Origin of the sequence: Pseudomonas sp. NPDC087342 (assembly GCF_044744265.1) — a bacterium.
Taxonomy (GTDB): Bacteria; Pseudomonadota; Gammaproteobacteria; order Pseudomonadales; family Pseudomonadaceae; genus Aquipseudomonas; species Aquipseudomonas nunensis.
This window is the reverse complement of the sequence record NZ_JBIUXZ010000029.1, coordinates 4727-61982: the sequence shown is the minus strand read 5'-3', so window position 1 is coordinate 61982 and position 57256 is coordinate 4727. Positions and strand designations below refer to the sequence as shown.

48 protein-coding genes and 1 riboswitch (1 of these 49 only partly in view) are annotated in these 57256 nt (G+C 60.5%); of the genes, 30 read left to right on the top strand and 18 right to left on the bottom strand.

The window, feature by feature from the left end; translation table 11 throughout:
- Together ACIOYV_RS30130 and ACIOYV_RS30125 are read left to right on the top strand one after the other, a co-directional pair.
- Positions 1–665: the 3' portion of a glycosyltransferase family 4 protein gene (locus ACIOYV_RS30130; RefSeq protein WP_401329704.1), read on the top strand. 490 nt of this gene lie to the left of the window's left edge; the window shows 665 of its 1155 coding nt (coding positions 491–1155); the start codon falls outside the window, past its left edge; its stop codon occupies positions 663–665.
- Complete coding sequence (locus ACIOYV_RS30125; RefSeq protein ID WP_401329702.1) at positions 662–1546, top strand: glycosyltransferase; 885 nt, start codon at positions 662–664, stop codon at positions 1544–1546. Before ACIOYV_RS30130 ends, ACIOYV_RS30125 begins: the two co-directional genes overlap by 4 nt.
- 25 nt (positions 1547–1571) lie before the next feature.
- Here ACIOYV_RS30125 and ACIOYV_RS30120 read toward each other — a convergent pair whose 3' ends face one another.
- Together ACIOYV_RS30120 and ACIOYV_RS30115 are read right to left on the bottom strand one after the other, a co-directional pair.
- Positions 1572–2789: an acyltransferase family protein gene (locus tag ACIOYV_RS30120; RefSeq protein ID WP_401329699.1), complete on the bottom strand. Its 1218-nt coding sequence runs from the start codon at positions 2787–2789 to the stop codon at positions 1572–1574.
- Entirely contained in the window at positions 2789–4654 is a 1866-nt protein-coding gene (locus ACIOYV_RS30115; RefSeq protein ID WP_401329697.1) for an O-antigen ligase family protein, read from the bottom strand. Before ACIOYV_RS30115 ends, ACIOYV_RS30120 begins: the two co-directional genes overlap by 1 nt.
- 156 nt (positions 4655–4810) lie before the next feature.
- Here ACIOYV_RS30115 and msbA point away from each other — a divergent pair, with 156 nt between their 5' ends.
- The 3 genes from msbA (at position 4811) to hldE (ending at position 9087) form a co-directional block, all read left to right on the top strand.
- Positions 4811–6613 carry a lipid A export permease/ATP-binding protein MsbA gene (msbA, locus tag ACIOYV_RS30110; RefSeq protein WP_054053280.1) on the top strand — a complete coding sequence of 601 codons (1803 nt, stop codon included), beginning with the start codon at positions 4811–4813 and terminating at the stop codon, positions 6611–6613.
- A gap of 187 nt (positions 6614–6800) precedes the next feature.
- On the top strand, positions 6801–7505 hold the full coding sequence (locus ACIOYV_RS30105) for a sulfotransferase family 2 domain-containing protein (protein WP_401329694.1): 705 nt from the start codon (positions 6801–6803) through the stop codon (positions 7503–7505).
- A gap of 160 nt (positions 7506–7665) precedes the next feature.
- Positions 7666–9087 carry a bifunctional D-glycero-beta-D-manno-heptose-7-phosphate kinase/D-glycero-beta-D-manno-heptose 1-phosphate adenylyltransferase HldE gene (hldE, locus tag ACIOYV_RS30100; RefSeq protein ID WP_401329691.1) on the top strand — a complete coding sequence of 474 codons (1422 nt, stop codon included), beginning with the start codon at positions 7666–7668 and terminating at the stop codon, positions 9085–9087.
- A 232-nt stretch (positions 9088–9319) separates the two neighbouring features.
- Here hldE and ACIOYV_RS30095 read toward each other — a convergent pair whose 3' ends face one another.
- The 4 genes from ACIOYV_RS30095 to ACIOYV_RS30080 all read right to left on the bottom strand — a co-directional run bounded on the left by ACIOYV_RS30095 (position 9320) and on the right by ACIOYV_RS30080 (position 12841).
- The gene (locus ACIOYV_RS30095; RefSeq protein ID WP_054053289.1) at positions 9320–10288 is read right to left on the bottom strand and encodes a hypothetical protein; all 969 of its coding nucleotides are present in this window, start codon (positions 10286–10288) and stop codon (positions 9320–9322) included.
- A 32-nt stretch (positions 10289–10320) separates the two neighbouring features.
- A complete protein-coding gene (locus tag ACIOYV_RS30090; RefSeq protein ID WP_401329688.1) occupies positions 10321–11133 on the bottom strand; it encodes an aldo/keto reductase in 813 nt (270 codons plus the stop codon).
- Positions 11130–12305, bottom strand: coding sequence for an NAD(P)/FAD-dependent oxidoreductase (locus ACIOYV_RS30085; RefSeq protein ID WP_401329685.1), 1176 nt, complete (start codon positions 12303–12305; stop codon positions 11130–11132). Before ACIOYV_RS30085 ends, ACIOYV_RS30090 begins: the two co-directional genes overlap by 4 nt.
- Before the next feature lie 203 nt (positions 12306–12508).
- A complete protein-coding gene (locus ACIOYV_RS30080) occupies positions 12509–12841 on the bottom strand; it encodes a multidrug efflux SMR transporter (RefSeq protein ID WP_008027887.1) in 333 nt (110 codons plus the stop codon).
- 103 nt (positions 12842–12944) lie between these two features.
- Here ACIOYV_RS30080 and ACIOYV_RS30075 point away from each other — a divergent pair, with 103 nt between their 5' ends.
- Both ACIOYV_RS30075 and waaA read left to right on the top strand, forming a co-directional pair.
- Positions 12945–13835 carry a LysR family transcriptional regulator gene (locus ACIOYV_RS30075; RefSeq protein ID WP_054053295.1) on the top strand — a complete coding sequence of 297 codons (891 nt, stop codon included), beginning with the start codon at positions 12945–12947 and terminating at the stop codon, positions 13833–13835.
- 22 nt (positions 13836–13857) lie between these two features.
- Positions 13858–15138: a lipid IV(A) 3-deoxy-D-manno-octulosonic acid transferase gene (gene waaA / locus ACIOYV_RS30070; RefSeq protein ID WP_401329681.1), complete on the top strand. Its 1281-nt coding sequence runs from the start codon at positions 13858–13860 to the stop codon at positions 15136–15138.
- Positions 15139–15313: 175 nt separating this feature from the next.
- Here the strand turns inward: waaA and ACIOYV_RS30065 are convergent, their stop codons facing one another.
- Positions 15314–16753 carry a TolC family outer membrane protein gene (locus ACIOYV_RS30065; RefSeq protein WP_401329678.1) on the bottom strand — a complete coding sequence of 480 codons (1440 nt, stop codon included), beginning with the start codon at positions 16751–16753 and terminating at the stop codon, positions 15314–15316.
- Positions 16754–16945: 192 nt separating this feature from the next.
- A riboswitch (TPP riboswitch) is annotated at positions 16946–17051 on the top strand.
- Positions 17052–17224: 173 nt separating this feature from the next.
- Between ACIOYV_RS30065 and thiC the strand changes: the two genes are divergently transcribed.
- Entirely contained in the window at positions 17225–19114 is a 1890-nt protein-coding gene (thiC, locus tag ACIOYV_RS30060; protein ID WP_054053301.1) for a phosphomethylpyrimidine synthase ThiC, read from the top strand.
- Positions 19115–19283: 169 nt separating this feature from the next.
- Positions 19284–20576 carry a putative hydroxymethylpyrimidine transporter CytX gene (gene cytX, locus ACIOYV_RS30055; RefSeq protein WP_163907976.1) on the top strand — a complete coding sequence of 431 codons (1293 nt, stop codon included), beginning with the start codon at positions 19284–19286 and terminating at the stop codon, positions 20574–20576.
- Here the strand turns inward: cytX and ACIOYV_RS30050 are convergent.
- A complete protein-coding gene (locus ACIOYV_RS30050; RefSeq protein ID WP_054053306.1) occupies positions 20545–21288 on the bottom strand; it encodes an RsiV family protein in 744 nt (247 codons plus the stop codon). The genes cytX and ACIOYV_RS30050 overlap by 32 nt on opposite strands.
- Positions 21289–21514: 226 nt before the next feature.
- On the opposite strand from ACIOYV_RS30050, the gene ACIOYV_RS30045 reads away from it, so the two are divergent.
- The 9 genes from ACIOYV_RS30045 (at position 21515) to ACIOYV_RS30005 (ending at position 32005) form a co-directional block, all read left to right on the top strand.
- Complete coding sequence (locus tag ACIOYV_RS30045) at positions 21515–22132, top strand: NUDIX domain-containing protein (protein WP_163907977.1); 618 nt, start codon at positions 21515–21517, stop codon at positions 22130–22132.
- Positions 22123–22575, top strand: coding sequence for a DUF1249 domain-containing protein (locus tag ACIOYV_RS30040; RefSeq protein ID WP_054053309.1), 453 nt, complete (start codon positions 22123–22125; stop codon positions 22573–22575). The genes ACIOYV_RS30045 and ACIOYV_RS30040 overlap by 10 nt, the downstream gene beginning before the upstream one ends.
- Before the next feature lie 99 nt (positions 22576–22674).
- On the top strand, positions 22675–23490 hold the full coding sequence (gene cpdA / locus ACIOYV_RS30035; protein WP_054616408.1) for a 3',5'-cyclic-AMP phosphodiesterase: 816 nt from the start codon (positions 22675–22677) through the stop codon (positions 23488–23490).
- 1285 nt (positions 23491–24775) lie between these two features.
- The gene (locus ACIOYV_RS30030; RefSeq protein ID WP_401329671.1) at positions 24776–25384 is read left to right on the top strand and encodes a YqiA/YcfP family alpha/beta fold hydrolase; all 609 of its coding nucleotides are present in this window, start codon (positions 24776–24778) and stop codon (positions 25382–25384) included.
- A gap of 41 nt (positions 25385–25425) precedes the next feature.
- Positions 25426–27330 (top strand): DNA topoisomerase IV subunit B, encoded by a 1905-nt coding sequence (gene parE / locus ACIOYV_RS30025; protein ID WP_163907983.1) that lies wholly within the window; start codon positions 25426–25428, stop codon positions 27328–27330.
- Positions 27330–28319 (top strand): esterase-like activity of phytase family protein, encoded by a 990-nt coding sequence (locus tag ACIOYV_RS30020; RefSeq protein WP_401329669.1) that lies wholly within the window; start codon positions 27330–27332, stop codon positions 28317–28319. The genes parE and ACIOYV_RS30020 overlap by 1 nt, the downstream gene beginning before the upstream one ends.
- The gene (locus ACIOYV_RS30015; protein ID WP_054053322.1) at positions 28316–28837 is read left to right on the top strand and encodes a TIGR02281 family clan AA aspartic protease; all 522 of its coding nucleotides are present in this window, start codon (positions 28316–28318) and stop codon (positions 28835–28837) included. The genes ACIOYV_RS30020 and ACIOYV_RS30015 overlap by 4 nt, the downstream gene beginning before the upstream one ends.
- 10 nt (positions 28838–28847) lie before the next feature.
- A complete protein-coding gene (gene parC, locus ACIOYV_RS30010; RefSeq protein ID WP_163907987.1) occupies positions 28848–31115 on the top strand; it encodes a DNA topoisomerase IV subunit A in 2268 nt (755 codons plus the stop codon).
- A gap of 176 nt (positions 31116–31291) precedes the next feature.
- Positions 31292–32005 carry a membrane integrity-associated transporter subunit PqiC gene (locus ACIOYV_RS30005; RefSeq protein WP_163907989.1) on the top strand — a complete coding sequence of 238 codons (714 nt, stop codon included), beginning with the start codon at positions 31292–31294 and terminating at the stop codon, positions 32003–32005.
- A gap of 307 nt (positions 32006–32312) precedes the next feature.
- Here ACIOYV_RS30005 and ACIOYV_RS30000 read toward each other — a convergent pair whose 3' ends face one another.
- A complete protein-coding gene (locus ACIOYV_RS30000; protein WP_163907991.1) occupies positions 32313–33839 on the bottom strand; it encodes an AhpA/YtjB family protein in 1527 nt (508 codons plus the stop codon).
- A 134-nt stretch (positions 33840–33973) separates the two neighbouring features.
- Here ACIOYV_RS30000 and serB point away from each other — a divergent pair, with 134 nt between their 5' ends.
- Complete coding sequence (gene serB, locus ACIOYV_RS29995) at positions 33974–35188, top strand: phosphoserine phosphatase SerB (protein ID WP_054053330.1); 1215 nt, start codon at positions 33974–33976, stop codon at positions 35186–35188.
- Between the two features lie 163 nt (positions 35189–35351).
- Here serB and ACIOYV_RS29990 read toward each other — a convergent pair whose 3' ends face one another.
- The 4 genes from ACIOYV_RS29990 to ACIOYV_RS29975 form a co-directional block, all read right to left on the bottom strand.
- Positions 35352–37136: a molecular chaperone gene (locus ACIOYV_RS29990; protein WP_401329663.1), complete on the bottom strand. Its 1785-nt coding sequence runs from the start codon at positions 37134–37136 to the stop codon at positions 35352–35354.
- Positions 37137–37348: 212 nt separating this feature from the next.
- Entirely contained in the window at positions 37349–38209 is an 861-nt protein-coding gene (gene asd / locus ACIOYV_RS29985) for an archaetidylserine decarboxylase (protein WP_054053334.1), read from the bottom strand.
- Positions 38210–38227: 18 nt separating this feature from the next.
- Positions 38228–39043 carry a rhodanese-like domain-containing protein gene (locus ACIOYV_RS29980; protein ID WP_401329660.1) on the bottom strand — a complete coding sequence of 272 codons (816 nt, stop codon included), beginning with the start codon at positions 39041–39043 and terminating at the stop codon, positions 38228–38230.
- A gap of 42 nt (positions 39044–39085) precedes the next feature.
- On the bottom strand, positions 39086–40624 hold the full coding sequence (locus tag ACIOYV_RS29975) for an HDOD domain-containing protein (protein ID WP_401329658.1): 1539 nt from the start codon (positions 40622–40624) through the stop codon (positions 39086–39088).
- A 166-nt stretch (positions 40625–40790) separates the two neighbouring features.
- Here ACIOYV_RS29975 and motA point away from each other — a divergent pair, with 166 nt between their 5' ends.
- The 3 genes from motA (at position 40791) to ACIOYV_RS29960 (ending at position 43965) form a co-directional block, all read left to right on the top strand.
- Positions 40791–41642 (top strand): flagellar motor stator protein MotA, encoded by an 852-nt coding sequence (gene motA, locus ACIOYV_RS29970; RefSeq protein WP_163907998.1) that lies wholly within the window; start codon positions 40791–40793, stop codon positions 41640–41642.
- A 3-nt stretch (positions 41643–41645) separates the two neighbouring features.
- Positions 41646–42695 (top strand): flagellar motor protein MotB, encoded by a 1050-nt coding sequence (motB, locus tag ACIOYV_RS29965; RefSeq protein WP_401329655.1) that lies wholly within the window; start codon positions 41646–41648, stop codon positions 42693–42695.
- Positions 42696–42798: 103 nt separating this feature from the next.
- Positions 42799–43965, top strand: a complete 1167-nt coding sequence (locus ACIOYV_RS29960) for a sterol desaturase family protein (protein WP_401329652.1) — start codon at positions 42799–42801, stop codon at positions 43963–43965.
- Between the two features lie 813 nt (positions 43966–44778).
- On the opposite strand, the gene ACIOYV_RS29955 is transcribed toward ACIOYV_RS29960, so the two are convergent.
- The 4 genes from ACIOYV_RS29955 to rsgA form a co-directional block, all read right to left on the bottom strand.
- A complete protein-coding gene (locus ACIOYV_RS29955) occupies positions 44779–45264 on the bottom strand; it encodes a toll/interleukin-1 receptor domain-containing protein (RefSeq protein ID WP_401329649.1) in 486 nt (161 codons plus the stop codon).
- A complete protein-coding gene (locus ACIOYV_RS29950; protein ID WP_401329646.1) occupies positions 45264–46223 on the bottom strand; it encodes a caspase domain-containing protein in 960 nt (319 codons plus the stop codon). The genes ACIOYV_RS29955 and ACIOYV_RS29950 overlap by 1 nt, the downstream gene beginning before the upstream one ends.
- Before the next feature lie 2 nt (positions 46224–46225).
- Positions 46226–46633 carry a TIR domain-containing protein gene (locus tag ACIOYV_RS29945; RefSeq protein WP_401329643.1) on the bottom strand — a complete coding sequence of 136 codons (408 nt, stop codon included), beginning with the start codon at positions 46631–46633 and terminating at the stop codon, positions 46226–46228.
- Positions 46634–46846: 213 nt separating this feature from the next.
- Complete coding sequence (gene rsgA / locus ACIOYV_RS29940; protein WP_054053342.1) at positions 46847–47878, bottom strand: small ribosomal subunit biogenesis GTPase RsgA; 1032 nt, start codon at positions 47876–47878, stop codon at positions 46847–46849.
- A gap of 107 nt (positions 47879–47985) precedes the next feature.
- On the opposite strand from rsgA, the gene orn reads away from it, so the two are divergent.
- Together orn and ACIOYV_RS29930 are read left to right on the top strand one after the other, a co-directional pair.
- Positions 47986–48528, top strand: coding sequence for an oligoribonuclease (orn, locus tag ACIOYV_RS29935; RefSeq protein ID WP_054053345.1), 543 nt, complete (start codon positions 47986–47988; stop codon positions 48526–48528).
- A gap of 225 nt (positions 48529–48753) precedes the next feature.
- The gene (locus ACIOYV_RS29930) at positions 48754–49365 is read left to right on the top strand and encodes a trimeric intracellular cation channel family protein (protein ID WP_054053347.1); all 612 of its coding nucleotides are present in this window, start codon (positions 48754–48756) and stop codon (positions 49363–49365) included.
- A 113-nt stretch (positions 49366–49478) separates the two neighbouring features.
- Here ACIOYV_RS29930 and queG read toward each other — a convergent pair whose 3' ends face one another.
- Positions 49479–50543, bottom strand: coding sequence for a tRNA epoxyqueuosine(34) reductase QueG (gene queG / locus ACIOYV_RS29925; protein WP_401329638.1), 1065 nt, complete (start codon positions 50541–50543; stop codon positions 49479–49481).
- Between the two features lie 63 nt (positions 50544–50606).
- Here queG and ACIOYV_RS29920 point away from each other — a divergent pair, with 63 nt between their 5' ends.
- The 6 genes from ACIOYV_RS29920 to hfq all read left to right on the top strand — a co-directional run bounded on the left by ACIOYV_RS29920 (position 50607) and on the right by hfq (position 57226).
- Complete coding sequence (locus ACIOYV_RS29920) at positions 50607–52106, top strand: NAD(P)H-hydrate dehydratase (RefSeq protein ID WP_401329635.1); 1500 nt, start codon at positions 50607–50609, stop codon at positions 52104–52106.
- On the top strand, positions 52094–52564 hold the full coding sequence (tsaE, locus tag ACIOYV_RS29915) for a tRNA (adenosine(37)-N6)-threonylcarbamoyltransferase complex ATPase subunit type 1 TsaE (RefSeq protein WP_163908003.1): 471 nt from the start codon (positions 52094–52096) through the stop codon (positions 52562–52564). Before ACIOYV_RS29920 ends, tsaE begins: the two co-directional genes overlap by 13 nt.
- Positions 52565–53992 (top strand): N-acetylmuramoyl-L-alanine amidase, encoded by a 1428-nt coding sequence (locus ACIOYV_RS29910; protein WP_054053355.1) that lies wholly within the window; start codon positions 52565–52567, stop codon positions 53990–53992.
- Positions 53989–55899 carry a DNA mismatch repair endonuclease MutL gene (gene mutL, locus ACIOYV_RS29905; protein ID WP_054616398.1) on the top strand — a complete coding sequence of 637 codons (1911 nt, stop codon included), beginning with the start codon at positions 53989–53991 and terminating at the stop codon, positions 55897–55899. Before ACIOYV_RS29910 ends, mutL begins: the two co-directional genes overlap by 4 nt.
- Complete coding sequence (miaA, locus tag ACIOYV_RS29900) at positions 55899–56870, top strand: tRNA (adenosine(37)-N6)-dimethylallyltransferase MiaA (protein WP_054053359.1); 972 nt, start codon at positions 55899–55901, stop codon at positions 56868–56870. Before mutL ends, miaA begins: the two co-directional genes overlap by 1 nt.
- 95 nt (positions 56871–56965) lie before the next feature.
- Positions 56966–57226 carry an RNA chaperone Hfq gene (gene hfq / locus ACIOYV_RS29895; protein WP_007902656.1) on the top strand — a complete coding sequence of 87 codons (261 nt, stop codon included), beginning with the start codon at positions 56966–56968 and terminating at the stop codon, positions 57224–57226.
- Positions 57227–57256 lie beyond the last annotated feature (30 nt).

The following is a 57256-nucleotide window of genomic DNA, read 5'->3' as shown; positions in this document are numbered from 1 at the left end:
CCGACCAGAACACCTACGCGATTACCAATGCCATCGACATCGAACAGGCCGAGGGCTTGCAGCACAGCCGCGAGCGCGCCCGTGAAATGCTGGGCATTGATCCGGCGGTGCGGCTGATCGGCGCATTGGGCCGGCTGGTGCCGGTCAAGGGTCACACCTACCTGTTGCAGGCGTTTGCCGCACTCAAGGACAAATACCCGAACACCCAACTGGCGATCATTGGCGCTGGCCGTGAAGAAGCGAAACTGGCGGCGGAGATCGAACGCCTGGGCCTGACTGGTCGTGCGCACCTGTTGGGGTTCAGGGAAATCGCCTTGCAGTACATTCGCGCTTTCGACGTCTGGACCATGCCATCCCTGGCCGAAGGCCTGGGCCTGGCGCTGCTCGAAGGCATGAGCGGGCACTTGCCGGTAATCGCCTCGAACGTGCCGGCCATGCTGCCGTTGATCGAGGGCGCCGGCGGGCTGGCGATTACGCCAAAGGATGTGCCGAGCCTGGTTGCGGCGCTGGATAACTACCTCGCCCTGTCGGATGACGAACTCAAGGCCAAGGGCGAACAGGCCTTCCGTTATCTGCAGAAAGAACATGACATCGAGGTGTTCCGCCAGGAATACCTGACCCTGATCGACTCCGGCCTGGAACAGGCCCGCAAGGAACCAAAATGAGCGACGCGCAACCGATCGTCACCGTCATCATTGCGTCGTACAACCACGCGCCCTACATCGAGGAAAGCATCCTCAGTGTTATCAACCAGACCTACTCGAACATCGAGTTGCTGGTGGTCGATGACGGCTCCAAGGACGACAGTGTCGAGCGCATCAAGGCGTTACAGGCGCAGCACGGCTTCGACTTCCGGGTGCAGGAAAACCAGGGGCTGACCAACACGCTCAACGGCGCAATCGCGCGCTCCAAGGGCAGCCTGATCGTGCCGTTCGGTTCCGATGACATCATGATGCCCGAGCGTATAGCGACGCAGGTGGCGTACATGGACGGCAAGCCCGAGGTCGGGATTTGCGCCGGCAATATCGAGCTGATCGACGCCGACGGCAATCTGTACCCGGAGAAGCGCCAGCGCCGGGACGTGCCGTTCCGTCGCCTGGACTTTGATGACATGTTCCTGGAGCGCAAGCCTTACCCACCGGCGCCGACCCTGATGATCCGTCGCGAGGCGCTGGACAAGGTGGGCGGGTTCGATCCGAACATTCGTCTGGAAGACTTGCTGATCGAGCTGAAGGTGACCCATGCCGGTTATTTCATCGACGGCCTGAACGTGCTGATGGCGCGCTATCGCAAGCACGCCACCAATTCCTACAAGAACCACCGCTTCATGATCGACAACATCTTGCGTTCCTACGCGCTGTTCAGCGATCACCCGCTGTACGACGAGGTGCGCTACAAGTTCCTGAGTTCGATGTTCCTCAAAACCGCCAACCGCGATCGCACGCTGGCGCGGGAGCTGCTGGCGCAGATCCCGTTCAAGGCCTGGAACAAGAAGACCTGGCGTGGTCTGGGGCGGCTGTACTTCTCGCCGCTGGAAAAAGACTGACACCTGCCGGGTGGATCGCTAGCGGCTAGCGGGCGATCTTTTCCTCCAGGCGCTTGTCGGCCTCGCGGCCTTGTCGCAGCCACTGCAAGACTTTCTTGCCGGCGTTGATGCCTGGCTTCTCGATGTACAGGAAGGTCAGGCTGCTGATGATGATCAGCAGGCAAGCGCACAGCGCCATCATCGGCAGGAAGACCCAGGTTTCACGGGTATCGATGGGCAATATATGCGGCAGGCGCTGCACCATCACCCAGATCAGGAAACCATGCAGCAGGTAGGTGCTGTAGCTGATTTCGCCGAGCCAGCGGATGCTGCGTGGTTTCAGGGCGCCGAATAGCGTGTGCCCGGATGCCACGATCACAAAAAACACCGACAGCAGCAGCAACGGCATCAGGCTGAAGGCACGGCTGTAGGCGGTGAAGGCAATCGCCAGCGCGATCAGCGCGATGATGCCGGCCAGGCGCGTCTGACTCCAGGCCACCAGTTGCGGCCGGCGAACCCAGTAGGCGGCACCGATGCCCCCGAGGAAGCTGGCCAGGAAGTGTTTCTTCAGCGAGTGTTCCCAGCCGACGACCTGGTACAGGGCGTAAATGCCGATCAGGCACAACACCACTTGCAGCCAGTTGCCGCGATAGATGAACACCATGCCGGCCAGCGGCAATGCCAAGTAGAAAAACACCTCGTAGCCCAGAGTCCAGGTGACGTTGGAGATCAACATGCCGGTCTGGTGGTACTGGTTGACGTCCGGTCGGTCGAATGTGAGCCAGGCCAGGATCTGACCGGCGAGCCGGACGCCGGAATCTTTCAGCTCCCAATTTTGCAGATAGAAGACCGAGACGAACACGATCACCATCAGTGGCAAATACAACGGGTAGAGTCGAAACAGCCGGGATACGGCAAAGGCCAGCCAGTCGTGGTTGCGCCCTTGGGCGAGCAATCGGCTCCAGAACAGAAAACCGGTGATCATGAAAAACAGCGCAACGCTGCCCTGGCCGAGCTGCGAATAGAAGTTGCTCGGTGGAAAATCAATGATGCCGGTACGTAAAAAGATCCAGGTAATGATCGAGTGGTGCACGAACACGCCAAACGCCAGATAGCCACGCAGGCCGTCGATGCTGCCATAGCGACTTTCACCGGAATGCTGCAAGTGCCGGGCGATTTTCGGAACGGCGCGCAACAGCAGTGCGGCGGTCACGATGGCCAGCAGATAGGCTGCCAGCGCAATGAGGGGGTTGGTTTCGTTCATCAGTGAGCTCGGGCCGGGAGGCTGGCGGCCAGCACTTGCTTGTGCAGGTTGCTTACGGCGGATTTAGACGCTGTCACGGCGTATCCCTGGAGCAGCGCTTCGAAGTGATCTTCGAACAACCAGCGCCGATCCTCGGTGTAGCGTTGCATGTGCCGCAAATTACGCTGACGCAGGGACAGACTTAACGAGGACGGATAGATGCGCATATCGGCCAGATCGATCAGGCCGAACTCGCCGTCCTCCAGCACCAGTACGTTACCCAGGTGCAGGGAGCGGAAGTACACGCCTTGCTCATGTAGCTGCGCCATGAACTTGCCGAAACGCTCGACCAGTGCCTGACGCACCGCTGGCGCGGTGATCCCTTGCAGAACCTGACGCAGGGTGTTGCCGGGTAGTGGCGAGTAATGCACCGCACTGCTGCCGTCTTTGAGGCGGTAAAGGCCCAGGGTCAGTGGTGTTGGAATGCCCAAGGTGCGCAGTTGCTCGCTGTTTACCGCAAAGCGTTCGGAGTAGGGGTTAAAACTGCCCGAGGTGTACCAGCGACGACGGCGGAACAGCTTGAGGAAGCTGCCATCGGCCAAACGCAGGACTTTAGGCCCCAGCCCGTCTTCTTCGATCATTTGAGCATTCGCGGTCATTTGCTCGAAAGCTGTCGGCTTCAGTGTTTTAACCGGTAGGGTCAGCAGGCGTCTGGCGCGCTGGTTGATGCTTAGCGCGGCGATCAGCGCCAAGGGAATCCACAGCAGGAACCAGTGCTCTTTGGGGCGCGAAATGATCCCGCCACCCTCGGTCAGGCCGGCGCCGATGCCGAATATCAGCCAGGTCGAAGCGATAATAAACAGCGGCTGGACGCGATAGCGCCAGCTGCTCAGCAAGCCCCAGGCCTGAAAGAACAACCAGGGCAACAAGCCGAAAATACCAACGTAATAGAGCACGCCAAGCACAAAGCTATGGGGCTCCTGCAGGTTGTAGCCGACGCCCGGGTCGAGTGCCAGGCTGGCGTTGTAGCCATGGCCAATCCAGGGGTGTTCAGCGATCCGTTGCAGGACCATTTGCCAGATTTCGAGGCGGAAGGAATCGCCTCGCTCGATGAGCATCCGCGAAAACAGCACGATGACGCCTAACCCGCTGGCTGCCAGCGCTGCGAGCAATACGACCGAGCGGCGATTCCAGCAGATGAAACACAACCAGAGCGCGGCCAGTGTCAGGGCAACCAGTGGGGTTCGGGACCCTGTGGCGATCACCGCAATGAACATGACCCCCATGGCCGGAAGGCTGAGCCAGAGCACCTGGCGACGCTTGCACGTCATGCTCAGGCTTAGCCAGTAGGCACAGAAGAAACCGAAGATATGCGAGCTGAGCAATGGGTTGTCAAACGCGCCGGCACCAATCAGCCGCATGCCGGGCTCATAGATATGCGCAAACATGTACAGGTTGTAGACCGAAGCAATCAGCCCGACGATTGCGGCACTGAACAGCAACGGCTGGATGATCTCGCTGCGGTGGCGCACCAGCAGGTAGGAGCCGGCAAACAACAGCAACGTATGCAGTGCTGGCTTGGACTGGCCGGGAATACTTTCGTTGTCTTGCGGTCCCCAGCACAGACTCAGCAAGGCCCAGGCGGCGAACATCAGCAGTGCAATGAACACCGGTTCGCGTATCAACTCCTTGAGTTCCCGCGGGCGCAGGCACAGGGCAATCAGCGATGGAATGCTGAAAAGACCATAAAACAGTTTGTGGTGAAGGCTGCGTCCGGGCAGAAAGAACAGCGCACACAGGAGCAAGAGATAGCCCAGTGGAAGAATCCACAGGCAAATGAAATCGAAGATTCGATTGGACGTATTGTTGAAACCGCTGAGTTGCATGCTGAGAGATTCAATCCTGAAGTTGATCGGCCATTTCGGTGTGATGGCTATTTGATGCCGAATGCAGTGCCTAACAATAACAGCCTTTATGCGTTTGCCAGAACCCTGAAGAAGCTGTGCTAAAGTCAGCGTCCTTTTTATCGACATTCGCGTGATATGACCGACTCCAGTCTCTCCGCAAGCCCATCGAGCTTGAAAATCTACTTCCGTCTGCTCGGCTATGTCCGGCCGTACATCAGTCTTTTCCTGATCAGCATTGTCGGTTTTCTGATTTTCGCTTCGACGCAGCCAATGCTCGGCTACATCCTCAAGTACTTCGTCGACGGTCTGTCCAATCCAGAGGCCGTGCTGTTTCCGACGGTGCCTTACCTGCGCGACCTGCAACTGCTGCAGGCGGTGCCGTTGCTGATCATCCTGATCGCGGCGTGGCAGGGGTTGGGTTCTTACCTGGGTAACTACTTCCTGGCCAAGGTTTCCCTCGGGCTGGTCCACGACCTGCGGGTGCAACTGTTCAACAACCTGCTGGTCTTGCCGAATCGTTACTTCGACAAGCATAACTCGGGTCATCTGATTTCGCGTATCACCTTCAACGTGACCATGGTCACCGGGGCGGCGACAGATGCGATCAAGGTCGTAATCCGTGAAGGCATGACGGTGATCTTCCTGTTTGGCTCGCTGCTGATCATGAACTGGCGCCTGACGCTGGTGATGGTCGCGATCCTGCCGCTGATTGCCGTCATGGTGCGCACCGCCAGCAAGAAATTTCGCAAACAGAGCAAGAAAATCCAGACGGCCATGGGCGATGTGACCCACGTGTCCTCGGAAACGATCCAGGGCTATCGCGTGGTTCGCAGCTTCGGCGGCGAAGTCTACGAGCAAAATCGTTTCCTGGCAGCGAGCCAGGGCAACACCGACAAGCAACTGCGCATGACCCGTACCGGCGCGATCTACACGCCGCTGCTGCAACTGGTGATCTACAGCGCCATGGCGGTGCTGATGTTCCTGGTGCTGTACCTGCGCGGTGATGCTTCTGCCGGTGACATGATTGCCTACATCACCCTGGCCGGCCTGCTGCCCAAGCCGATCCGTCAATTGTCGGAAGTCAGCTCGACCATCCAGAAAGGCGTGGCCGGTGCCGAAAGCATTTTCGAGCAACTGGACGTCGAGCCGGAAGTCGATAACGGCACCGTCGAGCGCGACTCGGTCAGCGGTCGCCTGGACGTGCGCAACCTGAGCTTCACCTACCCGGACACCGATCGCCAGGTGCTCAACGACATCAGCTTCTCGGTCGAACCGGGGCAAATGGTGGCGCTGGTGGGACGCTCGGGCAGCGGCAAATCGACCCTGGCCAACCTGATTCCACGCTTCTATCACCACGACAAGGGCGAGATCCTGATCGATGGCGTTGAAGTGGAACAATACAAACTGCTGAACCTGCGCAAGCACATCGCCCAGGTGACCCAGCATGTGACGTTGTTCAGCGACACCGTGGCCAACAACATCGCCTATGGCGATCTGGCCGGCGCGCCCCGTGAAGACATCGAGAAAGCGGCGAAAGACGCTTACGCCATGGACTTCATCGCGCAGTTGCCGGAAGGCCTGGACACTCAGGTCGGCGAGAACGGCGTGTTGCTGTCCGGTGGCCAGCGCCAGCGTCTGGCGATTGCCCGGGCACTGCTGAAGAACGCGCCACTGCTGATCCTCGACGAGGCCACTTCGGCCCTTGATACCGAATCGGAGCGGCACATCCAGGCAGCGCTGGACCAGGTCATGAAAGGCCGGACCACCCTGGTGATCGCCCACCGGCTGTCGACCATCGAAAAGGCTGACTTGATTCTGGTCATGGATCAGGGCCGCATCGTCGAGCGCGGCACCCATGCCGAACTGCTGGCGCAGAACGGTTACTACGCTCGCTTGAACGCCATGGGCCTCGATGCCCCGGCTGAAGACATCGCCTGATCGGGTACGAGGGTGAGCCCGGCTCACCCTCGCGCTTACCGGACGTGCAATGTGCCCGGTGATTTGTGTCCGAATCCTTACCCTTCTTGACCAAACCTGAATAAAACTCCGCACCGCGCTTGTTAAGGTTCCTGAACGAACTTTTGACTTCAATCGAAGGGGCCATCCCCCTCGCGCGGGTACCGCAATGTTGCAACGATATCTCTGGAAACTATTGCCCAAGCAGCAGCGAGCCTTCCTGCTGGGGCGCCTGTCGGTCGTGGACCGTCAGGTGGTGAACAAGTCGATGTCAGCCAATCTGCAATTCCCCACGTCCTTCGCACAACATGGGTGCCTGTTCATTCATGTGCCCAAATGCGCCGGCAGCAGTGTGTGCGCGGCATTGTTCGACGACTGGAGCCCCGGACACTTGCCGTTGTACTGGTACGAGCAGCAGTTCCCCGAACAGTTTGCCGCCAGTTTCAAGTTCGCTTTCGTCCGCGATCCACTGGAAAGGGCTTACTCGGCTTACGCTTTTCTTCGGGGGAACGAGCTGGGACGGCGCGACCACGCGGCGCAGAAACTGGTGAGTCAGTACCGCGATTTCGACGACTTCGTGGCGCGCTGGCTGCATCCGGAGACGATCAGCCGTCAACTGCATTTTGCCGCTCAGACGGATTTTCTCACCGACTCCCTGGGGCATCTGGCCCTCGACTTCATCGGCTATCAAGAGCACTTGGCGCGGGATTTCGCGCTGGTGTGCGAGCAGTTGAAGCACCCGGTGACGTTGCCTTATCTCAACGGCTCACAGCAGCGCCTGCCAAGGCTGGCCCGCGATTTCTGTTCCGTGCGGACCCGACGGCTGGTGCGCCGGGTGTATCAGCGTGATTACGAGATGCTCGGTTATGAATAAAGCCCGGTCGATTTGAAGACGCCTAGGTCCGGCTTCGGCGATTTTGCTCAATAAATGATCAGAAACCCCTGTCAATTCATCCTGTTGCAGCCGCCGCACAAGCCTGCGCCAACCCTGTGTTAATATCGCGCCCCTGTTCATTTTGTATGTGGGTTGCTCCATGAAGTTGTCCATGCCGCGATTCGATCAAGCCCCTGTCTTGGTGGTCGGCGATGTCATGCTCGACCGTTACTGGCATGGTGGTACCTCACGGATTTCCCCTGAGGCGCCGGTACCGGTGGTCAAGGTCGAGCAAATCGAGGACCGCCCGGGCGGTGCCGCCAACGTTGCTCTCAACATCGCCGCCCTCGGCGCCCCGGCTTCGCTGGTCGGCGTGACCGGCGACGATGAAGCTGCCGACAGCCTGGCCAATAGCCTCAAGGGTGCAGGCGTGCGCGCGTTGTTCCAGCGCATTGCGCACCAGCCGACCATCGTCAAGTTGCGGGTCATGAGCCGTCACCAGCAATTGCTGCGTATCGACTTCGAAGAACCGTTCGCCACCGACGCCCTGGCGTTGGGCGAGCAGGTCGACGAATTGCTCGAAGGCATCAAGGTGCTGGTGCTGTCCGACTACGGCAAAGGCGCACTGAAAAACCATCAGGTGCTGATCCAGGCCGCCCGCGCCCGTGGCATTCCGGTGCTGGCCGACCCCAAGGGCAAGGATTTCTCGATCTACCGTGGTGCGACCGTGATCACGCCGAACCTCAGCGAGTTCGAAGCCATCGTTGGCGGTTGCGCCGATGAGCACGAACTCGTGAGCAAGGGCGCGACCCTGATGCACGACCTCGACCTCGGCGCCTTGCTGGTGACCCGTGGCGAGCACGGCATGACGTTGCTGCGCCCGGATCATCCGGCGTTGCACCTGCCGGCCCGCGCCCGTGAAGTGTTCGACGTGACCGGCGCCGGTGACACGGTGATTTCTACCCTGGCGGCGGCAATTGCCGCTGGCGAAGAACTGCCCCACGCGGTGGCCCTGGCCAACCTGGCGGCGGGCATTGTGGTCGGCAAGCTCGGTACGGCGTGCATCAGCGCGCCGGAACTGCGTCGCGCGATCCAGCGTGAAGAAGGCTCCGAGCGCGGTGTACTCGGCCTCGAACAGCTGTTGTTGGCGGTCGATGATGCCCGTGCGCACAACGAGCGGATCGTCTTCACCAACGGCTGCTTCGACATTCTGCATGCCGGCCATGTGACCTACCTCGAGCAGGCGCGAGCCCAAGGCGATCGCCTGATCGTCGCGGTCAATGACGATGCTTCGGTGAGCCGCTTGAAAGGGCCGGGTCGTCCGATCAACAGCGTTGACCGGCGCATGGCGGTACTGGCCGGTCTGGGCGCGGTGGATTGGGTCATCAGCTTCCCTGAAGGCACCCCGGAAAACCTGCTGCGCGAGGTCAAGCCGGACGTGTTGGTCAAGGGTGGTGATTACGGGATCGACCAGGTGGTCGGCGCGGACATCGTCGCGGCTTACGGCGGGACAGTGAAAGTGCTGGGGCTGGTGGAAAACAGCTCGACGACCGCGATTGTCGAGAAGATCCGCAATAACTGAGAACGACGCGGTCACTGTGGCGAGGGAGCTTGCTCCCGTTGGGGCGCGAAGCGGCCCTAAAACCATACACCGCGATTATTCAGGTTAATCGCATCTGGCCGGTTTACGACTGCTTCGCAGCCGAGCGGGAGCAAGCTCCCTCGCCACAAAGTCAAAAGATCGCAGCCTTCGGCAGCTCTACAGGGTTATATGTACACCTGTAGGAGCTGACGAAGGCTGCGATCTTTTGCTTTTAAGAACCGACTTTTTTACGCGGCACGATTTTCTTCAGCAACTGCTTCGCCTTCCCCCGCAACCGCGCCAATCCTGAATCCTTCCCCGGCGGCGCCAGGCCCTGTTGCCGCACCCAATCCTTCCAGCGAATCCGCTCATCGCGCACCAGCCAGCCTTCCTGCTGGGCAAAGCTCTCGGCCAGGTACAAACCACGGGTGCTCGCCGGGTACAGTTGATCTTTTTTCAGCGTGTAGAGCTCAGCCATCGGCTGGCCATCCTGCAATGGCATCAGGTACAAGTCCGGCCGTTTACGATCCAGCCGTGCCACTAACTGGTCGCCTTCAAGGCGTTCGTCCACATGAAACAGACTCAGGGACTTGGCTTCCTTGGGCACGTCCAGGCGCAAATCGTAGATCAGTTGCAGCGAAGCGGTGGGCAAATGCACATAAGCTCGCGGCCGTTCGATCAACTGCATGTTGGCGCAGCGCACCGGGCGCGCCGAACCGGACAGTGGCGACAGGCGAAACGGCAGGGCTTCGCGGTAATGCAGGGCAGAGGAGTAGGGCGCCGGCAGCCAGGTGTCGTTGAAACGCCCCCCGAGCCAGCCTTCCGGGGTTTCCAGCAGGCACTCTTCGGCAATCTCCTGGATCGCCGTGTGCAGCGGCAGGTTCAACTCATGAGCGGGTACATAACCGGAAATCAGCTTGAGCACCACGTCGCCGCGATCCTGCCGACGCTGACGCACCAGCACCCAATAATCGCGGTTCTGCCAATGCAGGGTCAGGCGCACCGAAACCCCGAGGTTGGCCAGTTCCACGGCGAACCGTTCGCTGTCAGCCACGGCGACCGGGCGACGGCGTTGCAGGGTCTGGGAGAAATTGAGCGGCATCCCCACGCTCTGATAACTCAGGCCTTCGGGAGTCGCTTCGACGTACAACGGCAGGGTCTTGAAGTTGCTCGGATTCTTTCTAATGAGCGTACGCGGCATGTCGGCTCCTGCTTAAGGCCGCGTGGGCGGCGTCAGTTACTACGAAGGACCTGGGCAACGGTCGCGACGTTGTGGGCGAGGTGCAGCGGATTGATGGTCCCGACAATAGCACTGGCAACGCCCGGATGTTCAAACAACAACTCGAAGCTGGCGCGCACCGGGTCCACGCCGGGGCTGAGGCAGACGTGACCGCTGGCGAGGGCTTTTTTCACCAGGATCGCTTTGCCGTGGGAAGCAGCATAGTCAATGACAGCTTTCTCGTTTTGTTCGTTGAGATTGTAGGTGACCATCGCGCAATCGCCCTGTTCCAGAGCCTTCAAGCCGCCTTCGACGGTTTTACCGGAAAAACCGAAACCGCGAATCTTGCCTTCGGCCTTGAGCTCGGCAAGTGTCTCGTAGACTTCGCAGTCGTTGAGGATCGCAAGGTCGTTGCCGTCGGAGTGCACCAGCACCAGGTCGATAAAATCCGTTTCCAGACGTTGCAGGCTGCGCTCCACCGAGAGGCGGGTGTGGGCAGCGCTGAAATCGTGGCGGGACTCACCATCGGCAAACTCTTCGCCGACCTTGCTGACGATCACCCACTCCTGACGCTGACCGCGCAGCAACGGGCCGAGTCGTTCTTCGCTGCGACCGTAGGCCGGGGCGGTGTCGATCAGGTTGATGCCCATGTCGCGGGCGAGCTTGAGCAGCATTCGTGCTTCGTCATCGCCAGGGATCTGGAAACCGTTGGGGTATTTCACGCCTTGGTCGCGACCGAGTTTTACCGTGCCCAGGCCCAAGGGCGAAACCAGCAGGCCGGTGCTGCCCAGCGGGCGATGCAAGTCGTGCAGGGTTTTTACGCTCATGGCAGCAGTTGCTCCCAGGCAGGAACGCCCATCGGTGGTTTTGGCAGATCGGGCAATGGTGCCGACGGGCCGGGTTGAATGCCGTCGCGGGCCAGGCTGGCGATGACGCGATCGGCGAAGTCAGGCGCCAGCGCCAGTTTGGTTGGCCAACCGACCAGCAGCCGACCCTCTTCGGCCAGGAACGCGTTGTCCGGACGGGTCAGGCCGGTTTGCAGCGGCTCGGCACGATCCACGCGCAGGGTCGCCCATTGCACGGTGCTCAGGTCGATCCACGGCAGCAATTGACCGAGTTCTTTCTGCGCCGTGGCGATTTGCTCGGCGGGTTCGCGGGCCACGCCTTCGGCTTCGGCAATGTCACCGCCCAAGTACCAGACCCACTGGCCATCGGCGGCCGGATGGGTGGTGACGGTGATGCGCGGTTTGGTCCCGCCGCCCAGGCAGTGGGCGTACAGCGGTTTAAGGCTCGGGCCTTTGGCGATGATCATGTGCAACGGCCGGCGCTGCATCGCGGGTTGGCTCAGCCCCAATGCTTCGAGCAGCGTGGCGGTGCCGGCACCGGCACTGAGGACGATGCGCTGGGCGCGGATGTCGCGTCCGTCGACGGTCAGGCCGACCAGAATTCCACCTTCCAGCAACGGTTCGATGGTTTGCCCGGCGAGCAAGCCGTCACCGGCCAGATCGGCGAGGCGCTGGATCAGGCTCGGCACGTCGATCACCAGTTCGGCCAAGCGATACACCTTGCCCTTGAAGCGCTTGTCTTGCAGGGCCGGCGGTAGCTGATCGCCCTTGACCTGATCGACCCGCCCGCGCACGGCTTTGCTGGCGAAGAAACTCGTGAGGTTGCCGGCGATCGTGCCCGGGGACCAGAGGTAATGGGCTTCGGACAGCAGGCGCACGCCGCTCAGGTCCAACTCGCCGTCACCGGCCAGCGCTTCACGCCAACGGCGCGGCATGTCGGCGATGGCTTCGGAGGCACCGGTCAGGGCGCCATGCAGCGCGTATTTGGCGCCGCCATGAATGATGCCCTGGGACTTCACACTCTGCCCGCCACCGAGGGTGGCGCTTTCCACCAGCACGGTCGAAAACCCCTGACGGCGCAGACGCGCGTTGAGCCAGAGGCCGGCGACACCAGCGCCGACAATCAGAACGTCGGTGGAAATAACGGATGGCATGCAGCGACCTCAGTGTTCAAGACGAGGGCGCAGTATACAGACTCGAAGATTGGAGGTTTTGCTGGTGATCAATCGATGGCCAGACACAAACCCCTGTGGGAGCGAGCTTGCTCGCGATAGCGGTGGGTCAGTCAACATCGAAGCTGAATGTCATGCCGCCATCGCGAGCAAGCTCGCTCCCACAATGGATCGGGCTTCTGATCTTAGTGCCCGGCGGTTTTGGAGAAGAGCTGGATCACTACGACGCCCAACACAATGAGCGCCATCCCCAACATCGCCGGCACATCCAGCTTCTGCCCATAGATAAACAGCGCCGCGACGCTGACCATCACAATCCCCATCCCGGCCCACACCGCGTAAGCCACACCCACCGGCACGCTGCGCACCACGAGGGTCAGCATCCAGAACGCGATGCCGTAGCCGACGATCACCAGGATCAGCGGCAGGGGCGTGCTGAAACCTTTGACCGCTTTCATCGAAACAGTGGCGATCACTTCGGCGCAGATGGCGATGGCCAGGTAGTAGTAAGCGGTCATGGGGTAATCCTCGTGTGAAGTGTTGCTTTCTGAGGTCGGCATTCTAGAGATTCCCCAGATGCGGTAAAGTCATTACCTATCTGCCATCGAGATAGGTCGAGCCATGAACATGCAATGGAACCTGGAACAGCTGCGCCTGTTTGTCAGCGTAGCGGAGCAGCGCTCGTTTTCGGCGGTGGCGCGAGACCAGCGCAAGGCGCAGTCGGCGGTCAGCAGCTCTATTGCGTTGCTTGAAGAAGACCTCGGCGTGAGCCTGTTCGACCGCAGCAGCGGCCGCCAGCCGAAGCTGACCGAGGCCGGCAGTGCCTTGCTCGAAGAGGCGCGCGAGGTGCTGCGACAGTGTGAGCGTTTGAACGGTCGGGCGCTGGCAATGATGCGCGGCCAGGAAGCACGCATCCGTCTGGCCCAGGATGAGGCGATGCCTTTTCAGCCGATCGTCGACAGTCTCAGCGCGCTCGCGGTGCAGTTTCCCAGCCTGGAAGTGCAATTGTCCAACGGCACCCAGGGCGATGTGGCGAGAAAACTCTTGGAGCGCCGCGCCGATCTCGGTTTGTTGTTCTACCACGACCAGATTCCCGAGGCGCTGGAGCGGCGGGTATTGGGCAGCATCGAAATGGTCACCGTGTGTGGCGTCGGCCATCCCTTGGCGGCGCTGGATGAGGTCAACTGCCAGCAACTGGCCCAACATCGCCAATTGCTGATGGCTGCGCAATCCAGCGTTTATCCCGGTAGCGAGCCGGCCAGCCCGCAGGTCTGGCGCGCTGACAGCTTCTACGTCATCGCCGAATTGCTGATGCGCGGCCTCGGCTGGGCGTGGTTGCCGCGCAACGTGGTGCAGTATTCGGGGTATCAACGGCAGATGGTCGAACTGGTCAGCGAATGGACCCCGCCGGCGCTGGTGGTGGAATTGGTCTGGCGCCGCGACGAACCGCTCGGGCCAGCGGCGCGTTGGTTGGCCGAACGTTTTGCCGTGCACTTGCAGGCGATCGGCTGAAAACCCGATAAACTCCGCCGCCATGAATAGAACTCTCTACACCGCGCTGTTTTATCTGGGGCTGCCACTGGTAGCGATTCGACTGTGGCTGCGTTCGCGCAAGGCGCCGGCGTATGCCAAGCGCATTGGCGAGCGGTTCTCCTACGGGTTGCCGGTCATGAAGCCGGGCGGCATCTGGGTGCACGCCGTGTCCGTGGGCGAAAGCATCGCGGCGGCGCCGATGATCCGCGCCTTGCTGCAACGTTATCCGACGCTGCCGATCACCGTGACCTGCATGACCCCGACCGGCTCGGAACGCATCCAGGCCTTGTTCGCCAACGAGCCGCGCATTCAGCACTGTTATTTGCCTTATGACCTGCCGTGCGCGGCGGCGCGGTTCCTGGATCGGGTTCAGCCGACGCTGGCGGTGATCATGGAAACCGAACTGTGGCCGAACCACATTCACCAATGCGCCAAGCGCGGTATCCCCGTGGCGTTGGCCAATGCGCGGTTGTCCGAGCGCTCGGCCAAAGGCTATGGCCGTTTCCATAAACTGACCGGGCCAATGCTGGCCGAGATGAGCTTGTTTGCGGTGCAGACCGAAGCTGAGGCCGAGCGCTTCCGTTCACTTGGTGCGCGTGCGGAAACCGTCGAAGTCACCGGCTCGATCAAGTTCGACCTGACCATCGACCCGCAACTGCTTCAGAGCGCCGCCGAGTTGCGCGGGCAGTGGCAGGCGCTGGAGCGTCCGGTATGGATCGCCGCCAGCACCCACGAAGGCGAAGACGAAGTGGTGCTGGCGGCCCATCGTCAATTGCTGGCCAGTCATCCCGATACCTTGCTGATTCTGGTGCCGCGTCACCCGGAGCGTTTCAATTCAGTGTTCGAGCTGTGCAAGCAGCAGGGTTTCGCCACGGTGCGGCGATCCACGGGTGAACCGGTGACTGCCGATACTTCGGTGCTGCTGGGCGACACCATGGGCGAGTTGCTGTTTCTGTATGCCTTGGCCGACAGCGCGTTTGTCGGCGGCAGCCTGGTGCCGAATGGCGGGCATAACCTTCTGGAGCCGGCGGCGCTGGCCAAGCCTGTTTTGAGCGGTCCGCACTTGTTCAACTTCCTCGAAATCGCCGCGCAGTTGCGCAGTGCCGGGGCGTCGGCTGAAGTCGATGATGCGGAAGGATTGGCGGTGGCGGTGCAGCGCTTGTTCGAATTGCCGCGAGATGCGCAGCGGATGGCGGAGGCGGGGTTGAAAGTGATGCGCACCAATCAGGGCGCATTGCAGCGGTTGCTGGATGGGTTGGGGCGGTTGATCGACAAATCCTGATCCACCGCTAATCAACCTGTGGGAACAAGCTTCTGTGGCGAGGGGGCTTGCCCCCGTTCGGCTGCGAAGCAGTCGTAAATCAGCAAATGCGTTCTAACTGGCAGATCGCATTCTCAGGGATTGGGGCCGCTTCGCAGCCCAACGGGGGCAAGCCCCCTCGCCACAGGGGTTTTTTTTATTGACCCGGCCGGGCCTTGAGTTGCTCAGCCGCAGCCTTGGCCAGGTCCGGTGGCAGGAAGTCTTTATCCGGGTTGTAGTCAGCCTTGAGATAGCGCGACAGATCCTGCAAATCCCCAGGGTTCAACGTGCCGGCCGCCTGCTTCAGGCGCAGGTTGTCGAGGATGTAGTCGTAGCGGGTGTTGTTGTAGTTGCGCACCGAGGTGTACAGCTGGCGCTGGGCATCCAGCACGTCGACGATGTTGCGCGTCCCCACCTGATAACCGATTTCGGTCGCTTCCACCGCGCTCTGGTTGGAGATGATCGACTGCTTGCGCGCCTGCACCTGCTCGACGTCGGTGTTCACCGCGCGGTGCAGGTTGCGGGTGTTTTCCACCACTTGCCGGCGCAGTTGCTCGCGCTGTTGCTCGGTCTGGTCAAGGCGTGAGTAGGACTCGCGCACCTGGGAATTGATCAGGCCGCCGCTGTAGATCGGGATGTTCACTTGCAGGCCGACGGTGGTCTGTTCGACGTTGCCGCCGTAAGGCTGGCCGAAGGCGCTCGGGTTGCTGAAGCCCAGCGCGTCGTTGTCACCCTTTTCGTATTTCGCTATCGCATCGAGGGTCGGCGCGTGGCCGGCCTTGCGTTGCTTGAGGGTTTCTTCGGCGGCGCTGACCGCGTAGTTGCTGGCCAGCAGATTCAGGTTCTGTTTGGCGGCGGTGTCGACCCAGGCCTTGGCGTCGTTCGGCGCTGGCGGCAGGATCGGCAGTGTATGAACGATGCCCTGGATCGAGTTGTACTGGCGGTTGGTCAGAGTGATCAGCGCTTCAAACGCATCGTCCACCTGACGCTGGGCGAGGATCCGGTTGGCCCGCGCAGTGTCATAACTGGCCTGGGATTGCAGCACGTCGGTCTTGTCCGACAGGCCGACGTCGAAGCGCTCGTTGGACTGGTCGAGCTGGCGCTTGAACGCCGCTTCTTCAGCCTTGGTCGAGGCCAGGTTGTCCTGGCTGCGCAGCACGTTGAAATAGCTTTCCGCCGATTGCAGGATCAGGTTCTGCTCGGTGGCCGACAGTTGCAACGAGGCTTGCTCGTTGACGTCCTTGGCGGCCTGGAACTGGAACCAGCGATCGGCACGGAACAGTGGCTGAGCCAATGTCGCCTGATAGGAGTGGGCATCGCGATTGGCGGTGCCGGACGGCTGATCGAGCTGGGTGCGCACCGAACTCAGGTTGGCCCCGCCCGACAGGTTCGGCAGCAGGCCGGCACGGGCCTGGGGCACGACTTCTTTTTGCGCGCCGTATTGCGCGCGGGCGGCAGCCAGGTCGGCGTTGTTGTCCACCGCTTCCTGATAGACGCTGACAAGGTCGGTCTTGGTGGATAAGGGCGCTTCAGCTGCCCAGGCCATTCCATTGGACGCACAAGACACGGCAAGGGCCAGTGAGAGTTTGCGCAGCATGAGGCCATCCCTAAAAAATTACGCTGATAATTTGAGCGCCAAAGGTAAGGCGCGGCCCGCGTAGCGTCAAGGCGTGGCTAGGCGTAGCGAGTGTAGTTGCACGCGCGTACCGCAACAATCTGCTAATTGCGCCATTCATCATGGTGTTTACCGCGGTGTTGGCGTTCTTTGCCAGTTGTGTCTAGACTGGCCGGGTTCTTGTCGGGGTGCCTTGCTATGAGGCTGAGATCGAATAATTTCGGATCCCGTTGAACCTGATCAGGTTAGCGCCTGCGTAGGGAACAAGATTTCTCGTCACCCGGCGAGTCCTCTTGTGCTTCGTCCGGGATGTTGTTCGACAATCGACAGTCGACAGCCCTCGAGCACAGAGCACAGCACCAACGGCATTTTCATGGCTGATTGGTCGCGTCCATTCGTTACAGGTTCGCTCCGACAAAAATCCACTGCTGGATGCTGTCTGGAGAGCCCGTGATGACGATAAAACTAAAAAATACGACGAACCTGAGTGATTCGGCCCAAGTCGATCAACAGTCGGTTCAACCGTTTACCCGCTCGCAAAAAATCTATGTCCAGGGTTCCCGCCCGGACATCCTCGTGCCAATGCGCGAAATCAGCCTTGATGTGACCCCGACCGACTTCGGCGGTGAGATCAACGCGCCTGTGGTTGTGTACGACACCTCGGGCCCTTACACCGATCCCAACGTCATCATCGACGTGCGCAAAGGCCTGGCCGATGTGCGTTCGCCGTGGATCGAATCCCGTGGCGACACCGAGCGCCTGCCGGGCCTGAGCTCCAACTTCGGCCAGGAACGCCTCGCTGATGCCGAGCTGACCAAGCTGCGTTTCGCCCACGTGAACAACCCGCGCCGCGCCAAGGCCGGGGCCAACGTCAGCCAGATGCACTATGCCCGCAAAGGCATCATCACCGCCGAGATGGAATACGTTGCCATCCGCGAAAACATGAAGCTCGAAGTGGCCCGCGCCGCCGGGCTGCTGGACCAGCAACACGCCGGTCACAGCTTCGGCGCCAGCGTGCCGAAAATCATCACCCCGGAATTTGTCCGCGACGAAATCGCCCGTGGCCGCGCGATCATTCCGGCCAACATCAACCACACCGAACTGGAACCGATGATCATCGGCCGTAACTTCCTGGTGAAGATCAACGGCAACATCGGCAACAGCGCCCTGGGTTCGTCCATCGAAGAAGAAGTGGCGAAACTGACCTGGGGCATTCGCTGGGGTTCGGACACGGTCATGGACTTGTCCACCGGCAAACACATTCACGAAACCCGCGAGTGGATCATCCGCAACTCGCCGGTGCCGATCGGTACGGTGCCGATTTATCAGGCCCTGGAAAAAGTCGGCGGTGCTGCCGAAGACCTGACTTGGGAGTTGTTCCGCGACACGCTGATCGAGCAGGCCGAGCAGGGCGTCGATTACTTCACCATCCACGCCGGCGTGTTGCTGCGCTACGTGCCCCTGACCGCCAAGCGCGTGACCGGCATCGTGTCTCGTGGCGGTTCGATCATGGCCAAGTGGTGCCTGGCGCATCACAAAGAGAACTTCCTCTACACGCATTTCGAAGACATCTGCGAAATCATGAAGGCCTACGACGTCAGCTTCTCGCTGGGCGATGGCCTGCGTCCGGGCTCGATTGCCGACGCCAACGACGCCGCGCAATTCGGTGAGCTGGAAACCCTCGGCGAGTTGACCAAGATTGCCTGGAAGCACGACGTGCAGTGCATGATCGAAGGCCCCGGCCACGTGCCGATGCAGTTGATCAAAGAGAACATGGACAAGCAGCTTGAGTGCTGCGATGAGGCGCCGTTCTACACCCTCGGCCCGCTGACCACCGACATCGCGCCGGGCTACGACCACATCACTTCCGGCATCGGTGCGGCGATGATCGGTTGGTTCGGTTGCGCCATGCTTTGCTACGTCACGCCGAAGGAACACTTGGGCCTGCCGAACAAGGATGACGTGAAGACCGGGATCATCACCTACAAGATCGCCGCGCACGCCGCTGACCTTGCGAAGGGCCATCCGGGCGCGCAGATTCGTGACAATGCGTTGAGCAAGGCGCGTTTCGAATTCCGTTGGGAAGACCAGTTCAACCTGGGCCTCGACCCGGATACCGCACGCTCGTATCACGATGAAACCCTGCCGAAGGATTCGGCCAAGGTCGCGCACTTCTGCTCCATGTGCGGGCCGAAATTCTGCTCGATGAAAATCACCCAGGAAGTCCGTGAATACGCGGCCAACCAGCGGATCGAAACAGTAGACGCCGAAGTCGCCCAGGGATTGGCGGACCAGGCAGAGCGGTTCAAGCAGGAAGGCAGTCAGCTGTACAAGAAGGTTTGATCTGACCTGAGGTCGGCGGTGCTTGCACCGCCGCTATCGCGAGCAAGCTCGCTCCCACAAGGGATTTGTGAGCGCCGCAAGTCCCCTGTGGGAGCGAGCTTGCTCGCGATGGCGCCAGACCAGACAGCCAAGATCTCAATGACACACTTATCCCTCTGAGATAACACCCTTGAGCATTCAACCCAGCACCTATTCCCCTGACATCGCGGTGCCAAAAGACAAACGTGTCTTCGGCGGCCGCGATCTGTTTTCCCTGTGGTTCTCCCTCGGTATCGGCCTGATGGTTTTGCAGACCGGTGCTTTGCTCGCGCCAGGTTTGGGTCTGTCCGGCTCGTTGCTGGCGATTTTCCTCGGCACCCTGGTTGGCGTTTTGCTGCTGGCTGCCGTCGGCGTGATCGGCAGCGATACCGGCCTGTCGTCGATGGCCGCGCTCAAACTCAGCCTCGGCAAACGTGGCGCAAGCCTGCCGGCGGTGCTGAACCTGCTGCAACTGATCGGTTGGGGCTCGTTTGAAATCATCGTCATGCGTGACGCCGCCAGCCTGCTTGGCGCCAAGGCGTTCAGCGAAGGCAGCCTGCTGTCGAATCCGCTGCTCTGGACCGTATTTTTCGGTGGCTTGGCGACCTTGTTGGCCGTGAGCGGCCCGCTGACTTTCGTACGGCAGATCCTGCGCAAGTGGGGCATCTGGCTGCTGCTGGCCGCGTGCATCTGGCTGACCTGGAACCTGTTCACCAAAGCCGATCTGGCGGCGCTGTGGCACCAGGCCGGTGATGGTTCGATGCCGTTTGCCGTGGGTTTCGACATTGCGATTGCGATGCCGCTGTCCTGGCTGCCGCTGATTGCCGACTACTCGCGTTTCGGCAAGCGTGCGAAAAACGTGTTCGGCGGCACCGCGCTGGGTTTCTTTATCGGTAACTTCTGGCTGATGAGCCTGGGCGTGGCCTACACCCTGGCGTTTGCGCCGAGCGGTGAAGTGAATGCCTTGCTGTTGGCGCTGGCGGGTGCCGGCCTGGGGATTCCGCTGCTGCTGATTCTGCTGGACGAGTCGGAAAACGCCTTTGCCGATATTCACTCGGCGGCGGTGTCGAGCGGGATTCTGTTGCGCTTGAAAGTCGAGCACCTGGCATTGGCCATCGGCGTGATTTGCACACTGATCGCGTGCCTGGCGCCATTGGCCCAGTACCAGAACTTCCTGTTGTTGATCGGTTCGGTGTTTGCGCCGTTGTTCGGCGTGGTGCTGGTGGATCACTTCATCTTGCGCAAACGCAGTGCCCAGGTCGCATCAGCCGCATTGCGCTGGCCAGCGTTGCTCGCCTGGTTGGGCGGGGTGAGCACCTATCATTTGCTGGCTAATCTGTATCCGGATGTCGGCGCAACCCTGCCGTCGCTGGTACTGGCAGGGCTGCTGCAACTGGTGCTCGGTCGAGCCTTCAGTTACGGCCGGGAAACAGCTCGGGCCTGAGAATGCCATTGAGGCGCGGGTAGGGGATCTTCAGTTCGATGTGGCCCAACGCGTAAGGCGCGATGGTGCTCACTTCGTACTTGAGGATCACCCCACCGTAGGTCAGCGCCACGTTCTGGGTTTTCTGGAAATGCCAGGTTTTCAGGAAATCCGCTTCCTGATCAAGCTTGGTGCTGATCAGCCAGCTGTTGTGCGCCACCTGCGCGGCTTTCCAGAACGCTTCTTCCTGACCCGGCAGCAACATATCCGACAGGCTCAGCACTTTATGCTGCTGGCGCGAATAGTTGATAAAGCTGCGGCCCGGTGTGCCATGCGCGCCGCCGGTGTCCAGGTAGCTGGAAAATTCAACGATCACCAAGCCGTCATGCTGCTCACGTACCTTGGCTTGCAAATAGCTGCTGGAACGCGGTGCGGCGGTGCGCAAAAACTGATCGCGATAGGCGGCCAGGGTCGGCGCTGCCGGGGCGTCCGGGGTGCGGGTCAATTGCAGCAGGTTCTTTTCGACGATGCCGTCCAGCTGTGGCTCGTCCGGGAAACGCAGGGTGTCGATGTTCACCAACGGGCAATCAGGCGTGGTGCAACCCGGCTTGAGGATTTCCGAAGCATCGCGGGTGGTTTCCAGCGGCGTCCGGTAGTTGGGTTGGAACAGGCTCTGGCAAGCGCCCAGGGTCAGGGCGATAGCGGCCACGGAGGCGATTTTAAAAAGCGACATGGGCGTCCTTCATAAAACAGGGAAAGGCGAAAAGTTACCGCTTCGACTATCAACGGAGCAGTCAGTTCGCCACTAAGCTAATTAGAGTTGGTTTCGCCCTCACCGTCTATCCCGCTGAAGGTAAAGGGGCTGCATCAAAGGTCGCGGGCGCGTTAGGATGGCGCGAAGTCGAGGTTGCACGTAACAAAAAGGAGCCTCGTAACGGATTGCAGTAGAGAGGATTGTCATGACTGATTTTGCCAACGCCATTCCAACCAACGTTGAGATCGTTCGACGCGAACAGTGCTACGCGGGTTTCTACAAGCTCGATCGCCTGCATTTGCGCCATGAATTATTCGCTGGCGGCATGAGTCGCGAAATCAATCGTGAAGTGTTCGTGCGCCACGATGCGGTGTGCGTGCTGCCTTACGATCCGCAGCGCGACGAAGTGGTGTTGATCGAGCAGTTTCGCGTTGGCGCCATGGGCAAGACGACTAACCCGTGGTTGATCGAATTGGTCGCCGGTCTGATCGATAAAGACGAAGAACCGGAAGAAGTTGCTCACCGCGAAGCGCAGGAGGAAGCTGGGCTTGTGTTCGGGGCGCTTTGGCCGATGACCAAGTATTTCCCGTCCCCGGGCGGCAGTAACGAATTCGTGCATTTGTACCTGGGGCGTTGCGACAGTACTGGAGTAGGGGGGCTGCATGGACTGGCAGAAGAAGCGGAAGATATCCGCGTCACGGTCTGGGCCTTCGAAGATGCCCTGCAGGCCGTACGCGACGGACGAATTGCCAACGCGGCCAGCATCATTGCTTTGCAATGGCTTGCTTTGAACCGCGCTGAAGTGAGGGGGTTATGGTCGTAAACAAGCTGCGCGATCGCTATCGGGTGGACCTCGTGGGGCTGCAAGCCTCCTGCGAGGCGAACTACGCGCGTTTGATGCGACTGCTGCCGGACATGCGCAGCGAGCCCGAGGCACGGCGCATCGCCGTGACCCAGGGTGACCAGATGCTCGGCGTACTGGCCCTGGAAGTGCTGCAAGTCAACCCGTACACCACGACCCTGCAAGTGCGCCAGGAGCACAGCCTGCCATGGCTGCCGGTGCCGCAACTGGAAGTTCAGGTCTACCACGACGCCTGCATGGCCGAGGTGGTCAGCGCCGAACATGCAAGACGCTTCCGTGGCATCTATCCTTACCCGAATGCCGCGATGCATCAGCCGGATGAAAAGGCCCAGCTCAATCTGTTCCTGGGGGAATGGCTGAGTCACTGTCTGGCGTGTGGGCACGAGTACGCAGTCGTTCGATAGATGTGAACTGCGTCCGGTTCATACGTTTCCTCTTTTGACCTTCCCCCAGCATAATTGCGGCCTCTATCCAATTCCGTGATTCAGCCCCGGGAGAACGCCTTGCCGAGCGTATCCACATTGACCACCGCCGATTCGGCGTTGCTGGTGCAAATCTCCGACAGTCACTTGTTCGCCGAGGCGGACGGTACGTTGCTGGGCATGAATACGCGGGACAGCCTGCAAAAGGTCATCGAGCTGGTGCGTCAGCAGCAACCGCAGATCGATCTGATTGTTGCGAGCGGCGATATTTCCCAGGACGGGACGTTGGAGTCGTATCAGCAGTTTCGCAATCTGACCCGACAGCTTGATGCTCCGGCACGCTGGATTCCGGGGAATCACGATGAGCCTATGGTCATGGCCGAGGCGGCGGTGCAAAGCGCGCTGTTGGAGTCGGTGGTGGATCTGGCCAACTGGCGGATTACCTTGCTTGATTCGGCGGTGCCGGGTTCGGTGCCGGGGTATTTGCAGGATGAGCAGTTGCAGTTGTTGGCGCGTTCTTTGAGTGAGGCGCCGGAGCGGCATCATTTGGTGTGCTTCCATCATCATCCGGTGTCGATTGGGTGTGCGTGGATGGAGCCGATCGGGTTGCGTAATCCTGAGGGGTTGTTTGCGGTGTTGGATCGGTTTCCTCAGGTGCGCGCGGTTTTGTGGGGGCATGTGCATCAGGAGTTTGATCAGGATCGTAATGGGGTGCGGTTGATGGCTTCGCCTTCGACGTGTATTCAGTTTGAGCCTGGGAGTGAGGACTTTAAGGTGGGGGAGCAGGCGCCTGGGTATCGGTGGTTGCGGCTTTTGCCTGATGGGGTTCTTGAGACGGGTGTGGAGCGGGTTACCGGGTTTGACTTCACGGTTGATTACGGGTCTGACGGTTATTGATTTCTACTGTGTACATATCCATTTCTGCGGTAACGGCGGCTTAGGGTTTCGCCCTTACGGCGACTCACTTTTTTTTCAAACGCCAAAAAAAAGTAAGCAAAAAAAGGCTCGCCCCGAGCGTCCGGCCCCTCGCTTAGGCTCGGCGTTCCTTCGTTCCGGTGCTCATCTGGGGGCATCGCCTACGGTCGGCTTCGCTTCGACCTCCTCTCGATGTGTGCGGCTTCGCCGCACGGCGCTACGCGCCCACCCCCAGATGAACACCTCCACTCAGCCTCCCGAAGGGGCGGGTAGAGCAAGATCAAGGGCAGGCGAGCTAACGCTCGGCCTTGAGTGGTTAGAAGCGGGGCGGTGTGCGCTGGGCTGCTTCTGCTTCTGTAGGAGCGAGGCTTGCCCGCGAAGGCGTCCTGACAGACGACCCGTTTCTTCCGGCTGTACGCGGTCAAAACTGTGGGAGCTGGCTCGCCTGCGAAGGCGTCCTGCCAGACGACCAATCTCTCCCGAATGCACTCGATCAACTTGTAGGAGCGAGGCTTGCCCGCGAAGGCGTCCCGACAGTCGACCCGTTTCTCCCGGCTGTACTCGGTCAAAACTGTGGGAGCTGGCTCGCCTGCGAAGGCGTCCTGCCAGACGACCAATCTCTCCCGAATGCACTCGATCAACTTGTAGGAGCCAGGCTTGCCCGCGAAGGCGTCCCGACAGTCGACCCATTTCTTCCGGCTGTACTCGGTCAAAACTGTGGGAGTTGGCTCGCCTGCGAAGGCGTCCTGCCAGACGACCAATCTCTCCCGAATGCACTCGATCAACTTGTAGGAGCGAGGCTTGCCCGCGAAGGCGTCCTGCCAGACGACCAATCCCTCCCGAATGTACCCGGTCAAACTGTAGGAGCCAGGCTTGCCCGCGAAGGCGTCCTGCCAGACGACCAATCTCTCCCGAATGCACTCGATCAACTTGTAAGAGCGAGGCTTGCCCGCGAAGGCGTCCCGACAGACGACCCGTTTCTTCCGGCTGTACTCGGTCAAAACTGTGGGAGCTGGCTTGCCTGCGAAAGCGTCCTGCCAGCCTACCAATCTCTCCCGAATGCACTCGATCAACTTGTAGGAGCGAGGCTTGCCTGCGAAGGCGTCCCGACAGACGACCCATTTCTTCCGGCTGTACGCGGTCAAAACTGTGGGAGCGAGCTTGCTCGCGATGACGCCCGTCCGGACAACCTGATTCCTGCCTATATCCCCGATCCCCCCGTCTCCCTGTAAACTGCGCCTCTTTACCCGACGCTCAGGGAGTTCTAATGTCCGGTTCGATCCTTTATATCCACGGTTTCAACAGTGCGCCTTCGTCAAAAAAGGCGACTCAGTTGATGGCAGTGATGGAGCGTCTGGGCTTGAGCGATCAGTTGCGGGTTCCGGCGTTGCACCACCACCCGCGCGAGGCCATCGGTCAGTTGAATCGGGCGATTGAGGAGCTGGGGCGGCCGCTGCTGGTCGGCAGCTCACTCGGCGGCTACTATGCGACTCACCTGGCCGAGCAGCATGGCCTCAAGGCCCTGTTGATCAACCCGGCCGTCAGTCCGCACCGGATGTTCGACGGGTATCTGGGGACGCAGAAAAACCTGTATACCGATGAAGCCTGGGAATTGACCCACGACCATGTGACGGCCCTGGTCGAGCTGGAAGTGCCGGCGCCCCAGGATCCGCAGCGGTATCAGGTGTGGTTGCAGACCGGCGACGAAACGCTGGACTACCGCCTCGCCCAGCAGTATTACCGAGCCTGTGCCTTGCGCATCCAGGCCGGCGGCGACCATAGTTTTCAGGGCTTTGCCGGGCAATTGCCGGCAATGCTGAGTTTTGCCGGCATCGGCGCAGATTTGTATCAGGCGATTGATTTCACAGCACTGTGAACCCTCGCCCTTATTTCACAGAACATTGACGACGAGACCCCATGGCCACTCCCAGCGCTAGCTCTTATAACGCAGACGCCATCGAAGTCCTCTCGGGCCTCGACCCGGTGCGCAAACGCCCCGGCATGTACACCGACACCAGTCGGCCGAACCACCTCGCCCAGGAAGTCATCGACAACAGCGTCGACGAAGCCTTGGCCGGGCACGCGACGTCGGTGCAGGTCATCCTGCACGCCGATCACTCCCTGGAAGTCAGCGATGACGGCCGTGGCATGCCGGTGGACATTCACCCGGAAGAGGGCGTGTCGGGCGTCGAGCTGATCCTCACCAAGCTGCATGCGGGTGGCAAGTTTTCCAACAAGAACTACCAGTTCTCCGGCGGTCTGCACGGAGTGGGTATTTCCGTGGTTAACGCCTTGTCGAACGAAGTCCGGGTGCGCGTCAAGCGTGACGGCAACGAATACCAGATGACCTTCGCCGACGGTTACAAGAAAACCGAGCTGGAAGTCATCGGGACCGTCGGCAAGCGCAACACCGGCACCAGCGTGTTCTTCGCGCCTGACCCGAAATACTTCGATTCACCTAAATTCTCCATCAGCCGCCTCAAGCATGTGCTCAAGGCCAAGGCCGTGCTGTGCCCGGGGCTGCTGGTCAGTTTTGAAGACAAGGCCACCGGCGAAAAAGTCGAATGGCATTACGAAGACGGCCTGCGTTCCTACCTCGTAGACGCGGTCAACGGCTTCGAACGCCTGCCGGACGAGCCGTTCTGCGGCAGCCTGGCCGGTAATAAAGAAGCGGTGGATTGGGCGCTGCTGTGGCTGCCGGAAGGTGGCGACAGCGTGCAGGAAAGCTACGTCAACCTGATCCCGACGGCCCAGGGCGGCACCCACGTCAACGGTTTGCGTCAGGGTTTGCTCGATGCCATGCGCGAGTTCTGCGAATTCCGCAGCCTGTTGCCGCGCGGCGTGAAGCTGGCGCCGGAAGACGTCTGGGAACGTATTGCCTTCGTCCTGTCGATGAAGATGCAGGAGCCACAATTCTCCGGCCAGACCAAGGAACGCCTGTCGTCCCGTGAAGCGGCGGCCTTCGTTTCCGGGGTGGTCAAGGATGCGTTCAGCCTGTGGCTCAACGCCAACCCGGAAACCGGCATGCTGCTGGCGGAGCTGGCGATCAACAACGCTGGCCGTCGTCTGAAGGCCAGCAAGAAAGTCGAGCGCAAGCGCGTCACAGCAGGGCCGGCGCTGCCGGGCAAACTCGCTGACTGCGCCGGGCAGGACCCGATGCGTTCCGAGCTGTTCCTGGTGGAAGGTGATTCCGCCGGCGGTTCGGCCAAGCAGGCGCGGGACAAAGAGTTTCAAGCGATCTTGCCGTTGCGCGGCAAGATCCTCAACACCTGGGAAGTCGACGGCAGTGAAGTGCTGGCCAGCCAGGAAGTGCACAACATCGCCGTGGCCATCGGGGTCGATCCAGGCTCGACGGACATCGCCCAACTGCGCTACGGCAAGATCTGCATCCTCGCCGACGCCGACTCCGACGGTCTGCACATCGCAACCTTGCTCTGCGCGTTGTTCGTCCAGCATTTCCGCCCGTTGGTGGATGCCGGTCACGTCTACGTCGCGATGCCGCCGCTGTACCGTATCGACCTGGGCAAAGAGATTTACTACGCCCTCGACGAAGCCGAGCGCGATGGCATCCTCGATCGCCTGGTGGCCGAGAAGAAACGCGGCAAGCCGCAGGTCACGCGATTCAAAGGCCTGGGTGAAATGAACCCGCCGCAGTTGCGCGAAACCACCATGGACCCGAACACGCGGCGCCTGGTGCAGTTGACGCTGGACGATTTCGAAGCGACCTCGGAAATGATGGACATGCTGCTGGCGAAGAAACGCGCCGGTGATCGTAAATCCTGGCTGGAGTCCAAGGGCAACCTGGCCGAGGTTCTGGGCTGATGCGCTTTGGCTTTGCCATGGCGTGTGCGTTGCTGCTGACCTCGTTAACGGTGTCTGCCGAGCCGGCGCCAGAGCTGCGCGTGGTGTCCGAGCATGCCGTCGATGGCATGCGCGGCGGCAACCTGTCGGGGCTGGCCCAGTGCGGCAAGGACCTGTGGACGGTTTCCGATCGCGACGATGATCAAATCTACCGTCTCGACACGACCGCCAGCACCTGGCAAGCCGAAGTGGTGCGCATCGACGTACCTCCCGTGCCGGACACCGGTTTGCCCTGGGGTTTGCGTTCGCGGACCTGGGCGGCTTCTTTCGTGCGCGGCGGCGACCTGGATTTCGAAGGCATCACCTGCGACAGCGCCGGCAATCGCTACATCGTCAGCGAAGGCCATGCGGCCGTCCTGCAAGTACCGCCAACGGGCCCGGCAAACTGGCTGAAAATCTCGCCCATGATGGTTCGCGAAGCGCGGGCCAGGGGCATGCTGCTGCAATTCAACGCAATATTCGAAGGCCTGGCGATCAACCCTGCAGGCGATCAGATGTGGCTCGCCGCAGAGCGTCAAAGCCGAGGTTTGTTGCTGATCAAACGCCAACAGACGGTCTGGGATTGCGACGGTCGCTGTGTGCTATTGAGCGAAGCCGGCAAGGAAATGCAGCCACCACAATTTCCTCACGCGAAAGCGGTCAACCGGGATTTTTCCGACTTGTCATTGTTCGAGGGCAAGCTGTTTACCCTTGAGCGCAACGCCTTTCAGATCTGTCGTCGCGACCCGCAGACCGCCAAGGTCGAGCGCTGCTGGTCGTATGCCGCCGAGCTATTACAGAAAAACCGGCGTTATGCGCAGAACTACGGCTTGGAAGAGGCATTGATCATCGACGCCGACGGTGCGTGGATGGGGGTCGACAATAACTTCGGTCCCCGCGCCGACGGCGAGGTTCGCCCGATTGTCTGGCGCTTCGCGGCGCCTGAAGGTGGCTGGAGCGCCAAGCCATGAGCCAGCAAACGCCGGGCAAACGCGCCGGTCGGGTGTTTATGGTGTTGGCCTGGTGCGCGGCGTTGTTTCTGGCAACGCGGTTTTTCGGGCAGTTGGAAGAGCGTCAGCAAAATCCCAACGTGGTGGTCACGTCGGAGCAGGGCGAAGGTTTTATCGAAGTGAAACTGGTGGGCAACACCCAGGGGCATTTCGTCGCCAGCGGCCAGATCAACGGCCAGCCGGTGAATTTCATGCTCGATACCGGGGCGACCGATGTGGCGATCCCGGCAGAAATGGCCGAACGGCTGAAACTTGAACAAGGCTTCGGGGTGACCCTGAGCACTGCAAATGGTCGCACCGAGGGTTATCGAACCCGCGTTGACCGGCTGCAACTGGGCGACATTGTGCTGCGTGATGTGCGCGCCATCGTCGTGCCAGGCCTGGATGGCAATCAAGTGCTGCTCGGTATGAGCGCACTGAACAAACTTGAATTTACCCAGCGCGGTGGCACCATGCTGCTGCGCCAGACAACGAAATGATGAGGCCCGCATGAGCGACTCCCTTGATCTCAGCCTGGACGGTGTAGAACGCCGGTCACTGGCTGACTTCACCGAAAATGCCTACCTCAACTACTCCATGTACGTGATCATGGACCGTGCCTTGCCGCATATCGGCGACGGCCTGAAACCGGTACAGCGGCGCATCATCTATGCGATGAGCGAGTTGGGGCTGGACGCCGATTCCAAGCACAAGAAATCGGCGCGTACCGTCGGTGACGTGCTCGGTAAATTCCACCCGCACGGCGATTCGGCCTGCTACGAAGCCATGGTCCTGATGGCCCAGCCGTTCAGCTACCGCTACACGCTGGTGGACGGCCAGGGTAACTGGGGTGCGCCGGATGATCCCAAGTCCTTCGCCGCCATGCGTTACACCGAGGCGCGGCTGTCGCGTTATTCCGAAGTGCTGCTCAGCGAACTGGGCCAGGGCACTGCGGACTGGGGCCCGAACTTCGACGGCACCCTCGACGAACCGCTGGTGTTGCCGGCACGTTTGCCGAACATCCTGCTCAACGGCACCACGGGTATCGCCGTGGGCATGGCCACCGACGTGCCGCCGCACAACCTGCGCGAAGTCGCGACGGCGTGCGTGCGTTTGCTCGATGAGCCGAAAGCCACGGTCGAACAGCTCTGTGAACACATCCAGGGCCCGGATTACCCGACCGAAGCGGAAATCATCACGCCCCGCGCCGACCTGCTGAAAATGTACGAAACCGGCAAGGGCTCGGTGCGTATGCGCGCCGTTTACCACATCGAAGACGGCGACATCATCGTCACCGCGCTGCCGCATCAGGTTTCGGGTGCCAAGGTGCTGGAACAGATCGCCGCGATGATGCAGGCCAAGCCTTCCAAGGCTCCGCAGATCGCTGACCTGCGTGACGAGTCCGACCACGAAAACCCGTGCCGGATCGTGATCATTCCCGGCGCGCGCAAAAACTTCGACCACGATGCGTTGATGCAGCACCTGTTCGCCAGCACCGAGCTGGAGTCGAGCTATCGGGTCAACATCAACATCATCGGCCTCGACGGCAAGCCGCAGCTGAAAAACCTGCGGGCATTGCTGGTCGAGTGGCTGGAATTCCGGGTGCAGACCGTGCGTCGTCGCCTGCAATTCCGCCTCGACAAAGTTGAGCGTCGCCTGCACCTGTTGGACGGTTTGTTGATCGCTTACCTCAACCTGGATGAAGTGATCCACATCATCCGCACCGAGGAACACCCGAAAGCCGCACTGATCGCGCGTTTCGCCCTGAGCGAAATCCAGGCCGACTACATTCTCGACACCCGTTTGCGTCAATTGGCGCGACTGGAAGAAATGAAGCTGCGTGCCGAGCAGGATGAACTGCTCAAGGAACAAGCCAAGCTGCAAGCCTTGCTGGGCAGCGAAGCCAAGCTGAAAAAACTGGTGCGCACCGAGCTGATCAAGGACGCCGAAACCTATGGCGACGACCGCCGCTCGCCAATCGTCGAGCGCACCGAAGCCAAAGCCCTGACCGAGCACGATCTGCTGCCAAACGAGAAAGTGACGGTCGTGCTGTCGGAAAAAGGCTGGGTTCGCTCGGCCAAGGGCCATGAAATCGACGCCACCGGCCTTTCTTACAAGGCCGGGGACGGATTCAAGGCGTTGGCGCCGGGTCGTTCCAACCAGTTTGCGGTGTTTATCGACTCCACCGGTCGCAGTTATTCGGTGGCTTCCCACACGCTGCCATCGGCCCGTGGCCAAGGCGAACCGTTGACCGGTCGCCTGACCCCGCCGCCAGGGGCGACGTTTGAATGCGTGCTGATGCCCGAAGACGATTCGCTGTACGTGATCGCCTCCGACGCCGGTTACGGTTTCGTGGTGAAAGGCGAAGACTTCCAGGCCAAGAACAAGGCCGGTAAAGCGCTGCTGAGTTTGCCGAACAATTCGAAAGTCATTCTTCCGCGCCCGGTCACTGATCGCGAGAACAATTGGCTGGCCTCGGTCACGACCGAAGGTCGCCTGCTGATCTTCAAAATCAGCGACCTGCCACAATTAGGTAAAGGTAAAGGCAATAAGATCATCGGTATTTCCGGTGAGCGGGTTGCCAGTCGCGAAGAATATGTCACGGACATCGCCGTGCTGCCGGATGGCGCCACCTTGGTGCTACAGGCCGGAAAACGTACCTTGTCACTGAAGGCGGACGACCTCGAACACTACAAAGGTGAGCGTGGGCGTCGTGGTAATAAACTGCCACGTGGCTTCCAGAGGGTAGATGCGCTGCTCGTCGAAAACCTCAATTAAGCGTCCTAGAGCGCTCGATCTACGATTTAACGCGTAGATCGACGCTTTGCCGCTGGAGTCGGAACGCATATTCACGGATGATATGGCCTTTCAAGCGCCGGCGTGGCCGAGCGTTCTTCATATTTATTGAGTATTTTCACTGTGGTTAGCCTTGTGGCAACCACCTGGATGGGACGATGACTGCTCTGCGCCTTCCTTTTATTTTGATGCTCGCTGGCGTTCTTGGCCTGGCGGGTTGCAGCGTTCACCAACCGGTGTCGCTGTATCAACTGGACAGCGGAAGTCCGGTTCAGCCTGCGCAAAGCGCTGGCATGGCCGTATTGCTGGGCCCGGTAACGATTGCCGACTACCTGCAACGCGAAACCCTGCTGCAACGTCAGCCGGATGGCAGCCTCCAGGCGTCGGAAGATGGTCGTTGGGCGGGTAGCCTGTCTTCGGACATTGATCAGCTGCTGCTGCGTCAGGTTGCCGGTCATCTGGACAGCCAGCGCGTCGTGCTGGCACCGGCAACATTGGGGTTTACCCCGGATGTGCAGGTGCTGCTGACGATTACTCGCCTGGACTCGGGTGAGTCGCAACCGGCGATCCTGGATGCGCAATGGCGTCTGATCGACCGTCGCGGCCAGGTTCGCGATAACCGCATCATTCACCTGCAAGAGCAACACGCGGGCGGAACAGCGGCTCAGGTTCAGGCCCAGGGTGTGTTGTTGCAGCGTTTGGCCGAGCAATTGTCCGTGGCGCTGAAGCCACTGGCCAACCAGCCACCGATTGCTGAAGCCCCGCGTAAACCCGCGCCCAAGCCAGTCGCGCCAGCAGCGGAGCAGGACAAGCAGCCGAAGATCCCGATGGCTTCGCCGATTCGTACCGATATGGAAGTGTTCAGGTTCTAAAGCCTTGATGGATTCAACACAAAGCCTGCAGCGATGCGGGCTTTGTTGTTTCTGTGGGTTGGGAATCTACGGTGTTGCTGGCGGCCTCTTCGCTGTAGCAGCTGTCGAGCCTGCGAGGCTGCGTTCGAGGACGAAGTCCTCGCCAATGGTCTATACGGTTTACAACGTCACTTCGCACGCTGGCTGATCTGCGACTGCTGCGCAGCCGAACGCAGCCTCGCAGGCTCGGCAGCTGCTACAAGATTCGGGTGGCAATAAAAAACCCGCAGACAATCACTCGTCTGCGGGTTTTTTCACTACAGGGCGGTTACGCCCGGCGTTCGTGCATCCGCGCCAGTTGCCGTTCCAGCATCGATGGATAAGGCTCCATCAACCGCTCTACACAGCAAGCGCCTTCAGGGCTGGCGATCGGCCGGATCCGCGCACGCTGGCGGATCAGGGCGTCGTCGCCGATCTTGCGCTCCACCAGCAGCAGGTTGCGGCTGTGTTGCGACAGGGCCAGGGCGTCCTGAGCCGACTCGGTCAGCAGCAAGTCGATCTGACTCAGACCGAACAACTCGTCGCCCAGCGTCAGGCCCAGCTGCAATTGCAGGGTGATGCCGCTGTCAGCGACTTCGATCTGCAACTGATGGCCCAAGGCGCGCAGCAACTCACCGCAGCAGATGGCGTTGGTCAGGTAGTCGTCGCCGCTGTCTTCGGTGTGGAACAGCATCAGCGTGCTGCCATCATTCAGAGTGTGTAATTCGCTCTGATACAGCGAAGCAGCCTGATCAAGGCAGTCACGATAACGCTTGAGCAGTTCCTCAAGGCGCGTGCGCGGCAGGCGACGCAGTTGATCCTGGGCGCCCAGTTGCACGGCGAGTACCGCGCTGTGCTGCGGCACGTTCGAGATCACCGGTTTGGCCAGCGTTATCGGCGCGTGGTCTGCCGACTCATCGCGCAAATCAGCGAACGCGTCATCATCGTCATCGTCTTCGACGGTGCTGACAATGCGCTTCGGCGCAGGCTTGAGGCCGGCAACCGGTTTGCTCTCGTCAAAGCTCGGGTCCCGCAGATTACGCACTTCGAAGGCCGGATCAGCCTCTTCATCGTAATCGGCGTCGTCGAACTCAGGCTCCGGGACCGGCTCAGGCTCGGCCGGTTCCGGGGCGAAGTTGGCGTGCAGTTGGCGCGCCAGGTCGCCGATCTCATCCTGACGCTCGGTGGCCGGGGTGTATTCGTCGATATTGCGCAGCCACACCCGCAATTGCATCAGCGGCGTGGAGATGTGCCGGCCCAGGCGCAGGCTCAAGGCCAGGGACAACGCGAGCAGAATTGCACTCAGGATGCCCATGCTTTGCAGGCTGATGGTCATCGGCTGCTGGAACTGATCCATGTCCAGGCTGATGCGCAGTTGCCCGGCGGTCACGTCCTGGAAAGTGATCTTGCTCTCGTACATGCCCTCGGCTTCGCCCAACAGGCTGTGCTTGGGACGCTGACCGGACTCGGCGAGGATGCGGTTATCCACGCTATAGATGGCGGCGTGGGCCACCAACTTGTTTTTGGTCAGGTTGTTGAGCAGCACATTGAGGCTGAGGATGTCGTTGGACACCAACAGCTCGGTGGCCGAGGTGGCGGTCTGCGTGGTCAGGCTTTCGCCCAGCGCATCGGCCTGCTCGTGCATGGCCTGCTTGAACTGCAAACCCATCACACAGGCATAGATAACCAGGGCCAGAGCGACCAGGATCACGTTATGGCTGGCAATGCGTAATGCGATCGGTACACGGCGGTGGCGCAGTGCCCGGAAGATCAGCAGGAAGAAGTTATCGGTTTTTACTGGCGTGGGCCGGTTCACTGAGCTCGGCTCTTTTGTCCGTGAAGTTGACGCGCAGTATAGCGACAGGCCCTAGACCGGCAAAGCGCTGACGGTGCCCGATGGTCACTGAAAGTGGGTAGAATGCGGTTTTTTTCCACCTGCGGGGGTGCGCCTTGCGCGAAATCGTCCTGATAAACATCACGGGAGTCGACCGACCGGGTCTGACTGCGGCCATTACCGGCGTTCTGGCCCAGGGTGGTGTGAACATTCTCGACATTGGTCAGGCGGTGATCCACGACACCCTGTCGTTCGGCATCCTGGTTGAAATTCCTGACACTGAGCAAGGCAAGTCGGTGCTCAAGGACATCCTGTTCAAGGGCTATGAACTTGATCAGCAGGTACGTTTCACGCCGGTATCCGAAGAGGATTACCAGCAGTGGGTCGGCAATCAGGGGAAAAAGCGCCACATCGTCACCCTGTTGACCCGCAAAGTGACCGCCGGGCAATTGCAGGCTGTGAGCTCGATCACCGCCAAATACGGGCTGAACATCGACCATATCGATCGTTTGTCCGGGCGTATGCCGCTGGACACCCCGGCCGACAAGGGCAAGGGCTGCATCGAGTTTTCGGTGCGTGGCGAGGCGGCTGATCCGCAGGCCCTGCGCGCCGAATTCCTCAGCGTGGCCCAGGAACTGAACGTCGACATCGCCTTCCAGGAAGATTCGCTGTTCCGTCGCAACCGCCGTCTGGCGGTATTCGACATGGACTCGACGCTGATCGAAGCCGAAGTCATCGACGAACTGGCCAAGGCAGCGGGTGTGGGTGATCAGGTGTCCGAAATCACCGAGCGGGCGATGGCCGGCGAGCTGGACTTCCGCGCCAGCTTCAAGGAACGCCTGGCGTTGCTCAAAGGGCTGGACGTCAGCGTGCTGGATTCGATCGGCGCGTCGTTGCGACTGACCGAAGGCGCCGAAACCTTGTTCGCCGAACTCAAGCGTTTGGGCTACAAGACCGCGATCCTGTCTGGCGGCTTCACCTACTTCGCCAAGCAATTGCAGGCGAAACTGGGCATCGACTACGTGTTTGCCAACGAACTGGAAGTGGTGGACGGCAAGGTCACGGGCGTGGCGGTCGAGCCGATTGTCGACGCCCAGCGCAAAGCGGATCTGCTGAAAGAGCTGGCGCACAAGGAAGGTTTGCGTCTGGAGCAGACCATCGCGGTCGGCGACGGCGCCAACGACTTGCCGATGCTGGCGATTGCCGGGCTGGGCGTGGCGTTTCGGGCCAAGCCATTGGTCAAGCAGTCGGCAAAACAGGCGATCTCCACCCTTGGGCTGGATGGCGTCCTGTATTTGCTGGGCTTCCGGGATCGTGACGGACAGCTCTGAGTTCTTGGTTGCCTGAGCGGGCCTCTGTGGCGAGGGGGCTTGCCCCCGTTGGGTCGCGAAGCGGCCCCCTGCATCCTTTCAGGCACACCGAGTTATCCGGGTTGACGACTGCTGCGCAGCCGAACGGGGGCAAGCCCCCTCGCCACAGATGTTTTGGCAAGGCTCACAACGACTTCCACAACGAATCAAAATCCTCTTCTGCCCCGATCACGCCGCTTCCCGCGGCGTTTTCGTTTTTACTCGCCTCCAGTGAGCGGTAAGCAAACTGGTTAAAGCTGTTGGTGCTCGACACCCGTCGATCCAGCCCGGCGCGGCGTTCCTGGCCATTGGTGTTGATCAGCACCTTGTTGCCCTCCTGGAACGGCAGGCGCGGGGCGAGCAGGGTGGCGGGCAAGTCAATCGCGCTGATCGCCGGCAGTAACAAGCCGCGCAGATACTGACTGTGATCGTCCCGCGTGCGCACCAGTTGCAAGCCGCAAGGTTCGGCATATGGCGCAACCTGTTCGATCCCCATCTGCGTTCCGCCGCCACGCACCTGACGAATCCAGCGCACCACGGCGATGCTCCAGCCCTGGCCCGCCGCATCTTCGATGCCAACCATTTCGCCAGCCTGTAGCTCGGCGGGCACGGCGCCGGGCCATGCCAGGCAATAGCCGCCAGGGCTGTGATTGATGATCGGCAGGGCGTAGGTCGGGAAACTCTGATTACGGTCGGCGGCCTCGTGGCTGTCATCGTTCTGCAGGGTCGGGTATTCGATTTCTTCGTAAGGTAGCAGCGCGTCGCTGGTGCCATTGGGCGCGGCGTCGAAGGCCTGGCTCCAATTGTCTTTGCCGCCACCGACCGGGGACATCGCAGAAAACTGCGCCAGTCGTCCAGCGGGGTTTTTCAGGATGTCGCTGAACGATCGCTGCCCACCCAGATAAAAGTGCAATGCGCTCATGCCCACGCACAGAGTAAGGGTGCCCTGGCCAGGAGTGCGCTGGAAACTGCGCTCGGCGGCCTGACCCCAGGCCGCGTGCAAGTGTTGCAAGGTGTCCAGGGTCAGCCCGGCCGGTATGGACAACGCGTTGTCGTCCGGATTGAGCAAGCGAGCCTCGATCGCCGCCACCAGCGGTTGCGGATCGATCCCAAGCAGAGTTGCCTGCTGTTCAGCGCGGAACTTGGACCGATAGCGCGGCCCGGTGTCAATGTCCGGCGCGACGGCAAATAATTCATTGCCGGGTTTGCCGGGTTGCAACTTGATCCATTTGCTCCAGGGTTCCAGCACTTCGGCGAGCCGGGCGATGTGGTTCTGGCGCAGTTGATTGCAGCGGGAGGCGCCCAACAGCAGCGCGGCGACGTAGGTCTGTTCGATGCTCAGGTCTTGGGTCTGGCTGGCCAGTTGATCGCGCACGCTGAGGTTTTGTAGCCGATGTTCGCAGGCGATGCGATACAGCTGATGCAGCTCCAGCCACACGCCTTCCGGCACCGGGCAATAGAGCTGGGTGGCGCGGACCAACGGGCCGTTCAGGCAATGGATCGCCCGCTGCAACGCTTGGGTGAGCAGCGGCGCGCGATCCTTGGTAAAGCGTGGGGCGATGCGCAGAACGATTTGTTTATAGCCAATCGCCAAATGGCTTTGCAGCGCCTGGCAAAGGTTGGCGATCTTGCGCGAACGTTCGTCGAGGACAATCGCCTGATGCAGGAAATGCCGCTCCAGGTGCTTGCAGACGTAATACACCTCGGGCCGCAGCAGCTCGAGCAGTTGCAGGCGATTCTCGCTGGGGGTCAGCAGTTGGTTGAGTTCGCTCAAGCCTTGATACAACTGGCGAGCGGTTTCGCCGATATTGGCTTTGGGCAGGTTGGCGATCCAGCGCTTGAGGTCGCGCGGGGTGGGTTCGCAGAATGACAGGCGCAAGCCAACCGGGATCGGCGCGCGCAGCAACAGTGGGGGGCTGGTCTCATTCATGCCGTGGAAAAACTCCAACCGGGAAATGGGCAGTGAATGACCTGACTGTAGCAGTTATGGCAGTGAGAGGTATTTTCGCTGATCTGACCCCTGTAGGAGCGAGGCTTGCCCGCGAAGGCGATCTCAAGGACGCCTTCGCCGGCAAGCCGTGCTCCTACAGAAGAGGGTACGAGGCCGGAAGCACCGAACCCCGTGGGGTTCGGCTCAGGGAATCAAGCGTTCGGCAAACCCAACGCTTGGCCCATTTGGACCGGCGAGGTTGCGCCCAGGCCTTCAACCCATTTGACCTGGTCCGGCCCGAACAGCACGACGGCGGTCGAACCCAATTTGAAGCGGCCCAGTTCCGCGCCTTTCTCCAGGTGGATCGGCGCACGTGCAGCTTCGTCGTAACGGAAGGTTTTCAGCTCGCGTTTCGGCGGCGTGACCAGCCCGGCCCACACGGTTTCAATCGACGCCACGATCATCGCGCCCACCAGCACCACGGCCATCGGCCCGCGCTCGGTGTCGAAAATGCACGCTACACGTTCGTTGCGAGCGAACAGTTCCGGGACGTTTTCGGCGGTGGTCTGGTTGACCGAGAAGATCCGGCCCGGGATGTAGACCATCTCGCGCAAGGTGCCGGCCAGCGGCATGTGCACACGGTGGTAGTCCTTCGGCGACAGGTAGATCGTCGCGAAGTCACCGCCCATGAACGGCGCGGCATTCGCGGCATCGCCACCCAGTAATTCCAGCACGCTGAAGCTGTGGCCCTTGGCTTGGAACACGCGACCGTGTTCGATCGGGCCGAGTTGGCTGACCGCACCGTCGGCCGGGCTGAGGATTGCGCCCGGGGTTTCGTCCAGAGGACGCGCGCCATCTTTCAGAGCGCGGGTGAAGAACGCGTTGAAATGCTCGTAGGCAGTCAGGTCTTCGACCAGCGCCTGGGACATGTCCACCTGATAGCGCTTGGCGAACCACGCGGTAAAGGCGTTCTTGAACCAGCGCACGCGGCATTCGGCAATGCAGCCGGCCAGTCGCGAGAGCAAGTGATGGGGCAGCAGGTATTGGCTGAGGATAAACAAACGCTTATTCATTAACTGTCCTTAAAAACCTTAAATCTCTACGGGGGTGTCGGGGTGGTTGCCCCATTCGCCCCAGGAGCCGGCGTAGCCTTTGACCCGCGGATAACCGAGGGACTTGGCCACTAGATAAGTGAAGCCAGAACGGTGGTGAGTCTGGCAGTGGGTGATGATTTCTTTGTCTTTGGTGATGCCGAGCTGGTCGAGGATCTGCGGCATGTCAGTGCGGATGCGCAGGTTGCGCGACTGATCCATGCCGGCGGTCCATTCGAAATTCACGGCACCGGGGATGTGCCCGGCCTTGGCGGCCAGGACTTTCTCGCCGGAGTACTCCAGCGGTCCACGGGCGTCCCAGATTGCCAGGTCGGCGGCACCGAGACGGCTTTGCAGGTATTCGCGGGTGGCGGTGGGTTCATCGTGCAATGTCAGTGAAACCGGGCCACCGACCGGGGCCGGGATCTGGATCGACATCGGCAAGCCTTCCGCCAGCCAGGCTGGCAGACCGCCGTCAATGTAGTGGTATTTTTTGTGGCCGATGACATCCAGCAGCCAGATAAAACGCCCGGCCCAACCGCCGCCTTCGTCGTCATAGACCACGTAGACCGCATCCGTGTTATGCCCCAGTTCACCGAACAACGCTTCAAGTGCCGCTTGCGGCGGCATCAGTCCCGGCGCTGGCGCCTGGCCGAGTTGCGTGCGTTTCGGATCGACAAAACGCGCACCGGGCAGATGCCCTTCGGCATAGCGGGCGCTGCTGGTCAGGTCCACCAGAATCAGTTCGCGGGCGTCGAGACGCGGGAGCAAGTCGCTCGGCTCGATCACCAGCGGCAAGCCAGAGAAGTCAGACATGTGAGGTCTCCAGAGCACAAAGGGGAGGATTGTAGCGCAGCCTTATTGGCCGCGGGTGCTAAAGCTATGCAGGGCCTTTTCGATGCACTGCGCGGTTTTGCCAAAGGCTTGCACGGTGATTTCCGAGAACGGCCCGCCGCCCTGGTCCGCCACCACGACCATGATCACCCGGCCATTGTTGACCAATGAGCGCAGCAGCAGGTGTTCGCCACCAAACTGCGCGCGCAGGCTGGCAGGCAGCAGCGCGGAAAACTGGGCATTATTGGCCGGCGTAATGCGCACCTGAGCCTGTTGCGAGAGCAGACGTTGCAACACGCTGCTCTGGCTCACTACAAAATTCAGGCCGGCGGCTTCTTTCGGCACTCCGGCGGTCTGGTGCACCCGCAGATTGGCGTGGGTGCGGTCGGCCATCAGGATCATTACCCGACGCATGCCGCAGGCAACCAGGGCATCGCGTGCCGAGGTGGTCAGGTGCATCGCGTTGGTGAAACGACTCGGCTCCACCAGCAGCGCTGCGCATTGTTTGCGCCAGTTGCTCAGGTCTTCAGTGGTTGGCGCCGGGGCGGGCAGCAGACCGGCGTGGACCCGGTTCATGCCCCACGGCCAAAGCAGCGAGACCGCCGGGTGCCAGAGGTCCGGCATCGCATGTTGACGGGCGCTATTGGCCGCCTGTTGGTGCAACTGTTGTTGCACTTCATCCATCGGGATTTGCAGATAAAGGCTGGTCAGGTACTGCCAGCGTTCACTGTGCGGACAGTCCCAGGCCTGTTGCGCCGACAGCGCCAGGCCGTTGGCCAGCAGCACGGTGTTAGCCGGTTGGTTGAGCCAGCGGCGCAAAGTCGGATCGTCATCGAGGCGGTTTTGCTGGCGCAGCGGATGATCGCTGTCTCGGGCAATACGCAGGACCTTCACCAGCTCTCGTTGCTCGTTCAATAGCAGGCGATAACCCTGCTGCACCCAGATCGGCAAGCGCCAGATGTCCACCAGCGCCAGGCATATTTCCAGCAGGCGCACGCCGAACAACTGTTTTTCGACTTTGCGCGCCGACTCGCCTTTATGAATGACCCGCAGTTCCCATTCTTCGAGCAAGTGCGGATGGGTCAGTGCCATCGGCCACAGCGGCGAGAGAAACAGCAGGCTGCCCCAGTGAATGTCCTGCCACAGTCGCGCCAGGCGATTGGCGAAGAAACCGTTGGCCTGTTGCGTCGCGTGCTGGCTGATCAATTGCAGCTGGCGCAGCGCTTTCGGGATCTCGGATTGTGGTTCGGCGGGCAGGCGCGCGAGCAATTCTTCGGTACGTTTCAACCCGAGGCGATTGAGCGCCACATCAAGGTTTTCCGCCGGCTCGGTCATGCTGCCATGGGTGTGGCGGTTGGCTTCGCGAATCACGCTCAAGGCCAGGGCCGGGCTTTCCTGCATCAATTCGGCAATGTCGCGCAGCGAGCTGCGGTTATTGCGAATGGCTTTGCAGACACGGTCATGACTCTCTTGCGGAACCGGCAGGCGCACGCCATCGAGAAGCTTGACCCAGCCTTCAAGAGTGGTCGGTTTTAGAGGTGGAACGTTCGTTTCATTAGCCATGGCTGGACGGGATCATCATTGGCTGTAAACACGCCCGGCGCGGGCTAAATTGGCTTTTCGCCTGAACTGGCTATAGTCTGGCGCAGTTTTGCCGATAAGTAGAAGAAGAGATTTTTTAACTTCCGAATATGACCTTGAACCCGACTCAGTAAGTGCTCTCCTACCTATGGCTAAATTAATCGGCATCATCGTCGTATTCGCGAGCGTGCTCGGCGGATACGTGCTCTCCCATGGCAAAATTGCCGCCCTGATTCAGCCTTTCGAGGTGATGATTATCGGTGGTGCGGCTCTCGGTGCATTCCTGCAGGCCAACCCCGGTTACATGACCATGCACGTGCTCAAGAAATCCTTGAGCATGTTCAGTTCGCGCTTCACCCACACCTTCTACCTTGAAGTGCTGGGCCTGATCTACGAGATCCTCAACAAGAGCCGCCGCGAAGGCATGATGGCCATCGAAGGCGACATCGAAGATGCCTCCGCGAGCCCGATTTTCGCAAAGTACCCAGCGGTGTTGAAAGACGAGCGCATGACCGCGTTCATCTGCGATTACCTGCGCATCATGTCCTCCGGCAACATGGCTCCGCATGAGCTGGAAGGCTTGTTCGACATGGAGCTCTACAGCCTCAAGGAAGACCTGGAGCACCCGTCCCACGCGGTGAACGGCATCGCCGACGCCATGCCGGGTTTCGGTATCGTCGCGGCGGTACTCGGTATCGTGGTGACCATGGCTTCCCTGGGCGAAGGCGACCAGAAGTCCATCGGCCTGCACGTTGGTGCGGCACTGGTAGGTACCTTCTTCGGTATTCTCGCGGCGTACGGTTTCTTTGGCCCGCTGGCGCATTCCCTGGCCCACGATGCCAAGGAAGAACTGAACGTCTACGAAGCCATCAAGGCCTCGCTGGTGGCCTCGGCTTCCGGCATGCCGCCATCGCTGGCGGTGGAGTTCGGTCGCAAGGTTCTGTACCCGGCGCACCGTCCTAGCTTCGCTGAGCTGGAACAAGCGGTTCGCGGTCGTTAAGTTATGGAAAATAATCAGCCGATTATTATCAAGCGCGTCAAGCGAATCGCGGGCGGGCATCACGGGGGCGCCTGGAAAATCGCCTTCGCTGACTTCGCGACGGCGATGATGGCGTTCTTCCTGGTGTTGTGGCTGCTGTCCACCGCCACGCCGGAACAGAAGATCGCCATCGCCGGTTACTTCAAAGACCCGGTCGGCTTCTCCGAAAGCGGCACGCCGTACATCATCGATCTGGGCGGCACGCCGACCCTGGCGCCGGAGAACACCCTCAACCCTGAGGTGAAATCCCAACCGCAGCCGGACAAGGTGACTGTCGATACCGAGCAGGTCGAAGGCATGGCCGAACAGGTCGAGAAAGAACGCCTGGAACTGCTGCTGCAAGAACTGCAAAACAAGGTTGAAGAGAACCCGCAGCTGCAGAAGTTCAAGGACCAGATCCTGTTCGAGATCACTCCTAACGGCTTGCGCATCCAAATCATGGACGCGGATAACCGGCCGATGTTCGATTCGGGTTCGGCGCGTTTGAAGCCTTACTTCGAAGACATTTTGTTGGCCATGGCCGACACCATTAAAGCGGTGCCGAACAAGATCAGCATCAGCGGTCACACCGACGCCAAGCCGTACACCGGCACTGGTGATTTCGGTAACTGGGAGTTGTCGGCCAACCGTGCCAACGCTGCTCGCCGTGCATTGGTCGCCGGCAGCTACCCGGAATCGCAAGTGGCGCGGGTCGTGGGTTATGCCTCGTCGGCGTTGTTTGATCGGGAGCATCCGTTCAACCCGGTCAACCGCCGTATCGACATCGTTGTGCTGACCAAGAAGGCTCAAGCGGCCATCGAAGGGGCGCAAGGGGCTGATCCAACGACCACGCCGGGGCAGGGTGCGCCGGGTGAAGCGCCAAATGCGCCGGCGACACCGGTCGATCCGAATGCTTTGCCTGCGGACAAGCAACCGGTGCCGGCGCATGAGCTGCGTGAGCGGTTGAATCTGTTTGAGGATGCGGCGCCGAAACCGGGTGATGCCGCTAAACCGGCTGAACCGCCCAAGCAATAACCCGCAAAAAAGCCACGGTGATCGTGGCTTTTTTGTTTCTGGCTGCGTCACTACTGCGTCGCGATGACTCGGCTCAGTTTTTTGGAATCATGGAAGATCAGTTATGGAAAGACTCAAGTCCTATTTTCAGCGGCACGGCAACGCACCCTTCAAGTTTGGTGAAGGTCGAGTCAGTGGCTACATCTCGGCCACGCTCGGGTTGTTGAGCCTGCTAGCCGTTCTCTGTTTCCTCTTTCCCGAATGGCTGACCACCGCCGAACTGCGCAAGGTCTACGACGAGCAATTTGCGCGCACTACGCTGCTGCTCGGGCTGGTGCTGTCGTTCAGCCTCGGCACCCTGAATATCCTGCTCAACAAGCGCAAGCGCTTGGGGATCACGGGGCTTGTTGCTTCAGGGCTGGCAGTGTTTCTCGGTGGTACCAATGTGCAGATAAGCTCGATCGGGCAGACGCCTTACTCGCTGGGGCTGGACTGGTTCGTCCTGGCGCTGCTGGTATCGGCCATCGTCTTCATCCCTCTGGAAAAACTCTATTCCAAGGACCCTGAGCAAAACATCCTGCGCCCGCACTGGCGAACCGACCTGACCTACTTTTTCGTCAGTCATATGCTGGTGCAATTCATCCTGATTTTCATCACCGCGTCGTCGAGCTATGTCGCAGGTTGGGCGATGTCGCCGGGCTTGCAGGCCAGCGTCCAGAGCTTCCCAATTGTCGTACAGTTCTTCCTCGCGGTGTTGGTGGCCGACCTCGGTCAGTACTGGCTGCATCGCCTCTATCATGTGGTGCCGTGGCTGTGGCGTATCCACGCCGTGCATCACTCGAGCACGCACATGGACTGGCTCGCGGGTTCGCGTGTTCACTTCGTCGAGATTCTGCTGACCCGCACCGGCGTGCTGGTGCCGTTGATGCTGCTGGGTTTCGCGCCGCAGGCGTTGAACGCCTACGTGATTCTGGTCGGCGTCCAGGCGGTGCTGGCCCACGCCAATGTGCGCATCAACGGCGGCTGGCTGAATTATCTGATGGTCCTGCCGCGTTATCACCATTGGCACCACGCACGGCACAAGGATTACATCTACAAGAACTACGCGATCCACACGCCATTGGTGGACATGCTGTTTGGCACTTTCAAGCTGCCGCCGAAAGAGTGGCCGGTGCGTTACGGGGTGTTTGGCAAGGACTTGCCGGGCGGGATTGTGCGTCAGCATCTTTATCCGTTTCAGAAGCCTGAGCCGAAGGTTGTTGCACCAAAACCACCGGCCGCGGTGTCCTGACTCAACAATCAAGCCGACAGAGATGTCGGCTTTTTTGTGCGGCTTTCATTTCAGCGGGGGCTCGCCCCCTGTAGGAGCGAGGCTTGCCCGCGAAGTCGGCCTGATAGCCGACCCACCTTTTGCATATGTACATCGATCAATTGTGGGAGCGAGCTTGCTCGCGATGGCGGCCTTCGAGTCGGTCTATTTTTGGAGGGTGTGCACATCCGTTTCTGCGGTAACGGCTGCTTAGGGTTCCGCTCTTACAGCGGGTCACTTTGGAAGAGCGCCAAAGTAACCAAAGCGCTTTTGCCCCTTTCGTTCGGAGCCTCGCCCAGGCTCGGCATGCCCTCGCTCCGGTCCTGCTCCGTGGGCCCGCCGCCATCGGCCATCCATGGCCGGGGGCGGCTAACCCGGCATCCATGCCGGGTTGCCCACTGCGCAGAACCTCCACTCGGCCTCTCGAGGGGGCGTGCACCGCAACAGCGCCGCGAGGCGGCCTGATAGCCGACCTGACTAGGGCGCACGCGTTCTCCTGATTCATTTTTAGCGCGGACACGGTCCCTGTAGGAGCGAGGCTTGCCCGCGAAGACGGCTTGGTAGTCAAACCACCTTTTGCAGATGTACACCGATCAATTGTGGGAGCGGGCTTGCTCGCGAAGGCGGCCTGATAGCCGACCTGTCTCTTGCAGATGTACACCGATCAAATTGTGGGAGCGAGCTTGCTCGCGATGGCGGCCTTCGAGTCGGTCTGTTTTTGGAGGGTATGCATATCCGTTTCTGCGGTAACGGCTGCTTTGGGTTCCGCTCTTACAGCGAGTCACTTTATGCGTGTCAAAAACCTCTTCGAACCCGGTTTTTCAGCTGGTCGTGAAAGATATCTGCGTTTTTCTTGTAGGTGCTGCGCAGTGACTCGCTGATCGAGTCCAGCATCATCGAACGTTTGGACATCACCTCGTCGCGGTAGGCATCAATAAAAAATTCAATGTCCTTTTCGCTGGTCAGCTTCGGCCATTTATCCAGATACAACGGCAACTCCGCCGGGCCGGTCTTGAACGAGCAGATTCGCCGATTGCTGATGGTGGCTTCGCCGATTTCGAACGGCACCCACCACGACAGCGCGGTGCTCTCGGACACTACCGCCAGCAGGTGCGTGCAGTCACTGATGTTGCGCGTGATGACCCCGGTGATGTCGTCGGTGGTCTGCGACTCAGGATCGAGCACGTCCAGATAGGTTTTGATGTTGGCCTGTATCAATCGGTTATTGATAGCGATGGCTTGTGGCCGATCCACATGGCGGTAGCTGATAAACACTGGCATCAGAAATGTCCCTTGATCGCAAGTTCACGGTAATAGGCGCCGAGCGCTGTCAGGCGGCAGCCCGTGGCGTGCAGCGCGGCGTAATACATGTGCTCGGCGTCCACGGGTTCGATCAGGCTGTGGCGGTTACACTTCTGCAGTTGTTTGAAGATCTCGCCATTATCCGGGTCGAACGCTGCTTCGGTGGGTTCGTAGCTGGGATCCAGCGGGAAGACATAACTCGGCTCCGGGAACCAGTCTTTCAACTTGCGCAATGTCTCCTCGGCAATCAGCGGCGCGACTTCGCGCAACGGGACGAATTGCGAGACGTTTGTCTTGAACACGGGCCGTTGTTCCCAGGCGCCGAGCGCGTTGTCGACAAACGAATACACACTGCCCGGCGTCACCTTGCCCAGCACATTGGCTGCGCCGCCGTGCAAAGCCTGTAACAGCAGGTCGGTGAATACACCGTGGCCTCGGCTTTCCAGCGCCGACTGATCCTTCTTGCAGGCGGTCAGGATGGTCATGCCTTCGCCGACCACGCTGTTGCCACCGCGCAACCCGCGCATCGCTGCGGCTGCGCCGGCCTGACAGCAGTCGAGGATGATGATTTTGTTCTTGATCTGCGGGGCGTTGTCCGCCCAGTTCAATATGTCGCTGATGCGAATGCCATCACCGCCCGGTGCAAAGTCCTGAGGGATCAATAGCCCTTCGTCGATGCTGGTATCGAATTGACCGTGGCCAGCGAAATACAGGAGTGCCACATCACAATCGCCGGAAAAAAGGCTTTGGATATGCTGTTTCATGGCCGTCAGTGAAAGGTCATCCTCGGCTGAAGTCAGGACTTTGCTGCTGAAGTTGGGCCGTCCACTGGCGTGACGTTCCAATACCGAAGCCATGGCCATGGCGTCGTTGTTGCAACCGCTTAGCGGTGAAACATGCTGGTAGTGGTTGATGCCAATAAACAATCCCTTGCGCATGTTCACACCGCCGTATGCAAGCGAATCGTGTTGACGATGCTGTTGGTGTTCCATGCGCATTCAGCGTGTGCCGCGTCACGTACTACCGTTGAAATACGCTCGGCGCCGAACGGTTTGATGGCGATGATCACCTTGCCCATGCGCTTGGCGATCTCGATCTCCTTGTTGATCCACTTGCTGTAGGTGGAATACATGCCAGCCATGATTAGCACCGCCGAGCACGGGCGGATCTTGTTTTCGATGGCTTCGATCAGTTGCTTGTCGGTTTTTGCACCAATAATCGGGTTCTCGGGTGGTACCGAAAAGTTCTTGAAGGTGAACGTCGGGTGCGCATTCAGCAGACGCACCAGATTGTCGTGTGTGTCGGAGTAGTTCCACGAATGACTGATGAACAAATGATAGGTTTGCATGGGTGTCCCTCGGTATCGCCAACGTGCGATGAGGGCTTGAATGTAGAGACTTGAGTGGCCGTAACAAGGCCTTGGACGTTAAAGAGACATGTCCTACGAGCTGGCGTGCAAATGCCTTACAGAGCAATCTGACGTTTAATTTTGAAGGGGCTTGTGTAGGAGAAAGCGAACGAGCGGCAGCCCGACAAGGGTCAGGGCTGCGATCGTGTCTGTTTAGTAGCTGGTTTCCGGCAAGCTCGCGATGATCGAGCGATAGCTGTTCATCCGTTGCTGTTGCACGCGGCCGTCTTCCAACGCCTTGAGCAGGGCACAACCCGGTTCACGGTCGTGTTTGCAGTCGCGGAAGCGGCAGGTGCCGATCAAGTCGTTGAACTCGATGAAACCGGCTTCGACGTCGGCACGGCTGACGTGGCCCAAGCCGAATTCACGGATACCCGGGGAGTCGATCAGTTCGCCGCCGCCGGGGAAGTGGAACAGCCGCGCGGTGGTGGTGGTGTGGGTGCCCTGGCCGGACAATTCGGACAGCGGGCCGACACGGGTTTCGACTTCCGGCAGCAGGCTGTTGACCAGCGAGGATTTACCGACGCCAGACTGGCCGACGAAGACGCTGATGCGCCCGTCCAGTTGTTCCTGCAATTGCTCCATGCCGTTGCCGTGGTGCGCCGACACTTCGAGCACCGGGTAACCCAGCGTGCGGTAGACCGCCAGCAGGGCATTCAGCGCCGGGGCGTTCTGCTCGTCGATCAGGTCGAATTTGTTGAGCAGCAGCAGCGGACGAATCCCGGCGTGCTCAGCAGCGACCAGATAGCGGTCGATCAGGTTGGCGTGGGGCTCGGGCAGCGGGGCGAAGACGATGACGATCATGTCGACGTTGGCCGCTACGGGTTTGAGCTGGCCACGGCTGTCCGGGCGGCAGAGTTCGGTTTTGCGCGGCAGTTGCGCCACGATCACACCGATGCCCTGGTTGCCGGCACGCCAGACGACCTGATCGCCGGTCACCAGCGCCGGCAGGTTGGCGCGCAAGTGACAGCGGAACACCTGGCCGGCCAGTTCGCCTTCGAGGGCTTCGACTTCGACCTGCACACCGAAGTGGGCGATCACCAGGCCGGTCTGCTCCGGACCCAGGTCGCCGCCCTCAAGTGCCTCGACAGCCGAGGACTCGCGTTTGGCGGCGCGGGCAGCGCGTTCGCCCTGAATCTTTTCGATGCGCCAGTTTTGACGACGATTGAGTTGGCGTTTGGCCATGGGTGTTCCGTATCAAGAATGCAGCGATTAGGTAAAACGGCCGCGAGTTTAGCACGCCCGACTACTTCCCTAGGCTAAACTGCGCAGCATTGCCTAGGAGCCGACACATGCAAAACCCGCAGAATCTGATCTGGATCGACTTGGAAATGACCGGTCTGAACCCTGATACCGACGTCATCATCGAGATGGCGACCATTGTCACCGACAGTGATCTGAACACTTTGGCCGAAGGCCCGGTGATCGCGATCCACCACAGCGACGCGATTCTCGCTGGCATGGACGAGTGGAACACCCGTCAACACGGCGGTTCGGGCCTGACCCAACGGGTGCGCGACAGCCGCATCAGCATGGCCGAAGCTGAAGCCGAGACCATCGCCTTCCTGGAAAAGTGGGTGCCGAAGGGCAAGTCGCCGATCTGTGGCAACAGCATCTGTCAGGACCGTCGCTTCCTTTATACGCACATGAAATCCCTGGAAAGCTACTTCCACTACCGCAACCTCGACGTGTCGACGCTCAAAGAGCTGGCCGCACGCTGGGCGCCGGACGTGCGCGACAGCTTCCAGAAGGGCAGCACGCACCTGGCGCTGGACGATATCCGCGAATCGATTGCCGAGTTGCAGCACTACCGCAAGCATTTCATCAAGTTCTGATTCTGTGGTGACTCTGTGGCGAGGGGGCTTGTCGGAATGCCGCACCACCCCGTTCGGCTGCGCAGCAGTCGTGAAACCTGTGTAAGCGGTGTGACTGACAGGATGCAAGGGAGTGCTTCGCACTCCAACGGGGGCAAGCCCCCTCGCCACAGGTTATCTGTTCGCCCTCTTTTGGTGCCGTCCCTAAATGGCTAGACTGCGCGCCTTCCTGCCAGGACCGCCGCCATGTTGCTGATGCTCTACCTGATCGCTATCACCGCCGAAGCCATGACCGGCGCCTTGTCTGCTGGCCGGCGTGGCATGGACTGGTTTGGCGTGGTGCTGATCGCCTGCGTCACGGCCCTGGGTGGCGGTTCGGTGCGTGACGTGTTGCTCGGCCACTACCCGCTGACCTGGGTCAAACACCCGGAATACCTGGTGCTGACCTCGGTCGCGGCGATGTTCACGGTCTTCACTGCTCGCTGGATGCGTCACCTGCGCTCGCTGTTCCTGGTGCTCGACGCCGTCGGCCTGGTGGCGTTCACGTTGATCGGCTGCATGACCGCCCTGGAAATGGGCCACGGCATGTTGGTCGCGTCGGTCAGCGGCGTGATCACCGGGGTGTTCGGCGGCATCCTGCGGGACATTTTCTGCAACGACATCCCGCTGATCTTCCGCCGCGAGCTCTACGCCAGCGTCTCCTTCGCGGCGGCGTGGTGCTACATGCTCTGCATTTATCTGCAATTGCCGGGGGAGCAGGCGATCTTGATCACCTTGTTTGGCGGGTTTTTGCTGCGGTTGCTGGCGATCCGGTTTCATTGGGAAATGCCGAAGTTCGTCTACAACGACGAGGCCTGATTTACACATTACCCCTGTAGCAGCTGCCGGAGGCTGCGTTCGGCTGCGAAGCAGTCGTAGATGTTCGGGGGCACCGCGAGTCTTGCGGCCTCGAACGCAGCCTTCGGCAGCTGCTACATGAGACCGTGCTGTTTCAGCGCCCACTCAACATGCTCACGCACCAACTCCGACGGATACTCGCGCCGCGCCTTCAACGCTTCCAGTACCGGAATGCTCGACGGTGCATTACCCAAACCCACCGCCAGATTCCTCAACCAGCGCTCATAACCCGCCCGGCGTAGCGGCGAACCTTCGGTGCTGCTGAGAAACTTGTCCTCATCCCACATGAACAGCTCGGCCAGCTCAGCGTTGTCCAGATTGTGCCGTGGCTTGAAGTCGCTTTCGCCCGACGGACGGGCAAAGCGGTTCCACGGGCAGACGATCTGGCAGTCATCGCAACCAAACACCCGATTGCCGATCAGTGGCCGCAAGTCTTCGGGGATCGCGCTTTTCAGTTCGATGGTCAGGTAGGAAATGCAGCGCCTGGCGTCCAGCACGTAAGGACCAACGAAGGCGTTGGTCGGACAGATGTCCAGGCACGCGGTGCAGCGACCGCAATGTTCGGTGGAGTGGGGCGGGTCTTCCGGCAGCGGCAGATCGACAAACAGTTCGCTGAGGAAGAAGTAACTGCCGGCCTTGCGATTCAAGACCAAGGTGTTTTTGCCGATCCAGCCAAGACCGGCCTTCTCGGCGATGGCTTTTTCCAGTACCGGGGCGCTGTCGACAAATGCGCGGAAACCGAAGGGGCCGATCTCGGCCTGAATTTTATCTGCCAGTTGTTGCACGCGTTTACGGATCAATTTGTGGTAATCGCGGCCCAAGGCATAGCGCGATACGTAGGCTTTTTCCGGTTGGGCCAGTAATTGCGCCATTTGCGTGTCGCCGGGCAGGTAGTCCATGCGCAGGGACACTACACGCAAAGTGCCGGGCACCAGCTCTTCAGGGTGCGAGCGTTTGCTGCCGTGGGCACCCATGTATTCCATTTCACCGTGGTAGCCGGCGGCGAGCCAGCGCTCCAGATGCTGCTCATGCTCGGCGAGGTCCAGGCCGCTGATGCCGACTTGCTGGAAGCCCAGCTCGCGGCCCCAGTCCTTGATGGATTGGGCGAGGGCGGGCAGGTCTGTGGTAATAGCGGGCATGAGACGAGAGAAACCGGAGCTGAGGTGCGTATAATTCTGCCAGACATCGGAGCCCGAAGACGCATGCCGCACACTAAAGATGATTTACCCGACGCGCTGTACAGCGCCGCGCAAGTGCGAGGGCTCGATGCGAGCCTGATCGCGGCCGGCACGCCGGGCTTCGAATTGATGCATCGTGCGGCGCGGGCGACCTGGCGTGCGCTGGTCCGGCAGTGGCCGACGGCCAACGAATTGACGGTGCTGGCCGGTCACGGCAACAACGCTGGCGATGGCTATCTGGTGGCGGTGCTGGCGCGGCGTGCCGGTTGGCATGTGCGGGTGTTGGCCGCCGGTGATCCCCAGCGTTTGCAGGGTGACGCGGTATCGGCTCACGCCGAAGCCGTGTCCGAAGGCGTAGCGATTCAAGCCTGGAACGCCCATTCCGAGTTGCGCGGTATCGTGCTCGATGCCTTGCTCGGCACCGGTTTGACGGGCGAGGTGCGAGAGCCTTATGCCAGCGTCATCGCGGCGCTCAATGCCAGTGGCTTGCCGGTGGCGGCGGTGGATATTCCCTCGGGGCTGTGCGCCGATACTGGTCGTCTGCTCGGCGCGGCGGTTCGGGCGGACCTGACCGTGACCTTTATTGGTTTGAAGCTGGGTCTGTTCATGGGCGAAGCGGCGGACGTGGTGGGCGAGTTGGTCTTCAATGACCTGCAAGCCGATCCCGAAGCGTTCAACAATGCTGTCATCAGTGCTCGTCGCCTGACTACCGGTAACCTGCCGCGACTGGCGTCTCGGCCGCCAACTTCACATAAAGGTCAATTCGGCCACGTCCTGCTGATCGGCGGTGATCGTGGTTTCGGTGGTGCAATCCTGCTGAGCACACAAAGTGCGCTGCGCAGTGGCGCCGGCATGGTGTCCGTGGCCACGCGTAGCGAACACGTGCCGGCCGCGCTGGCCAGAATCCCCGAAGCCATGGTGCTCGGCACGTCGTCGGCCAATCAACTGATGGGCTTGCTGGAAAAGGTTTCGGTGCTGGTGGTCGGTCCAGGCCTCGGTCAGGCCGCATGGGGACGCAGTTTGTTGTCCGCCGCTGCCAACGCGCCGCTGCCGCAGGTCTGGGACGCCGATGCGTTGAATCTGTTGGCCGCAGAGCAGGTGAAGCTGCCCGCCGATTGCATCATCACCCCGCATCCCGGCGAAGCAGCGCGATTGCTGGGGATAAGCACCGCCGAAGTGCAGGCCGATCGTCCCGCCGCCGCTCACGCGTTGAGCAAAAAATATACAGCTGTAGTGATTCTGAAAGGCGCCGGTAGCCTGATCGCCAGCCCTGATGGGCGTCTGGCGGTGTGTCATCAGGGCCATCCGGCGATGGCTACTGCGGGTTTGGGTGATGTGCTGGCCGGTTTGGTCGGTGCCTTGCTCGCCCAACGCATGCAAGCGTTCGACGCGGCGTGCCTGGCGGTCTGGCTGCATGCCAATGCCGGCGCGCAACAAGGTAAATCGGGCCGTGGGCTGGCGGCCAGTGATCTGATTCCAGCCATTCGTCAGTTGTTGGAGGAGCAAGCACCGTGTCTGAAGTAACCCTGTACCTGGCTGATGAAGAGGCGATGACCGCGTTCGGTGCTCGCATAGCGCAAACCACCCAAGGGCACGGTCTGATTTTTCTCGAAGGCGATCTGGGGGCAGGTAAAACCACGCTGTCCCGGGGCATCATCCGTGGCTTGGGGCATGTGGGGGCGGTAAAAAGTCCGACCTTCACTTTGGTCGAGCCCTACGAGATCGGCGACATCCGAGCCTTCCACTTTGACCTTTATCGACTGGTCGATCCGGAAGAGCTGGAGTACCTCGGCATCCGCGATTACTTCGACGACGATGCTTTGTGTTTGATCGAATGGCCCCAGAAGGGTGCAGGCTTTTTGCCAAAGCCCGACCTGACCATTACCATTAGCCCGCAAGACAGCGGACGTTCGCTGAATATTTTGTCCCAGGGCTCGCGTGGCGAGTCGTGGTGTGCCGCTTTGGCATTGGAATCCAATTAAATGATGGGGTCAGGTATGCGCTTTCGCGCGATGGTAGCTGCCGTAGGATTGTTGTTTTTGGCGGTGACCGTCGACGCTGTGGCCGAATCGAAGGTCAACAGCGTTCGCCTGTGGCGAGCTCCGGATAACACACGACTGGTGTTCGACCTCACGGGGCCGGTGCAGCACAGTGTCTTCACCCTGACCTCGCCGGATCGGCTGGTTATCGACATCAATGGTGCGACCCTCGGTGCGCCGCTGAACGTCAACACGTCCAACACGCCGATTACCGCGATGCGTTCGGCCCAACGCACGCCGACCGACCTGCGGGTGGTCATCGACCTGAAAAAAGCCGTCACGCCGAAAAGCTTCAGCCTGGCGCCGAACGCCCAGTACGGCAATCGCCTGGTGGTCGATCTGTTCGACAGCGCCGACGCCGCCGCGCCGATCCCGCCGCCGACCAACGTAGCCACTGTGGCCCCGGTGCCGGTCACTCCAATCGATCCTCCAGTGAAACTGCCGCCCGCTCCGGCCGGCAAGCGCGACATTATTGTGGTGATCGATGCCGGTCACGGCGGCGAAGACCCGGGTGCCTCGGGCTCGCGCGGTCAGCATGAGAAAGACGTGGTATTGGCCATCGCCCGTGAGCTGCAGCGCCAGGTCAACGGCATGAAAGGCTTCCGCGCCGAACTGACCCGCACCGGCGACTACTTCATTCCGCTGCGTGGCCGTACCGAGATCGCGCGCAAGAAAGGCGCCGACTTGTTCGTCTCGATCCACGCCGACGCCGCGCCGTCAGCGGCTGCCTTCGGTGCGTCGGTGTTCGCCTTGTCTGATCGCGGCGCTACTTCCGAGACTGCCCGTTGGTTGGCCGACAGCGAAAACCGTTCCGACTTGATCGGTGGTGCCGGCAGCGTCAGCCTCGACGACAAGGACCGCATGCTGGCCGGCGTGCTGCTCGACCTGTCGATGACTGCTTCCCTGACCTCCAGCCTGAACGTTGGCCAAAAAGTCTTGAGCAACATCAGCCGCGTCACGCCGTTGCACAAACAACGGGTGGAGCAGGCCGGGTTCATGGTGTTGAAGTCTCCGGATATTCCGTCGATCCTGGTCGAAACCGGCTTCATCTCCAACGCCAACGAAGCCTCGAAACTGTCGGCGGCGAGCCACCAGCAAGCGCTCGCGCGTTCCATCAGCGCCGGTGTTCGTCAGTTCTTCCAGCAAAATCCGCCGCCGGGCACTTACATCGCCTGGCTGCGTGATTCCGGCAAGATTGTCCAGGGCCCGCGTGACCATCGCGTGAGCCCGGGCGAGACGCTGGCGATGATTGCCGTGCGTTACCAGGTGTCCCCGGCGACCCTGCGCAGCGCCAATAACCTGAAAAGCGACGAGCTGAAAATCGGTCAGACCCTGACCATTCCCGGCACTGAACTGGCGGCCAAAGAATGAATCAGGCGCTGACCAATACTGCTCGCATCGAGCTGCTCAGCCCGCGACTGGCGAACCAGATTGCCGCCGGTGAGGTGGTTGAACGCCCGGCCTCGGTGATCAAGGAGCTGCTGGAAAACAGCCTCGACTCCGGTGCCCGGCGTATTGATGTCGACGTGGAACAGGGCGGCGTCAAGTTGCTGCGGGTGCGTGACGATGGCAGCGGTATTTCTGCCGATGATTTGCCGCTGGCCTTGGCGCGACACGCCACCAGTAAGATTCGTAACCTCGAAGACCTCGAACAGGTGATGAGCCTCGGGTTTCGCGGTGAAGCCCTGGCGTCGATCAGTTCCGTGGCGCGCCTGACGTTGACGTCCCGCACCAAGGATGCCGATCAGGCCTGGCAAGTCGAAACCGAAGGCCGGGACATGGCGCCTCGCGTCCAACCGGCGGCTCACCCGGTGGGCACCTCGGTGGAGGTGCGCGACCTGTTCTTCAACACCCCGGCCCGGCGCAAGTTTCTCAAGACTGAAAAAACCGAATTCGATCACCTGCAAGAAGTGATCAAGCGCCTGGCTCTGGCGCGTTTCGACGTGGCGTTCCATTTGCGCCACAACGGCAAGACCATCCTCAGCCTGCACGAGGCCCACGATGATGCGGCCCGCGCCCGGCGTGTGGCGGCGATCTGCGGCTCGGGTTTCCTGGAGCAGGCGCTGCCGATCGAAATCGAGCGCAATGGCCTGCATTTGTGGGGGTGGGTCGGGCTGCCGACGTTCAACCGCAGCCAGGCGGACTTGCAGTATTTCTTCGTGAATGGTCGTGCGGTACGCGACAAACTGGTGGCCCACGCGGTGCGCCAGGCCTATCGCGACGTGCTGTTCAACGGCCGGCACCCGACGTTCGTGCTGTTTTTCGAAGTCGATCCGGCGGGCGTCGACGTCAACGTGCACCCGACCAAGCACGAGGTGCGTTTCCGTGACGGGCGCATGGTTCACGATTTCCTCTACGGCACTTTGCACCGCGCCTTGGGCGATGTGCGGCCGGAAGATCATCTGGCGGCGCCGGTCGCGACTGCCATTGTTCGGCCTACCGGCATTGATGCTGGCGAATTCGGGCCGCAGGGCGAAATGCGCCTGGCAGCCAATGCGTTGCTGGAACAGCCTCAAGGGCAACCGACCTTCAATACGGCGGCGGGCTCGGGCGCTGGCGCCGGTTATCAGTATCAATACACGCCGAAGCCTCAATCCGGCGTGCCGGTGGCGGAAGCCCAGGCGGCGTACCGCGAGTTTTTCGCGCCGTTACCCGAAGCCAATGCGGTCGCGTTGCCTGCCGGTCAAGACGATATTCCACCGCTGGGTTATGCGCTGGCGCAGCTCAAGGGCATTTATATCCTTTCGGAAAACGCCCAAGGCCTGGTGCTGGTGGACATGCATGCCGCTCACGAGCGGATCATGTATGAACGCCTGAAAGTCGCCATGGCCAGCGAAGGCCTGAGTGGCCAGCCGCTGCTGGTGCCGGAATCCCTGGCCGTGAGCCAGCGCGAAGCCGATTGCGCCGAAGAAAACGTCGCATGGTTCCAGCGCCTGGGCTTTGAATTGCAACGCCTGGGCCCGGAAACCCTGGCGATCCGGCAGATTCCGGCGCTGCTCAAGCAGGCGGAAGCCAATCGCCTGGTCAGCGACGTACTGGCGGACCTGATGGAATACGGCACAAGTGACCGGATTCAGGCGCACCTGAACGAATTGCTCGGCACCATGGCCTGTCACGGCGCGATCCGGGCTAATCGGCGCCTGGCGCTGCCGGAAATGAACGGTCTGCTGCGGGACATGGAAAACACCGAACGCAGCGGTCAATGCAACCATGGCCGACCGACCTGGACCCAATTGGGCCTGGACGATCTGGACAAACTGTTCTTGCGCGGTCGTTGATGAGCCAGCTCCCTCCAGCGATTTTCCTGATGGGCCCGACCGCTGCGGGCAAGACCGACCTGGCCATCGAGCTGACCAAAGTCCTGCCGTGCGAGCTGATCAGTGTCGATTCGGCGCTGGTCTACCGTGGCATGGACATCGGCACCGCCAAGCCTTCAAAAGAGATTTTGGCCGAATTCCCACACCGCTTGATCGATATTCTCGACCCGGCGGAGAGCTATTCGGCGGCGGATTTTCGTCGTGATGCCCTTGAGGCGATGGCGGAGATCACTTCGCGTGGAAAAATCCCGCTGCTTGTAGGCGGCACGATGCTCTACTACAAGGCTTTGGTCGAAGGACTGGCTGAAATGCCGGCGGCCGATCCCGAGGTTCGCGCGCAAATCGAAGAAGAGGCTGAACGCCTTGGCTGGCAAGCCCTGCACGACCAGTTGGCGGTGATTGATCCGGTGTCGGCAGCGCGAATTCACCCGAACGATCCGCAACGTCTGAGTCGTGCGCTGGAAGTTTACCGTGTGAGCGGTCAGAGCATGACCGAGCTGCGGCTCAGACAATCTGCGCAAAGTACTGAAGCAGCCGCTTCGGGACTGCAACAATTGCCCTATACTGTCGCGAACTTGGCCATCGCTCCGGCAAATCGCCAGGTACTGCACGAGCGCATTAAACAAAGATTCACAATTATGTTGGAACAGGGATTCATCGACGAGGTCGTAGCCCTGCGTAAGAGAAGTGACCTGCATGCCGGGTTGCCATCCATACGCGCTGTTGGGTACCGACAAGTCTGGGATTACCTGGATGGCAAGCTGACGCAAGCCGAGATGCAGGAACGTGGAATCATAGCCACGCGCCAATTGGCAAAGCGCCAGTTCACCTGGCTACGCAGTTGGGCTGATTTACACTGGCTGGACAGCCTCGATTGCGACAATCTGCCGCGCGCCTTGAAATACCTCGGGACCATCTCCATATTGAGCTGAGTCCTTGCAATTGCCGTCTATCCTTGGGGGTGTGACGGCCAGAGCCATCTGAATTACCTATTTTTTATTATTGAATCCTTAAAGGAGTGCGGCACATGTCAAAAGGGCATTCGCTACAAGACCCTTACTTGAATACTTTACGTAAAGAGAAAGTTGGGGTTTCCATCTACCTGGTCAACGGGATCAAACTGCAAGGCACGATCGAGTCTTTCGACCAGTTCGTTATCCTGCTGAAAAACACCGTTAGCCAGATGGTTTACAAACACGCTATCTCTACAGTGGTGCCGGTTCGTCCAATTCGTCTGCCTAGCGCAACCGAATCCGAAGCAGGCGACGCTGAGCCAGGAAACGCCTGAGAGGAGTCTCCTTTGTTCTTTGAGCGCCAC

What these genes read in the sequence shown, in the direction of transcription:
- ACIOYV_RS30125 (WP_401329702.1), top strand. Translation starts at nt 662, where the DNA reads ATGAGCGACGCGCAACCGATCGTCACCGTCATCATTGCGTCGTACAAC.
- ACIOYV_RS30120 (WP_401329699.1), bottom strand. Translation starts at nt 2,789, where the DNA reads ATGAACGAAACCAACCCCCTCATTGCGCTGGCAGCCTATCTGCTGGCC.
- ACIOYV_RS30115 (WP_401329697.1), bottom strand. Translation starts at nt 4,654, where the DNA reads ATGCAACTCAGCGGTTTCAACAATACGTCCAATCGAATCTTCGATTTC.
- msbA (WP_054053280.1), top strand. Translation starts at nt 4,811, where the DNA reads ATGACCGACTCCAGTCTCTCCGCAAGCCCATCGAGCTTGAAAATCTAC.
- ACIOYV_RS30105 (WP_401329694.1), top strand. Translation starts at nt 6,801, where the DNA reads ATGTTGCAACGATATCTCTGGAAACTATTGCCCAAGCAGCAGCGAGCC.
- hldE (WP_401329691.1), top strand. Translation starts at nt 7,666, where the DNA reads ATGAAGTTGTCCATGCCGCGATTCGATCAAGCCCCTGTCTTGGTGGTC.
- ACIOYV_RS30095 (WP_054053289.1), bottom strand. Translation starts at nt 10,288, where the DNA reads ATGCCGCGTACGCTCATTAGAAAGAATCCGAGCAACTTCAAGACCCTG.
- ACIOYV_RS30090 (WP_401329688.1), bottom strand. Translation starts at nt 11,133, where the DNA reads ATGAGCGTAAAAACCCTGCACGACTTGCATCGCCCGCTGGGCAGCACC.
- ACIOYV_RS30085 (WP_401329685.1), bottom strand. Translation starts at nt 12,305, where the DNA reads ATGCCATCCGTTATTTCCACCGACGTTCTGATTGTCGGCGCTGGTGTC.
- ACIOYV_RS30080 (WP_008027887.1), bottom strand. Translation starts at nt 12,841, where the DNA reads ATGACCGCTTACTACTACCTGGCCATCGCCATCTGCGCCGAAGTGATC.
- ACIOYV_RS30075 (WP_054053295.1), top strand. Translation starts at nt 12,945, where the DNA reads ATGAACATGCAATGGAACCTGGAACAGCTGCGCCTGTTTGTCAGCGTA.
- waaA (WP_401329681.1), top strand. Translation starts at nt 13,858, where the DNA reads ATGAATAGAACTCTCTACACCGCGCTGTTTTATCTGGGGCTGCCACTG.
- ACIOYV_RS30065 (WP_401329678.1), bottom strand. Translation starts at nt 16,753, where the DNA reads ATGCTGCGCAAACTCTCACTGGCCCTTGCCGTGTCTTGTGCGTCCAAT.
- thiC (WP_054053301.1), top strand. Translation starts at nt 17,225, where the DNA reads ATGACGATAAAACTAAAAAATACGACGAACCTGAGTGATTCGGCCCAA.
- ACIOYV_RS30050 (WP_054053306.1), bottom strand. Translation starts at nt 21,288, where the DNA reads ATGTCGCTTTTTAAAATCGCCTCCGTGGCCGCTATCGCCCTGACCCTG.
- ACIOYV_RS30045 (WP_163907977.1), top strand. Translation starts at nt 21,515, where the DNA reads ATGACTGATTTTGCCAACGCCATTCCAACCAACGTTGAGATCGTTCGA.
- ACIOYV_RS30040 (WP_054053309.1), top strand. Translation starts at nt 22,123, where the DNA reads ATGGTCGTAAACAAGCTGCGCGATCGCTATCGGGTGGACCTCGTGGGG.
- ACIOYV_RS30030 (WP_401329671.1), top strand. Translation starts at nt 24,776, where the DNA reads ATGTCCGGTTCGATCCTTTATATCCACGGTTTCAACAGTGCGCCTTCG.
- parE (WP_163907983.1), top strand. Translation starts at nt 25,426, where the DNA reads ATGGCCACTCCCAGCGCTAGCTCTTATAACGCAGACGCCATCGAAGTC.
- ACIOYV_RS30020 (WP_401329669.1), top strand. Translation starts at nt 27,330, where the DNA reads ATGCGCTTTGGCTTTGCCATGGCGTGTGCGTTGCTGCTGACCTCGTTA.
- ACIOYV_RS30015 (WP_054053322.1), top strand. Translation starts at nt 28,316, where the DNA reads ATGAGCCAGCAAACGCCGGGCAAACGCGCCGGTCGGGTGTTTATGGTG.
- parC (WP_163907987.1), top strand. Translation starts at nt 28,848, where the DNA reads ATGAGCGACTCCCTTGATCTCAGCCTGGACGGTGTAGAACGCCGGTCA.
- ACIOYV_RS30005 (WP_163907989.1), top strand. Translation starts at nt 31,292, where the DNA reads ATGACTGCTCTGCGCCTTCCTTTTATTTTGATGCTCGCTGGCGTTCTT.
- ACIOYV_RS29990 (WP_401329663.1), bottom strand. Translation starts at nt 37,136, where the DNA reads ATGAATGAGACCAGCCCCCCACTGTTGCTGCGCGCGCCGATCCCGGTT.
- asd (WP_054053334.1), bottom strand. Translation starts at nt 38,209, where the DNA reads ATGAATAAGCGTTTGTTTATCCTCAGCCAATACCTGCTGCCCCATCAC.
- ACIOYV_RS29980 (WP_401329660.1), bottom strand. Translation starts at nt 39,043, where the DNA reads ATGTCTGACTTCTCTGGCTTGCCGCTGGTGATCGAGCCGAGCGACTTG.
- ACIOYV_RS29975 (WP_401329658.1), bottom strand. Translation starts at nt 40,624, where the DNA reads ATGGCTAATGAAACGAACGTTCCACCTCTAAAACCGACCACTCTTGAA.
- motA (WP_163907998.1), top strand. Translation starts at nt 40,791, where the DNA reads ATGGCTAAATTAATCGGCATCATCGTCGTATTCGCGAGCGTGCTCGGC.
- motB (WP_401329655.1), top strand. Translation starts at nt 41,646, where the DNA reads ATGGAAAATAATCAGCCGATTATTATCAAGCGCGTCAAGCGAATCGCG.
- ACIOYV_RS29960 (WP_401329652.1), top strand. Translation starts at nt 42,799, where the DNA reads ATGGAAAGACTCAAGTCCTATTTTCAGCGGCACGGCAACGCACCCTTC.
- ACIOYV_RS29955 (WP_401329649.1), bottom strand. Translation starts at nt 45,264, where the DNA reads ATGCCAGTGTTTATCAGCTACCGCCATGTGGATCGGCCACAAGCCATC.
- ACIOYV_RS29950 (WP_401329646.1), bottom strand. Translation starts at nt 46,223, where the DNA reads ATGCGCAAGGGATTGTTTATTGGCATCAACCACTACCAGCATGTTTCA.
- ACIOYV_RS29945 (WP_401329643.1), bottom strand. Translation starts at nt 46,633, where the DNA reads ATGCAAACCTATCATTTGTTCATCAGTCATTCGTGGAACTACTCCGAC.
- rsgA (WP_054053342.1), bottom strand. Translation starts at nt 47,878, where the DNA reads ATGGCCAAACGCCAACTCAATCGTCGTCAAAACTGGCGCATCGAAAAG.
- orn (WP_054053345.1), top strand. Translation starts at nt 47,986, where the DNA reads ATGCAAAACCCGCAGAATCTGATCTGGATCGACTTGGAAATGACCGGT.
- ACIOYV_RS29930 (WP_054053347.1), top strand. Translation starts at nt 48,754, where the DNA reads ATGTTGCTGATGCTCTACCTGATCGCTATCACCGCCGAAGCCATGACC.
- queG (WP_401329638.1), bottom strand. Translation starts at nt 50,543, where the DNA reads ATGCCCGCTATTACCACAGACCTGCCCGCCCTCGCCCAATCCATCAAG.
- ACIOYV_RS29920 (WP_401329635.1), top strand. Translation starts at nt 50,607, where the DNA reads ATGCCGCACACTAAAGATGATTTACCCGACGCGCTGTACAGCGCCGCG.
- ACIOYV_RS29910 (WP_054053355.1), top strand. Translation starts at nt 52,565, where the DNA reads ATGATGGGGTCAGGTATGCGCTTTCGCGCGATGGTAGCTGCCGTAGGA.
- mutL (WP_054616398.1), top strand. Translation starts at nt 53,989, where the DNA reads ATGAATCAGGCGCTGACCAATACTGCTCGCATCGAGCTGCTCAGCCCG.
- miaA (WP_054053359.1), top strand. Translation starts at nt 55,899, where the DNA reads ATGAGCCAGCTCCCTCCAGCGATTTTCCTGATGGGCCCGACCGCTGCG.
- hfq (WP_007902656.1), top strand. Translation starts at nt 56,966, where the DNA reads ATGTCAAAAGGGCATTCGCTACAAGACCCTTACTTGAATACTTTACGT.